The organism is Thermotoga sp. 2812B (assembly GCF_000789335.1).
In the GTDB taxonomy this organism is placed as follows: Bacteria; Thermotogota; Thermotogae; order Thermotogales; family Thermotogaceae; genus Thermotoga; species Thermotoga maritima.
Genome location: NZ_CP003408.1, coordinates 1717978 through 1775648, shown reverse-complemented (window position 1 = coordinate 1775648; position 57671 = coordinate 1717978). Strand labels below are relative to the sequence as shown.

Here is a 57671-nt window from a genome sequence, read left to right as displayed (position 1 = left end):
CGAGAAAAGAACAAACAGGATCAAAATACCCCTCTTCATTGCTTTACCACCTCCTCGAGATACGCTTGAAGTTCAGAGGTGATTCTGTTCCATTCTTCGTAGAGATCCGGATGTGTGACATCCAAACGTCTCAAGAGCCAGTATTTAATTTCTTCTGGCACTTTTGCTCCCACGGCAGCGAACGGATCTGTCATGATTTTCTTCTGTATCTCTTCTTCTTTCCTCTTTCTTTTCATTCTGCTCATTTTTTTGAGGGAATCTATTTCCGACATTATTCCGGATTTGTAGTTCGGGAGGGCTTTTATTGTGGCTTCGACCAGGCGATTCTCGAGAACAACACTGGGATCTCGAATCTCGTAACCTTCCCTTGTTGGATCGTCAGTGATTCTTCTAAGATAGTTGTTGAGGATGTATTCCTGATTTTTTCTGTTTCTCTGTGAGAGCCATCTCAGAAAGTCATAGGTTGGATATGTTTTTTGAACTGTTCGACCGTCTTTGTTTATGTATGAGTAAGACAGTACGTTGGTTTTGAAGGGATCTTCCTGTTTGTAGGCTTCGTATAGATCTGTCCATTCGTCTATGATCGCGTTGAATTCCTCCACAGTGTCAAATGAAGACAGGCTGTAGAGTCTTTCGAGTGTTTTTCTCACTCTGTCTCCTTCCGGATCTTCTCCTTCTAGTTTCTCCCTGAGCCGGAAGAACTTTTCCAAAAGTTCAGGAACGTTTTCCAGTTTACGTGAAATCCCTATGCTCTTGTACGGAAAATTTTTGTCGAAGAAGTCGATCGAATAGCGATAATAATTACCGGCCAATCTGTAGTTCTCGTCAACTTTCAGCTCGTTGTCTGTCAGAGAGACGTAATAGTGAAACATGTGATACTGTTGTATTTGTTCTCGAGTCTTTCTCACGGCCTGGTTGAACGCTTCAGATCGCTCTGCGAGCTCTTCTTCTTTCAGAAACTCCTGGAAAGTTCTGGCTGCTATCTCGTCGATTCCGATCGCTCTAAGATGCTCGTTTTCTCTCAGATAAAGGAGGTTGATTCCATCGTATTTCATCATCTCTGTCAGATGATGAACGTACTCGGGTTTGAATTCTTCAATACTCCTTTTTATCTCATCGCCCTGTTTCATCAGAAGATTCCATTGATCGACAAGTGTATTGTAAATCTCTGCCTTTTTGTAGGTATTGTTCACCAGAGCCAAAAAGGTATCGAGATATTCTTCGGTTTTGATTTCCATACTCTCCAGATCGTTCAATCTGCTCATCGCCTCGTCGATTTTCTCCTGAATTTTTCTTATCAATTGTGAAGTTTTCATGATCAGATGAGTCTCGAAAAGAATATCGAGTGCGATCTTTTGATCAACATTCTTTCTGAGTTCTTCTGCTTGCTCTAAAATTTCCGAGAATTTGTTCAGAATTCCTTCCAGGTTGCTTTTCATTTCTTCTATTTCTTTCTGGTTCTGGAGGTCTTCTTTTGCCTGTACGACGTACCTGTAGTAGGCCGGTATGACCGCCCCCTTATCGAGCGTTCTGGAAGAGATGTGTTCAAGGTTTCGAGCGTTGTAGCTGATTTTCCCCCATTCCGAATCGGTCTCCTGAAACTTCTGGTTCAGGGAGGAGAATTCGTCGTCGAGATTTTCGAAGAGAAGTTCTTCGTCTGTGAGTCTGTATTCATCACCTATGAATTTTCGCGAATACGCGATGACTTCAAAAGAAGACCGAGCGAGTGGGTTAGCGTGAAAAGCGTAGAAGGCTTCCTCCAGTTTTTTCCGAAGTACCTTCACGGCGTTTGGATCATCCACATTCTCGAGAAATTCTTTCTTTAATTCTTTGAGGTACGCACTGTACTCTTCTTCACTTTCGAATTGTATTTTGGACACCTTCGGTTCATCCAACATGATTTCACCGGACGATGGAACAAACGTTTCGTAAACCATCAGATGTGTTTCTGTGGCAGAATCGATTATCTCGGCTTCCACCCTTATTTCTTCGTCCAGGGTTAAAACCAAGTCTGACAGCGAGAAGGAAGGAGAGTTCTCAACGTGAAGATCTGTTTTTTGAGTCTTGATCGTAACCGTGGCGGATTTGACCTCCTCAGGAAGTTGAACGCGAAGATTTTTCACAATCTTTCTTTTGTAAGTGGGGATTATGTTAATGGTTTTAACGTAATAGGTGCTCTTCTTGTCTGAAAGCCACGGATCGTATCTTGAGAAGAGATCTTTCTCATCGAGTACCTTTGTGTAAACGGTGTTGCCTTTGAGATCTTTCAAAACGATGGTGATCTGTCTTGATTTCATATCTTCCAGCGAAGAAGAGATCTTGTGTTCCTTCTGTACCTGTGCACTCAGGTTGAGCTCAGGAACTGTGAGAACAAACACTTCAGGGCTGTTGATTTTTAGAGTGATGTTCACGGTGCTTTCTGAGAGAAAGTAGTTCAGCGCTTCTTTTTTTCTCTTGAGAACGTATTCCGCTCCACGTTTGAAAAGCTCCCTTCTCCACTGTGTGATCCAGAAGTGCTTGACTTCGTCCACTGTGTACGCTTTGTAGGAGAAGTTCAAATACAGCTTTTTCAGTTTCTCATACCACGGTTTGGATGCGAAGTCGCGTTCGTTCAAAACCTTGTTTCCCACGTTGTAGAGTCCATGCTTCATTCCCTCGTTTACGAATATGTCTTCAAGGAAATCTCTGACTTCGATGGAATCATCTGTCTCCAACCATCTTTTGAAATCCTCTCCCTTGAAAGCGAGCGGATCTTCCTCGAGGATTTCTTCCAGTTCTTTCATCTTCAAACTCACAAATTTCTGTGAATACTCTTTTATTCTCTGATCGAAAACGTACTTTTCCACTCTGTCCCAGAAAGGCTGGGAGAAGCTTAGAACGGTGAGCATTGTGTTGACGTAAGGAATCAGGTTCACAATCTGGGAGACGCCTACTTTTGAAAAATTTTCGAAAGCCTTGTCGTAGTTTCCTTCTTTCAAGTGAGAAATTCCTTCGCTGACATCGAGAACATCGAGAAAATTGGAAGCTCCTGAAACAAAGAAGCTGTACTCCTCAGCAGGTATTTCGAGAAGACTCGCAAAATCCTTTGCCATTCCAAAATCATTTCTGACCTCTTGGTAGGTAGTAAGTTGAGCAAAGAAAAGGGAGGCCACAAGAAGCAATGGAAGGATAACGAATCTAAACACCTTATAAACATCTCCCTTTGATTGAGATAACTCAGTATATCATTTTTAACTGCTGTTTGCCAAAGAAAAGCAGAGATTCATCTTGTCTGGGAATTCTTGGCAAGTTCTATCATGGTCTTCTGGAGCCTTTCCACGTCCTTTGCAAAGTAAAAAACCAGAACGAAAAGCAGCACCGCACAGATAAGCCAGAAATACGCAGAGACTTTCAAGGCAGCCCCGAGAGATCCGAGAGCAACGGACATCACTCCTCCCGCGAATTTTCCAAATCCCGTTCCGAGTGAATCGGTGAGGTTGAATATGGAGAATATTCTTCCCCTTTCCTGGGGTTCGTTGACGTTCAAAAGCATGAACTTCACGTTCGGGCCCGTGAGACTCGCGGTGAAAGAAGCGATGAAACCAAGTAACATGAGCACGAGAAGACTTCCCATGTAGTCCAGGGTCATAACAGTGAAGAAAGTTCCAAGAGCGGTTGTGATAGAGCAAAACAGCGGTAGGAATGGTCTGGATTTCGCGTAGATGCTCGCTCCCCACAGCCCTCCAAGGATGATCCCCACGATGTTTCCAAGACCGAACACGAGGAAAACGAGGGTGGCCGTCTCCACCGAAAGACCTCTTTCTCTTCTGAAGAATTCCACAAGGAAGTAAGGAATGGCACCCCAAGGAATCGTCCCTGCTATGCCCTGAAAGAACAGAAGAAGATTCGTTTTCACCTTCACGAGTTTCGCGTAATCAGAGAGTTTTGGTGCTTTTGGATATTCGTACCCGGACTGAACGAGCTCTCCAATTCCTTTTTCAAAAGCACCTCTTTTCGGTTCTTTCAAAACAAAGATACTGAGAACGGCAAAGAAGATATTCGGAACAGAAACAGCGATAAACGGGACTCTCCAGCCGTATTTCGGTCCCAAAAAGCCTCCAACGATCATTCCAAGAACACTTCCTATGGAAATCGCAGAAGATATGAGAGCCACGACTTTTCCTCTCTTTACCTCGTCGAACATGTCTCCTATCATTGAATAAACGATGGGAAAGGACGCTCCCACACCTATTCCGGTGAGGGCTCTCCAGAAAAAGAGTTCCCCATAAGAGCGAGAAAACGCGCTCATGAGACAGGGAATCTCACCGACAAGAATGGAGTAGATGAGCAGGTTCTTTCTGCTGTATCTGTCGGCGAGGTACCCCCATACGAGACTCACAAGGGCTCCTATCACCGTGAAAGACGAAGCAACGAGACCTATCTGAGCATCCGTGATGTTGAATTCCTGTTCTATCGCTCCTATGTTTGGAGACATCACCATCTGATCCGCGTTCAGGAGAACCATGAGAATCAGAATGAATATAACTGCCATATTCATTCCCCCTTCAGCCACTCGATAACTGCTCTGGTGACATCTTCCTTTTCCACATCGTTGCTCAGAACGTGACCGGATTTTTCAAAAACAAGAAGCTTCCTCTTTTCTGATCTGATGTTGTTGTATATGAACTCGGCTGCCTTCATGGGAACCATGTTGTCGTTTTTTGCCGCGACGACGAGAGTGGCTGATGTGATCTTTGAAACACTCTTTCTTGCCAGTTTCATGAGTTTGTAAAGCTCAGCTGCCTGTTTTGGCCAGTTGTAAGACCAGTACTCTTTTCTCAGGTATTCGATGTCCGGGTCTTCGTACTTTTCTGTGTTTTCACAAGGCATCTTCTTCGTAAACAACTTCAGAATCGGTGTGAGAACTATTCTTTTGTCGAACACATGAGTTGCTGCAGCCAGTGTGACCAGTTTGGGAGGATTCATCTGAGAGGCAAGGATCAGAGCAATCACACCACCCATGGAAAGTCCCACCACATAGACTCTATCGCATATGGCTTTTAAATCGTAATATGCATCGAAGGCGCGTCTCAGCCAGTCTCGAGCGGTTGTCGTCAGAAAATCCTCACCGCAGGTTCCGTGTCCTGGAAGTCTCGGAACAGAAACGGTAAAGCCGGCTCTGTTTACCTCCTTTGCCATGTACTCGAAATCGTGTGGAGAACCGGTGTATCCATGGATGAAAAGAACCCCTTCGTTTCCTCCCTCAAGAAAGATCGGAAGCGACTTCTTCACAGTTTTACATCGTGGAAAATTCATAGGAGCACCCCCTGTTGAGTTTTTGAATACAACAATATTTTAACATTTAGTTACAGGGAATATGAAACGATGGTAGAATTCCTGTTGAGGTGGTAGGATGAAAAGGTCTTTTCTGGTTCTAACCCTAATACTGATGTGGATCGGTCTTGTTTTTTTCTTTTCATCGCAGCCTCCCGATGTTTCTGGAAGGCAGTCCGGAAACGTCTATAAATTCCTCAAAAAGGTAGATAACGTTCTCGACTTCACCCAGACGAGATGGTACAGAAATCTGAGATCCCTACTCGAAAAATGGTGGTTCCCTGACAAGAAGCCAACGGGGGAAGATCTTGTCAGAAAATCAGCTCATTTCGGACTTTACTTTATAATGGGTATTCTTTCTTTCACATTTAGTTATACTTATCTTAGAAAGTATGTTTTTTCTATTTTGATGGGAGTGTCTTTACCTACATTGATAGCCGTTCTCGATGAGTACAATCAAAGTTTCAGAGGAAGAGGGGCTTCTTTGTACGACGTGATAGTGGACATGAACGGCGCTGTGATAGGAACCGTCTTGATTTTTCTATTTCTTCTCACCCTAAAGCTGTTCAAGAGGAGAGGCCTGCGCAGACGGATTCTGTGATATAATTGGCCGAGAAAATCTTCACCGAAAATGGCGGGAAACACTAGACAAAGGAGGGGGACAATAATATGGAAGAAAAGGTGGAATTCATTCTGGAGGTCAGATCGATTCCCGTCTACGGTGATGAGTTCTCTCCCAGGCTCAGAAAGTTTTTCCCGATCGATTACGAACCAGTAGAAAGAGTTACGGTTCCCACTAGCAAAAAAGCGGACTATGCCGTGATGATCTCCTCGAATTTGAAACCTTTCTCCATTAAGGAAGGAGACTACATCCTGATAAGCCTTGACGACGAACCTCAGGAAGGAGATCTGGTGGCGGTACTGGTAAAAGATTTCAGGATAACAGTAGGAAGAGTAAAGGAGAGGCAGGAAGACATCTTTGTGGTAGAGGTGGGCAACGAGGTCGGAATCTATAGGTGTTTTATATTCCCATATCTTGACCAGTTGCACAGAAGTTCATTCGAACTGAGTTTTAATCCTTATGTTCTTGGGAAAATAACAGCGATTCTCAGAAAAAAACCGGCACATTAATTTTCTCGTTTTCAAACACACTTTCCGCTTCCCTCCTGGAAAGAAATAGATTATTTGATGAGACAGAAACCTTCTCCCTCGTTATGGTTCCCAGAGAGAAAACTCACAAACGAAAATCTTGCCAGAAAAAATCATCCTGTTTTTGACTTTTTATAATGGGTATTTTTTGCAACTGAATCATACTAATATTAGTTAGTATGAATACAACCAATAGACATGAACGGTGCCATGTTTGGAGTGATGACTGCTCTTCTGGTGCTGGTCGTTGTGAGGTTGATCACCCGAGCGTACAATATCCGCCGGGGAGGGGGGATAGTATGAAAAAATTTGTGGTGTTGTTAGTGGTTCTTGTCCTTGTCTCGTGTTTCGCCCAGGTGCCAGACTTTCTTTTTTCCTCGAAATATCCCGTTTCTGAATGGATCAGGCCGGGTCTTGTGGTTGTGTACCAGCACGAGGGAGGTACTCAGTCTGGAGAAAGTGCTCTATACGCAACTGGTTACAGAATTTTGATAGTAACGGATGTTCAAAACAGCGTACCCTGTGGAATAGGCATCACATTATTCATCCATCTGACTGATTCATGTTTACTTCAGGGCTGAATCCCGTTCTGGTGTTCGTCCATCCTCAGGAAGTTCAGGCTACACTCGACAACGCAGATGTGTATGCTCAGCAGGAAACGGTTGTACAGGGTGGACAGAACCCCAACCACGCAAGCTATTCTCCTTCAGGGAGATAGTAAGTGGTTGTTGTAGCTCGACTGTGTTACAATTAGCACAGGGAGCGAGAAAATGCCCAGACGTGTGATACGAACCTACAAACTCGCCATACCAGGACATTTGAATCAAATATGCGAAGAACTCAACCGCATCGCAGCAAGAATCTACAACAAAACGATGTCTCTTGTGCAAAAGATACACCAAAAGAAAGGCTTCTGGCTGTCCTGGCCCACCGCAGACAAATACATCCTCCGCTGGGCAGAAAACATCAAAATCCACGTCCACTCAAAGCAGGCATTTGTTCAGCTCTACTTTCAAGCCCTCAAAGGGTACTTCAAAGCAGTCAAAAAGAATCAAGATGCAAACCCCCCTACAAGAAAAAACGCTATCTGCCGTTCATATGGAAAGAAAGCGCTGTAAAACTTCTATCAGACGGCACCCTGAGACTGTCTTTGGGCAAAGAACGAGAACCATTTGTTGTACAAACACTTCTCAAACCTCCCCTTCGCATCAAACAGGCAAGACTTGTCTTTGAAGATGGATACTATCTCCACCTTGCGATAGAGGTGGAGATTGAAGAAAAGAGTGCTAATTCTGGTGTTATGGCAGTCGACCTTGGAGTGCTCCGTCCCATCACGTGCTTTGATGGAAAAGAAGTCATCAGCTACCACGGAGGAGTCCTCAGTAGTGTTCTTCGCTATCGAAACAAACGCCTTGCAAGCCTTCAGTCTGCCATAGCAGAGTGCAAGAAAGGGTCAAGAAGGTACAACAAGCTTGTTCGTGCAAAGAAAAGAGTCCTGAGACGGCTCAAAAACCAGATCAACGACATCATGCACAAGATCACAAGCAGTTTCATCGGACTGTGCCTCAGAAAACAAATCGGAACCATCGTGATAGGAGACGTCACAGGGATCAGAGAAAGAGCGGACTACAGCGACAACGCAAACCAGAAGATCCACCAGTGGCAGTTCAGAAAACTCATCGAGATGATAAGGTACAAAGCAGAGCAGTTCGGAATCGAAGTAAAGCTCATCTCAGAAGCGAACACGAGCAAGACGTGTCCTGTCTGTGGTGCAAAGAACAAGCCGAACGGAAGAAGGTACCACTGCAAAACCTGTGGTTTTGAGTATCACAGGGACGGAGTTGGAGCAATCAACATCTGGAAAAGGTATCCTGGCACAGGCCAGGTAGTAGCGGGTTTGGCCCCCGTCAGAGGTGTTAGGTTTCACCCGCACCTCTGTGGCCATGGAGCGTCTTTGGCTCCATGGAAGGTGGCCTGAGAGCCACCAAAAGTCCCATCCCCTTCAGGGGATTGGGAGAAGGTCAATCCTCAGGGTAGTGTGAGCAGTGAATTTTTAGGGGTCCAGGGAAATATCGCAAGATACAGCGCCACGTACAGCATGGGAACTGTGTTTCCACAGAAAGCAGAATTGATAGGATTTCCCTCGATAGGGCCGTTCTACATACACCCTGATCTTTTGAAGAAGGATGTGGTTCTGGAAATACCCGATATCGGCTTTGTCTGGCAGAATGAACCCGGCAGCTACGGGGTGGACTCTGTCATCTACTTCAACGGTCAGGAATGCTACAGGGCATCATGCTACGAGAACGGCCTCGCTGCAGAGATAAAGACTGTCCAGACGGGTCTTGTTATCGTTCAACAGCTTGTTGAATGAGAAAGGGATGAAAGTGAAAATAGCTGGCTGGAATATATTAGCCAGTATCCGGAGCTTTTTGAAAAGCAGTTCCTGGGTTAGTATCTCGGTTGCAAATTCATTCGCTGGCTTGAGGATGAGCTTTCACTCGAGAGGATAGCAAAACTGAAAAGAGGAAAGATCGAGAGTAAAATTTTAGAGCTTCTTCGATTATGAATGCTTTCAATTCAGGAGATTTACCTTATCTTCGCTGTGTTGACATGCTTGATTTTATTTTGTTATTATTTGACTGACCAGTCAATCAAGGAGGTGTGAAAGTGTCGGTGATTGAGGTGAGAGATCTCACCAAGTATTACGGAAAGTCTAGAGGAGTGGAAGGTGTAACTTTTTCAGTTAAAGAAGGAGAGATATTCGGTTTTATCGGCCCAAACGGTGCAGGGAAGACAACCACCATAAGGCTTCTCCTCGGTTTGATCTTTCCAGATGCCGGTCTGGCAGAGATTTTCAGAAAAGACGTTCTAAAAGAAGGAAAAGAAATCAGAAAGAACGTTGGCTACATTCCAGGAGAGGTGAGCTTTTACCCGGAAGTGACTGTGGAGGAATTTCTCAGGTACTCCGCCAGTTTCTATGAAAAGGTAGACTGGGATTATGTGAAGGAACTCTGCGGTGTTTTCTCGCTCGACACGAAAAAACGTATAAAGGAACTCTCCATGGGAAACAAAAAGAAAGTGGCTATCGTTCAGGCTTTGATGCACAGACCGAAACTTCTCATCCTGGACGAGCCCACGAATGGACTCGATCCTATCGTTCAAAACACCTTCTTTGAAATTTTAAAAAACGAGAAAGAAAAAGGTACGACCGTGTTTTTTTCTTCGCACATATTAAGTGAGGTAGAAAGACTTTGCGATCGCGTTGCGATGATAAAGGATGGGAGAATCATCAGGGTGGAAAAGGTGGAGAATCTCAAAGGGGAAAGGTACAAGGTGGTCCGGGTCAAAGGTGAAAATCTGGAAAAACTGAAAGATCTGGTTGAAGTGAATCGACTGAAGTTTGAAAACGGCACAGCAGAGTTCCTCTTCTCAGGAAGCGTTGAAAGACTCATTGAAATTCTTCGAAGTTTGAAATTATCCGATTTCTGGGTGGAAGAACCTTCTCTTGAAGAGATATTCATGTCCTATTATCGGGAGGGAGAAGAGTGAACATATTCAGGTGGGATATGAAGAGGTACATGAAGAGCACGATCGCTTGGACGGTCGTTCTCATTCTCCTTCAACTCATGTACGCTGCGTTCTATCCGAGTATGGCAAAGGAGACAGAGTTCATAACGAAGTGGATGAAAGTGATGCCTAAGGCGTTCGTGAAGCTCTTCGGACTGGAAGACATGGACTTTTCTAACATCATGAACTACCTCGCCATGGTGTCCAGTATCTACGTGACACTCGTTGGAGGGGTTTTCGCTTCTTTGGTAGGTGTGAGGAGTATTTCAAGAGAAGAAAACGAAAAGACCGTTGAGTTCCTCCTTTCGAAACCGGTTTCAAGGCTTGAGGTTGTGATCTCAAAGTTTTTTTCATCTCTGGTACACGTTCTCATTTTCGATGCGCTTCTGTTCAGCAGTTTGTTCATGTTTGCAAACATCTACAGTTCGGGCCCGGTTGAAGTAGAAAAATTTGTTGCCTTCGCTTTCAGTCAGATGTTTCTTCATTTCACGTTGATGAACATTTCTTTCTTTGTGGGCACTTTGAGGTCAGACGGTGCGCTCTCTCTTGGGCTCGGTACAGTGTTCGTTCTATACGTTTTGAACATGATATCGAAGCTCACAGACAAAGCGGAGTTTTTGAAGTATTTCACTCCGTTTTCTTACGCGGATCCTTCCACTGTTATAAGACACGGTTTTCCGGAATTCTCCGGTCTTTTCTTTGCGCTTGTGAACATAGCACTTCTGATCAGTTCGATCGTTTTGTTCTCAAAGAAAGACATTCTCGTGTGATGGAGGGATCGTGTTGTCGAAGAGGGATGCAATACTGAAGGCAGCGGTTGAGGTTTTCGGGAAAAAAGGTTACGATCGAGCCACAACAGACGAGATAGCAGAGAAAGCCGGGGTAGCCAAGGGTTTAATCTTTCACTATTTCAAGAACAAAGAAGAACTGTACTATCAGGCATACATGTCCGTTACAGAAAAGCTCCAGAAGGAGTTCGAGAATTTCCTTATGGAAAACAGGAATAGGGACATCTTTGATTTCATGGAACGGTGGATAGAAAAGAAACTGGAGTACTCCGCTTTTCATCCCGAAGAAGCAGATTTTCTGATAACGCTCGTGAGCGTGGATGAAGGACTCAGGAAAAGAATACTTATCGACCTCGAAAAATCACAGAGGGTCTTTTTTGACTTCGTGAGGGAAAAATTGAAAAATTTAGATCTCGCAGAAGATGTAACGGAGGAAATCGCTCTGAAATTTCTGATGTGGCTCTTTTCCGGATTTGAAGAAATCTATTTGAGGACCTATCAAGGTAAGCCTGAACTGCTGAAAAGAGACATGAACACACTCGTTGAAGAAGTGAAGGTCATGCTCAGGATTTTGAAGAAAGGCATGACAAAATAATGAAGCGGGGGATTCCCCCGCTTTTTACGATATTCCAAGGAGCCTGTCGATTTTTGCCTTGTCGAATCCGATGACTATTTTGTTGCCGATCTCGATCACGGGAACCCCCATTTGTCCGGTCTTCTTCACCATGAGCTCGGCTTCTCTTGGATTTTTTGTTACATCGACTTCTTTGAACTTGAGCCCCAGCGATCTGAAGTATTCCTTCGCCTTCCTGCAGTACGGGCAGGTGGGAGTTGTGTAGATTTTGATTTTCAGGTGCTGCATCGCTTCACCTCCATTTTCTACTTTTTTAGTCCAAATTTATTCTATCACAGCTGACGGATCATTTCAATTAGTTCTCACAGAACTGAAAAGTTCAGGAAGCGAATCATTGTGCTACAATTTCTTCTATGCAAAGGAGGGAGCTTTGTGCGGTACAGACTCATGTCGATAGAATTCTTCGTCTACGGCACGATGGCCGTTTATTCACTGTTGAGTCAGTTTCTGGCAAACGAAGAACTCTCGAAGTCTCAAATAGGGATCCTGATGGCTATCTTGCCGATCACATCACTCTACGCAAACCATCTGAATTTTGAAATTGCCTCCACCATAGGAAGAGTGAACTGGCTGAAAAGGGTGATTCTGTTCGCTGGGATCCTCTTCTGGGGACTATTTCTGTTCGATGAGTTCTATCTGAAACTCTTATTCATGGCTGTGTTCGCTTTTTTCTTTTCTGCAGTAACCCCGCTCGCCGAATCTGTTATCGTGGACATCACACATCAGATGAAGATGAACTACGGCAGAATCAGATTGTTTGGAACCTTCGGTTTCTCTTTCACAGCTCTTTTAATGAGCGGACTCATCAGACTGGGCTTTGTCACGATATTCTGCACTTTCACTACCCTGATGTTTTTGACCTTCCTGATATTGAATCCAATGAGAGAAGTAGAACTCGGTGAAGAAGAAAAAAGAAAGAGTAAGAAACCTCTTCCCACTTTCTTCTGGCTTCTTCTTCCCGTTGTGATCTTTGGAATAGCGGCAAACAACTTCAATTTCGTTTTTCTGCCTGTTTTGATGAAGGAAAGAAACTACGACGTGTCTCTTGCAAGTATCGCCCTTTCTCTCATGGCCATCACAGAAACACCGTTCCTCCTGTGGGCCGATGAGATAGTGAAAAAGCTCGGTGTGGGATTCATGCTCGCTTCGGGTGTGTTCGTTGTGGGTCTCAGGAACCTGCTTGTGACCATGACAGGTTCCCCAGCTACCTTGCTGATGGTTCAACTCCTGCAGGGATGGACCTACATAGTGATCTATTACTCCATGATGTTTCTCATTCGAACGTTCGGCTCCGCGAGGATCAGGGCACAAAAGTATTTCTGGGTCGCTATGGGAATAGGGCCATTCATAGGATCATCGGTAGGTGGTGTGCTCGCAGAAAATCTTGGTCTTATCAATTCATACAGGATCCTCGGTTTGGTTCCTATGATCGTTTCTCTCTTTGTCTTTCTTTTCCTCAGGAAGTACGAAAGAGCTTCTTGACCACCTCTCTCACTTTTTGGGCATACTCTTCTTTGCAGATCAAAATTCCGTTCGGTGTATCGACCACGATCACATCAGAGAGCCCAACAATCGCTATGGGTTTGTTGTGGGTTTTCACAAAGACACGATCACTGTCCACGAGTATTACTTCGTCCGATTCTTCTGTGTATCCCTCTATTTCTCTCACAGAAGACCAGTTTCCCACGTCGGACCACTCGAAATCTGCCTTTACAACCCGCACTTTTTTCGATCTTTCCATGACAGCGTAGTCCACGCTGATTGAAGGTACTTTTTCGTAGGCTTTTTTGAGCTCTTCGAAATTTCTTGGATCGACATCCTTCAGATTTTCGTATATGGATGGTTCACACACCTTCACCTCTTCGATGAATTCTCTCACTTTCCACAGGAACATACCGCTGTTCCAGAGAAATCTTCCACTTTCGACGAATTTTTTGGCCGTTTCGAGGTCCGGCTTTTCCCTGAACTGAGCGACTTTGTGAACTCCTTCTTCCAGTTCTTCCCCGATCTCTATGTAGCCGTATCCAGTTTCCGGCCTTGTTGGAACGATACCGAACGTGAAAAGACCACCGTACTTCTCCAGGGCATCGAGTGCTTTTTTCACCGTTTTCCAGAATTTTTTTGTGTCCGGTATTCTGTGATCCGCAGGTAGAACAAGCACAGGCTCATCGTCATCTGCCAGCTTTGTTCCTATGAAACAGGCTGGAGCGGTGTTTTTCTTCATCGGCTCTGCAATGATGTTTTCGCCTGGAAGCTCTGGAAGCTCTTTTTTCGTTCTCTCAACGTAGTCTTTGTGAGTTACGACGATCACGTCTCTTGGGTCCATTTCCTCCAGAACGCGCTCGAAAGTCCATCTTATGAGACTCTTGTTTCCGAAGAGTTTCAAAAACTGTTTTGGAGTCTCAGGAGTGGAAAGAGGCCAGAATCTTTCTCCAGATCCTCCCGCGAGAATCAGTGCTTTCATTGTTTCACCTCCTCATGTACAATTTTAACAGGAGGTGGAGAACGTGATCAGAGTTCTCAGTGTTTTTGGAACAAGGCCCGAGGCAATAAAGATGGCACCGCTCGTGAAAAAACTCGAAGAAGAACAAAACGTGGAAAGTTTGGTCTGTGTCACCGCTCAGCACAGACAGATGCTGGACCAGGTGCTGGAAGTCTTCGATATAAAACCAGATTTTGACTTGAACATAATGAAAGAAAGGCAGAATCTCTCCGATATAACCGTGAATGCGCTGTCTGGTCTTTACGATCTGATAGGAGAGTTGAAGCCGGATATCGTATTGGTTCAGGGAGACACGACGACCACGTTCGCAGGAGCGCTCGCGGCCTTCTATCACAGGATCCCGGTTGGCCATGTAGAAGCGGGCCTGAGGACGAACGACAGATACTCCCCCTTCCCGGAGGAGATCAACAGAAGACTAACGGGTGTTCTCTCCACAATGCATTTCGCACCCACAAAGAGGAACAGAGAGAACCTTCTGAGGGAGAACGTCATGGGGAAGATCTACGTGACGGGAAACACGGTGATAGACGCCCTCAGGTACACCGTGAAGGAGAACCACGTTTTTGAGAATCCAGTTTTGAGGAATATGGATTTTTCTGACGGAAGGTACATCCTCCTCACTTCACACAGAAGAGAGAACATCGGAAAACCCCTGGAAAACATCTGCAGGGCAGTGAGAAGGATCGTTGAAGGCTTCGAGGATGTGAAGGTGATTTACCCGGTTCACATGAACCCCGCTGTGAGAGAGATCGTATTTCCGATGCTTGAAAACGTGGAAAGAGTTTTCCTAATCGATCCTGTGAATGTGATTGACATGCACAATCTGATGGCAAGAAGTTATCTCATCATGACTGACTCTGGAGGAATACAGGAGGAGGCACCGGCCCTTGGAAAGCCGGTGATCGTTCTGAGAAAGGAGACAGAAAGACCCGAAGCGATCGAAGCGGGTGTAGCCGTTTTGGGAGGAGTGGAGGAAGAGAGAATATTCGAACTTGCAAAGAAGCTTCTTTTGGACAGAGAAGAATACGAAAAAATGGCGAAAGCCGTGAATCCATTTGGAGACGGCAGAGCTTCAGAGCGCATTGTGAAAGCGGTTCTTCACGAGTTCGGGCTTTCAGGTCCACCAGAGGAGTTCTGCTGATCACTTTCTTCTCTTTTCGAGTTCTCTCATGACATCCTGGATAGTGACACCAGCGTCGGCCATGAGGACGGTGAGGTGGTAGATCATGTCCGCTATCTCCCAGACGAGATTCTCTTTGTCATTCTGGAGATACCCCGTGATCACCTCTACCGCTTCTTCCCCGAATTTTTTGGCGATTTTTCCTTTGCCTTCCCTGAAGAGCTTCGCTGTGTAGGAACCTTCCGGCATCTCTTCTTTCCTTTCTTTAACGAGTCTGTAGAGATCCAGCCAGAAGGTGGGAGAGCCCGTTTCTTCAAACCTGTGCTCCACCTTGAAAAAGCAGGATCTGTTTCCCGTGTGGCACGCCACCTTGTCTTCTGGAAAATCAACGATGTACAGGTAAGCATCGTCATCGCAGTCCCTTCTTATTTCAACCACTCTCATCGTGTTTCCAGAGGTTTCTCCCTTTTTCCAGATTTTCTGTCTCTCTCTCGAGAAGAAATGCGCGTATCCCGTTTTCTTGGTGAGCTCCAAAGCCTCTTCGTTCGCGTAGGCCAGCATCAACACCTCACCCGTTGTTCTATCCTGAACCACCACCGGATAGAGCGTCATCACAACCCCTCCAGTCTCACGTTCACTCCGTGTTTTTTGAGGTACTCTTTCAGTTCTCTCACATCGATCTCTCTGAAGTGAAAGACAGAAGCCGCAAGGGCAGCGTCGGCACCTGCCAGAAACGCTTCGAGGAAATGTTCCATTTTTCCCGCGCCACCGGAAGCGATGATGGGAAGTGTGGTCAGCGGTCTCACGAACTTTATCATCTCCGTATCGTAACCCGATTTTGTGCCGTCTCTGTCGATGCTGGTGAGCAGGATCTCTCCTGCCCCCCTCTTTTCTACTTCAACCACCCAGTCTCTCAGAAGTATGCCCGTGTTCTTCTTTCCGGAGTAGGTGAAAACCATGAACTCTCCATCCACTCTTTTTGCATCTATCGCCACGACAACGGCCTGACTCCCAAAAGTTTGAGCGATCTGTGTGATCAGAGAAGGATTCTCCACAGCCGCCGTGTTTATGCTCACCTTGTCCGCTCCACGGAGAATGAGCTCTGAGGCCGTTTCAAAGTCGTGGATACCTCCTCCAACGGTGAACGGAATGTCGATCTGCTCGGCCACCTTTTCGACCAGTTCCAGCATGGTTTTCCTCTTCTCAACGGACGCGGTGATATCCAGAAAAACGAGTTCGTCTATTCCAATTTCGGAATAGAACTTCCCCAGTTCGACAGGATCACCGCTGTCCCTGAGGTTTTCGAAGTTCGTTCCCTTCACCACACGGCCGTCTTTCACGTCGAGACACGCGATTATTCTTTTAGCAAGCATATCTCTTCATCACCTCAACTGTGAGAATTCCCTCCAGAAACGCCCTTCCCACGATCACACCTTTGAGAAGCCCGTTCGTTTCTATGTGAACCTTCTGCGCTGTTTTCAAAGAGCTCTCCGAGGAGATACCACCCGCTGCGAGTACTTTCACTTCAGCTTCGATCGCTATCTTTTTGGTGAGAGAAAAATCGTGCTCCTGAAGAGTGCCATCTTTTTCGATCTCCGTGTGTACGATCTCTTCAAGGCCGTATTCTTTCAGTCTCTTCAGAAGAGAAATAGGATCGATCTCCTCTTCTGCCAGCCACCCTTTGAATGCGACTCTGCCACCTCGAGTGTCCAGACTAAACACAGGCTCCACATCGATTTCTCTCAGAGATTTCAGGAAAGAAGGATCTTCCAGAACCTTTGAGCTCACGATCTGTCTTTTGTATCCCAGCTTTCGGAGTTTTTCCGCGTAATCGAGCGATCTGATCCCGCCTCCGATCTGTATGTGCTCGGCAAATTCAGAGAGTTTCTCGAGAACTGGAAGGTTCTCGCCGCTGTTTTCTATCGCCTTCGAGAGATCCACCACGTGAATCAGTGTGAATCCTTCTTCGATGAGTTTTTTCACCAGTTCTACGGGATCTTTTTCGTAAAATATGGTGTTCTCTTTTCTTCCTTTTATCATCCTCGCTACTTTTCCTCTGAAGAGATCTATCGCCGGGACAACGAGCATTCGATCACCTTCTCAAGCAGTTTTCTTCCGATTTTTGAACTCTTTTCGGGATGGAACTGAAACCCCAGAATTCTCCCCTTCCTCACCGCAGATGGAAAGATCTCACCGTCGTATTCAGTTGTTCCCAGAACATGTTCCTCCTCGCACACAGCTCTGTAGGTGTGGACGAAGTAGTAATACCCGTTCGGAAACGTGTCTTTGAAAATCACCTCGTTCCAGCCCATGTGGGGAAGTCTTCTGCTCTTCAGTTTCACGACGTTTCCTTCTATGAGAGAAAGACCTTTCACGCCGGGTGCCTCTTCGCTTTCTTCAAAAAGAAGCTGCATTCCAAGACAAACTCCGACCACGTACCTCTCGTCTTCGACGTGTTTTCTTACGAACTCGATGAGATCATTTTCCCTAAGACGTCTCATCCCTTCGCCGAAATGTCCCACACCCGGGATGAACAGAAGATTGTACAGGTCGTTTCGAGGTGATTCCACGAGCTCTATCGAAACATCCTCAAAATTCTCGGATGCCCTTTTCACTCCGCGGTACAGATTCATTATGTTCCCCGGACCAACAGAGATTATTCCGATCCTCAATCTATCACACCCTTGGTGGTCTTTTTTTCTGAACTCTCCAGAGCCTGGGCAATCGCTAGTCCAAAAGATTTCATGGCAGATTCAGAGATGTGGTGGTCGTTCTTTCCGAAGAATTTGAAGAAATGAACCGTGATCCTTGCGTGGTTCACAAATCCGCACATGAACTCCTCGAATCCCTCGACGGGCATGTCCTCTATCTTTTCAACGGAGAATTCGAAATTCTTCTGGAAGAAGGGCCTTCCGGAAAGATCCGCGTAGCATCCCACCAGCGCTTCGTTCATGGGAACGGTGGCTTCACCGAATCTTCTCACTTTCGTGTAGTCGAAAAGCTCCCTGAATGCAAGCCCCAGTGAAATACCGAAATCCTCTATCAGGTGGTGAAGGATGCCATCTTTGCTTTCGCAAGTGCTCACTCTGAGACCTAGGCCAGAGTAATGACAGAAGGTGTTCAGAAGGTGATCGAAAAACTTCACCCCCGTGCTTCCTTCGAGTTTTCCGTGCACCGTGTCGAGTGTTATGGAAATCTCGATCTCGTTGGTGTTTCTCTGAACGATCACACCGTTTTCCAATCTTTCTACCGTCATTTGAACACCTCCAGTCCTCTCAGAATCATATCGTTCTCTTCGCGTTTTCCGATAGTGATTCTAACACCTTCCCTGAAACTGCGAACAGCGATGTTCTTCGTCCGGAGGTGTTCGAGAAGTCTTTCTTTTTCTCCCTTCTCCATGAATACGAACACGAAGTTTCCTCTGGAGTCGGTGATTCGGTATCCCATTTTTCTGAGGGCACTCTTCATTCTCTCACGTTCTTCCACGATGAACTTCGTTCTTTCTTCAAAGATCTCTCTGTGATCGAGAGCTACCTTCGCGAACATCTGGGAGACGTAGCTCACGTTGAAAGGAAGTCTCACTCTGTTGTAAGCGTCAATGAACTTCTCCGAGGCCACAACGTATCCGATACGTTGCGCTGCCAGGGAAAATGCTTTCGAGAAGGTCCTGATCACAGCGAGATTTTCGTATTTCTTCAGAAGATCCACATAACTTTCTCCGTGGAATTCGTAGTAGGCTTCGTCCAGCGCAACGAAGGCACCCGTTTTCAGGATTCTTTCTATTTCCTCTCTTTCGAAGACATGGCCCGTTGGATTGTTCGGGTTCGGGATGAAAACAACGTCTCCTTCTCCCACATTCACCTCAGGTATCCTCAGATCTTTCGTGAGCGGCACTTCCAGGAATTTCGCTCCAACTGCCTTCGCAAAGATTCTGTAACAGCTGTAGGTCGGGGGAAAGAAGACGGAACGGTCGAACATGAGCATCATCACGTAGATGATCTCATCCGCTCCGTTTCCCACAGAGACGTTGTTTTTCGAAAGGAAATCGGTGTCGAGGTATGAGAGTATCTTTTCTATTAATTCTTCATCGGGGGAGTCGTAGTAGATCCTCAGGGTGTCGCTGTTCAATCGTCGAAACACTTCATCCACGAGGTCCTCTGGAAAGGGAAACGGATTTTCATTCAGCGCAAGGTAGGTTTTGTCTCTCTTTTCGGTTTCGTACGGATACGCCCTCTTTGCAATCAAATCGAGAGGATTCACAGCTTTTCCCTCCTGACGTCTATCGCCCGAGCGTGGGCTTCAAAACCTTCCCAGCGCGCCATCTTCGAGTAAAGCTCGCCCTTTCTTCTGAAATCTTCTTCGGAGAGGTGTGTGATGAATATCTTCTTCGTGAAATCGGAAACCCTGAGTCCAGAGGAGAACCTCGCGGATCTGAAGGTGGGAAGAACGTGGTTCGGTCCCGCGCCGTAGTCTCCCACAGACTCGCAGGTGTACTTTCCAAGGAAGACAGATCCCGCGTTCTTTATGTGCCCCAGCGACTCAAACGGGTTTTCCACGAGGACCTCCAGATGTTCGGGGGCGATGAGGTTGGAGATCTCAAAGGCCCTTTTCAGACTGTCCGTCAAGATGATGGTACCGAAATTTTCCGTTGAAATCCTGGCCGTTTTTCTTCTCTCTTCTGGAAGAGCTTCCAGGTGTCTTTCAATGACCTGAGGTAATTTTTCGAAGACCTCTTTCGAAGTGGTTATCACCACACTCATCGCGTTCTCGTCGTGTTCTGCCTGGGAGAGGAAATCCGCAGCCAAGAGATCCAGGTCGGCACTGCCGTCTGTTACGATCGTGATCTCGCTGGGACCCGCTATGGAATCGATTCCAACGTCTCCGTAAACGTGTTTCTTTGCGAGCGTGACGAAGACTCCACCGGGTCCCACGATCTTGTCAACGGGTTTCACTGTTTCCGTGCCGTATGTGAGGGCGGCTACCGCGTGAGCCCCTCCCATCCGGTAGATCTCCTTCAGACCGAGAATTTCGCAGGTTTTCAAAATATATGGAGAGATGCCTCCGTTTTCATCCGGTGGTGTCGTGACAGCGATCCTTTCCACACCAGCAACGATAGCAGGAACCGCGCACATGAGGAGCGTGGAAAAGTACGGAACCTTTCCTCCAGGAACGTAGATTCCCACACTCTCGAGAGGAACAACCATCTCTCCCAGGAAGCTTCCACCCTTCGTCGTGAAAAAGAAAGATCTTTCCTCCTGTCTTCGATGGAATTCCTTCAGGTCTTCTATCACGATTTTTATCGTTTCAACGAATTCTTCCTCTACTTGGGCTTCCGATATTTCCTTCTCTGTGACACGAAGGTTCTCGATGCCCACCGGGTGCTTCTCGAACCTTTTGAGGAATTCCTCGAGGGCTCTGTCTCCTTCTTCTTTCACTCTCCTGATGATTTCTTTTACGGTCTCTTCCACCTGCGATACAGATTCCATCCTTTGTTTCAATAGTCTGAGCACTTCTTTATCCCCGGGATTGTTCATTAGAATCATGTTCGATCACCTCCTGGAGCTTTTCAAGGAAGGAAACCACCTCTTCTCTTTTCGTTCTGTAACTCACCGGATTCACCACAACATGGGTTCTTATGACGAATATTTCATCGAGAATCTCCAGGTTGTTCTCTTTCAGTGTTCTTCCAGTTTCGGTGATGTCCACGATGAGATCTGAGAGTCCGGCTATTGGAGCGAGTTCGACAGAACCTTTCAGCGGTATTATGCGACAGTGCCATCCTTTGGATTCGCAGTATCTCTGAGTTACGTTCGGAAACTTCGTGGCGATTCTCTTTTCACCCTCTGGTATTCCCCTTCCCTTCGGACCGGCAAGAACCATTCTGCTGATGTTTGTGGGAATGAAGAAGGGCTGAATGAGACTGGTTTCTTTTTCGAGGAGTACATCGGTTCCACAGAATCCAATGTCTGCCACTCCGTGAACGAGATACGTTGGTACATCGAACGGTCTCACCATGAAACAGACGATATCCTTCCCTTCTCGAAGAATAGAAGACTCCCTTTCGAAAGTAACTCCCGTTTTTTTCAGGTAGGTCATCACCTTCTCTTCTAACCTTCCTTTGGGGATTGCCAGTTTCAGCATGTTTTTCCCTCCAGAAAGATGGATCCACCCACACCTTTTTCTCCGTTCACTGTGTACTCTCCGCCGGCAGCTACGAGTCTGGAAGAAGATGTGTCGTAGATGGTGAATATCAGGCCACAGTACTCTTCGATCGTTCTCGCGAGGGTGAGATCGATCTCAACGGAAACGGTGGGGAACTTCTCCTGAAGGAAGGAAGATGCTGAAAGCAGATCTTCCCTCACCGAAAGCGGGAGATCCATCGTCTTCAGATGTTCCGGTGATCTCCGGTATATGCTGTCTTCGATAATCTTCTCTACCCTGGAAAGATCAATTTTCTTCATGTGAGAGAGAAACTCGATTTCTGCGAGGTTTTTCATGTCGATGAGATTCAGAACCTTCTCGTGGAGGTCCTTCGGAATTTCTTTCAGTAGATCCTCATAAACACCGGTGTGTCCTATTTCCACTATCACCGGACCTTCAAAAAATTCCGATGCGCTTTCGACGATGATCTCGAGAACTTCCAGCGAATCGTCCATAGAATTCCTTGGAACCTTTTCGAGTCCAAGTTGATACTCCGCCACCAGATCACTTCCCGAGTATCTGTAAACGAAATCGGCGTACCAGACCTTGATTTGAGAATCGGGGGAATATCTTTTACGATGGTTGAGGACGGTTTTTGTGAAATCTTCTCTGATGGAGAAAAGATTGCCCTTTCTGTCGAGGAAAAAATTCCCCGCCGGTTCTTCTGCCTTTTCGAGCGCTGGGACGAAGAACGGTGAGAATCCTTTTTTCGTGGCTTTACTGTAGAACGAAACCACCTTCTCGAAGTCCAAGAAATCCACCTCCCTAACAAACGAAAAGGCCACGTCTTCTCGACGTGGCCCGTGCGATCTCCCACCATCACACACCCGGTGGAGAAACCGCCGGGCCGTAGCAATGATGGTGGTGTTCACCGAAAAACATTTTCATGATTGCATCCCACATTTTCATACCCTTTCACTCCTTTGGTTTTTATTCTACCATTCTTGCCGTGGAATTCACTTTTTTGAATAATAATTTTAAAAAAACCGGTGTTAGAATAATCCCGTGACAGGGAGGCGAAGAGTATGAACGAAGCAATGTTAGTTCTATTGTTTGCGATCCTCGCTTACTACTTCATCATATTCGGAAAGATCGCCAAATCCGTTGTAACCCTGCTCATTGCACTCGTTCTCATGGCAATAAAAGTTGTCGAAGGTCTCGATCTTAGAAACATAGGTGAAGTGGTCGATTTCAACACACTGGGGCTTCTCTTAGGAATGATGATCATCGTTCACATATTGAAGGGGACTGGTTTCTTCGAATATCTTGCAATTTCCGCTATAAAGATTTCCAGGGGTAGATTCTGGCTTCTGTTCGCCTTCCTCATGGTGCTCACCGCTGTAACCTCCGCGTTCCTCGACAATTTGATCACCATCATTCTCGTCTCTCCTATATTGTTTTTGATACTCGATACGATGGAAGTGAATCCCGTGCCTTTCTTTCTCTTCACGATCTTCATAGACAACATCGGAGGAATGTCAACACTCATCGGAAGTCCTTTGAACATCGTACTTGGTTCGATAAGCGGACTCAGCTTCAACGATTTTCTGAAAAACATGGGGCCTGTGACTGTTCTCATGTTCGTGGTCGTCTTTTTCCTTTTCAAGAGGTACGTTCGCATCGATGAAAAAGCCTTTGAAAAACTGAGAAATATTTTAGATGTGGACCCGAAACGATCGATCACAGACCCGGTGGTTCTCAAAAAATCGCTGTTTGTTTTCCTCTCGACTCTGGTGTTGTTCGGTCTTCATTCCCTCGTGGAAGTGGAGCTTTCGTTGATAGCGCTCATAGCTGCCTGTGCACTCCTTCTCATGCTTGGAAAGGATTTCGAAAAAGTGTCAGAAGGAATAGACTGGGACACGCTGTTCTTCTACACAGGCCTCTTCATCATCTCGTACTCTCTGGAACAAATCGGTGTTATGGAAGTCATAGCCAGTTTCCTGAAAGCTCTATCTTTCAACAGATTCCTGTTCGTTGTCACATTAACATGGATCTCCATCCTTTCCACTGCTTTCCTGAGTGCTGTTCCCGCGACTCTCATAATCGCTCCCACACTGAAAATTCTCGTCTCGCAGGGTTTCCCCGCTTCACTGTGGTGGGTGTACGCCGTCGGTGCGAATCTTGGAACGAACCTGACACCTCTTGGAGCCGTTCAGAACATAGTTGGTCTTTCCCTTCTGGAAAAGCACACGAAACACACGGTGAGTTTCAAGGAATTTTTCAAGGTGGCGTGGAGCTTCATGTTCATACCGTTCATAATCGCAACGCTCTATTCACTCATCATCTATTAAGAACCTCACCACTTTTTTTGCGATGTATCTCCTGAAGAAGTAAGAACCTTTGTGACCCGATGGAAGATAGATGGTCTTCTTGTTCTTGAGAAGCTTGTGAAGGCACGCGTAAGACTGGTACGGTATCACACGGTCGAAGAGCGCCCAGAAGAATAGCACTTTCTGGTCAACGAACGGAGCGAAAGATGCCGGGTCGTAGAAATAGCAACCCACCGGTGGTTTTTTTCTGATATCTTCGATGGAGTTGAACGACTTGATAATCTCAGGGGCATTTCCTCTGTTCTTGATACAATCCTTCTCCGATCTACAACCGTATTCGTTTCCATTCTTCCTGTAGAGTTCTCTCAATCTCTCCGTGTAAGGTGAATACCAGTTGATCCATCTCCAGTCCCCACCGGAACAGCAGATAACACCCTTCTCGATTCGTTTTTCACGGGCGAGTGCTATGGTTGTTATCATTCCTCCGAAGCTGAAGCCCATCAACGAAATTGGTTTGTCGTTGTCTCTCTTCACAACATCAACCAGATCGATCACGTCCTGCACAGCCTCGTCGAATCGCTTCACACAAAAAGAGGGTGAAGAGTGGTAGAAAGGCTCCCCTCCATACCAGTTCTCCGGTGCACGTTTTTCGTGATAGGGAAGGATGAGAAACCAGGTTTTGATGTTGTACTCTCTGAACTTCTCTCCAAACCAGAGAAGGTATGGAATATTTCCGTTTCCTATCCCGTGAAGGAAGATCAGATTGCGTTCAATCCTCTTTGGCTCAAAGACATAGACCCGCACAGTTTTGCTTTCTTCAGCGATGGGATCGTACGAAGCATCGAACGTTATCAGTCTCATTTCAGACACCTCCGATTATTATTTTAAACATGATAGAATCTAAAGATGAGGTGATAGGAATGGTGGATTTCAAGATGACGAAGGAAGGTCTCGTACTTCTCATAAAAGATTATCAGAACCTCGAAGAAGTCTTGAACGCGATCTCCGCTCGCATCACCCAGATGGGAGGATTTTTTGCCAAGGGAGACAGGATCTCTCTGATGATCGAGAATCACAACAAACACTCTCAGGATATACCAAGGATCGTTTCTCACCTGAGAAATCTCGGTCTTGAAGTCTCACAGATACTCGTTGGAAGCACTGTCGAGGGAAAGGAAAACGATCTGAAAGTGCAGTCACGAACGACGGTTGAAAGCACCGGTAAAGTGATAAAAAGGAATATTCGATCCGGTCAGACTGTTGTTCATTCCGGTGATGTGATAGTCTTCGGGAACGTGAACAAGGGGGCTGAAATCCTTGCCGGAGGTTCTGTTGTTGTTTTTGGAAAGGCGCAGGGCAACATACGTGCGGGATTGAACGAAGGAGGACAGGCCGTGGTAGCCGCCCTAGATCTTCAAACCTCCCTCATTCAAATAGCGGGTTTTATCACGCATTCCAAAGGAGAAGAAAACGTGCCTTCTATCGCACATGTGAAGGGAAATCGTATAGTGATCGAACCGTTTGACAAGGTGAGCTTTGAAAGGAGTGAATGAAGATGGAAACCGGAAAACTCTTGATGGAACTGTCGAACCTCGACGGCCCTTCAGGTTACGAGACGAACGTGGTTTCTTACATAAAGTCAGTCATTGAGCCCTTCGTGGACGAAGCGAAAACAACCCGCCACGGAAGTCTGATCGGATACAAAAAGGGAAAGGGGATAGGAAAACTCGCGTTTTTTGCCCACGTGGATGAAATCGGTTTTGTTGTTTCAAAGGTGGAGGGGCAATTCGCCAGACTCGAGCCCGTGGGTGGAGTGGATCCGAAGGTCGTTTATGCCTCAAAGGTGCGAATCTACACAAAAAACGGGATCGAACGCGGTGTGATCGGAATGCTTGCTCCACACCTGCAAGATTCGGAATCCAGAAAGAAAGTCCTCACATACGATGAAATTTTTGTCGATCTATCTCTGTGTGAGGGAGATGTTCGTGTAGGGGACATTGCAGTGATAGATCAGACGGCTTTCGAAACGAATGGGAAGGTGGTCGGGAAGGCTTTGGACAACAGAGCGAGCTGTGGAGTTCTTGTGAAAGTACTCGAATTTCTCAAAAGATACGATCACCCATGGGATGTCTATGTGGTCTTTTCTGTTCAGGAAGAGACAGGGTGCTTAGGGGCTCTCACAGGTGCGTACGAGATAAATCCCGACGCGGCGATCGTGATGGACGTTACGTTCGCTTCCGAGCCTCCATTCAGTGATCACATAGAGCTTGGAAAAGGTCCGGTGATAGGCCTGGGACCGGTTGTGGATAGGAATCTTGTTCAGAAGATCATCGAGATAGCGAAGAAACACAACGTTTCCCTTCAGGAAGAAGCGGTTGGTGGAAGGTCCGGCACGGAAACGGATTTCGTTCAGCTTGTTCGAAACGGTGTTAGAACGTCTCTCATATCCATTCCCTTGAAGTACATGCACACTCCCGTTGAAATGGTGGACCCGCGCGATGTGGAGGAACTCGCTAGACTTCTCTCCCTTGTCGCGGTAGAACTGGAGGTGTGATAGATGTATCTCAAAGAGCTTTCGATGATGCCGGGTGTGTCTGGAGATGAAGGGAAGGTCAGGGATTTCATAAAGTCAAAGATAGAAGGTCTTGTTGACAACCTTTACACCGATGTCCTTGGGAATTTGATAGCTTTGAAAAGAGGAAGAGATTCTTCGAAAAAACTGCTCGTTTCGGCTCACATGGATGAGGTCGGTTTCGTTGTGAGCAAAATAGAAAAGGACGGAAAAGTGTCGTTCTTGCCCGTTGGGGGAGTCGATCCCAGGATACTTCCCGGAAAGGTGGTTCAGGTGAAGAATCTCAAAGGAGTTATCGGCTACAGACCGATCCACCTTCAGCGCGATGAAGAGAACACTCCCCCAAGGTTTGAGAACCTGAGAATTGATTTCGGTTTTTCTTCGGCAGACGAAGCGAAAAAGTACGTATCAATAGGAGACTACGTCTCTTTCGTGAGTGATTACATCGAAAAGAACGGCCGGGCAGTCGGGAAAGCGTTCGACGACAGAGCGGGTTGTTCTGTTCTGATCGATGTTCTCGAAAGTGGTGTGAGTCCCGCTTACGACACGTACTTTGTCTTCACAGTTCAAGAAGAGACGGGTCTTCGTGGAAGTGCAGTTGTGGTGGAACAGCTGAAACCCACCTGTGCCATCGTCGTGGAAACCACCACGGCCGGCGACAATCCGGAACTGGAGGAAAGGAAATGGGCAACACATCTGGGTGACGGTCCTGCCATCACCTTTTACCACAGAGGATACGTGATCCCAAAGGAGATCTTTCAGACCATCGTGGATACGGCGAAGAACAACGACATTCCGTTTCAGATGAAGAGAAGAACCGCTGGGGGAACGGACGCGGGACGTTACGCCAGAACCGCCTACGGAGTACCAGCAGGTGTGATCTCCACTCCAGCTCGGTACATTCACAGTCCGAATTCGATCATAGATTTGAACGACTACGAAAACACGAAGAAACTCATAAAAGTACTTGTCGAGGAAGGAAAAATCGTGGAGGTGGTCTCATGAAGGAACTGATCAGAAAGCTGACGGAAGCCTTCGGCCCAAGTGGACGGGAAGAAGAGGTGAGAAGTATCATCCTCGAGGAACTCGAAGGGCACATAGATGGCCACAGGATCGATGGGCTCGGCAATCTCATTGTCTGGAAAGGAAGCGGCGAGAAAAAGGTGATACTGGACGCTCACATAGATGAGATAGGTGTTGTCGTCACAAACGTGGACGACAAGGGATTTCTGACAATAGAACCCGTCGGCGGTGTCTCTCCGTACATGCTTCTTGGAAAAAGGATCAGGTTCGAAAACGGTACAATAGGCGTTGTTGGTATGGAAGGTGAAACAACAGAAGAAAGGCAGGAGAATGTGAGAAAGCTCTCGTTCGACAAGCTGTTCATCGATATCGGTGCAAATTCCAGAGAAGAAGCACAGAAGATGTGCCCAATTGGAAGCTTCGGTGTCTACGACAGTGGATTCGTCGAAGTTTCCGGGAAATACGTCTCGAAGGCGATGGATGACAGGATAGGATGTGCCGTGATCGTGGAAGTTTTCAAAAGAATCAAACCCGCTGTTACGCTCTACGGTGTTTTCAGTGTTCAGGAAGAAGTGGGACTGGTCGGTGCCTCGGTGGCGGGGTACGGCGTACCAGCGGACGAGGCCATCGCGATCGATGTGACGGATTCGGCAGACACTCCGAAGGCCATCAAGAGACACGCAATGAGGCTCTCCGGTGGACCCGCTCTGAAAGTGAAAGACAGGGCATCGATCAGCAGCAAACGCATCCTCGAAAATTTGATAGAAATCGCGGAAAAATTCGATATAAAGTATCAGATGGAGGTTCTGACGTTCGGCGGTACGAACGCCATGGGGTACCAGCGGACTAGAGAAGGGATTCCTTCGGCCACGGTGTCTATTCCCACACGATACGTTCACTCACCCAGTGAGATGATCGCACCAGATGATGTTGAGGCAACGGTCGATCTTCTCATCAGGTATCTGGGGGCGTGAGAGATGGCCAGAATCACTCTTTCCGATGGCCAGTCAAGGTTTTTGTTCTGGCTGATCGTCGTTATTTTCGGTGTGGCTATAGCTCTGCTGTCCTGGAATATTTATTTGAAATTCCAGCTCAGAAACGTGAAAGTAGAGATCGTGGAGATAAAGCCCGTGGAGTTGAAGATACCTGAAGAAATAGAAGAGTCCTTCTCGGTAACACCTCCACCGACTCCCCTCCTCGTGGAATTCGAGGAGTTCGACTACGAGAAGTTGAGAGACGAGATGGCGGATTTCGTCTCTGAAGATCAGGTGGTTTCTTCCTTCGTTGTGAAGAAGGAAGATGCTCTGAGGATCATCAGGAGGTCGGGTCTTCCGTATCTCATTTCTCCTGTTTCAACGGACACCTATTCGGTGGTTCTCCTCGGTGAGTTCGAGGATTTCTCGCAGGTTGCCCAGAGGTCCCTTTATGGAGTCTTTGTGATAACAACGCTGTCTGAGAGTCTTTCAAAAGAACTCGCTTACGATTTGAGAGTGGCAGGTTATCCTTCCTACGTTTACGCCTTCCAGAAACTGGATAAGAAGTACTACTCCGTGGTGGTGGGAGCTTTTCCAACACTCCGACTTGCCGAAGATTACTTTGAAAAACTGAACTGGGAAGACATCATGAAGCGGGTGAAGGTGAACAGGCCGGGATACGCCGGGAGGCTGATCAGTCCTTGAGACTCAGAAAGCAACATCAAAGAACAATTCTGTTCGTGGCACTTGTTTTCTTCATATTGCTTGGAATTGTTATGGAACGAGAAACGAGAACAGAAGAGGACACAACAGCTTCTCAGAAGGTGGTCGCCTTTCCTGTGGAGCTGAACACCGCTTCTCTGGAGGACCTGATGTCGATTCCAGGGATCGGGCCTGTGAAAGCCCAGAGGATCATCGATTACAGAGAGTCACACGGTGGATTTTCGAGTGTAGAAGAATTGAAGAACGTCTCTGGAATCGGAGAAAAAACTCTGGAGAAGATTTCCAGATATGTGACCGTCGAAGGAGTTGAACAACATATCAAAAGAGAAGTCACAAAACTGAACGTGAACACAGCTTCGGTTGAAGAACTCGAAACCCTTCCCTACATAGGTGAAGTAAAGGCAAAAGCCATTGTCGAGTACCGAGAAAAAAACGGTCCCTTTCGTTCTCCCGAAGATCTTCTGGACGTGCCTGGAATAGGTGAAAAGACGCTGGAGAAAATAGGAGGAAAAATCACATTTTGAAAGGAGGAATAAGCATGAAGAAACTGCTCCTACCCCTCGTTCTGGCAGGTGTTCTCCTTGCAACGCTACTCGTTTCACAGAGTTCCTCGAGCCCTTCCCTGAGGGTAGCCTACGTCGATGTTGAAAAAGCAACGGAGAGTTACTACAAGTGGCAGGATCTGAACGAAAAGTACAAGAGAGACTATTCTTTCTATCAGAACAAATTGAAGGAGATGGAGGATGAGCTCAAAAAGATGCAGGAAGAAGGAAGACCTCAGGAAGAGATACAGGCAAAACAGAAGGAGATTCTCTCGAAAAAGGCTGAATACGAAAATCTTCTGAAGTCCGAATACCAGCAGAAGATTCAGGAAGTGATGAAAGAAGTTGTGAGTAAAATCCAGGAATACGCGAGTGTTATGGGATACGATCTTGTGATTGCGAAACAGATGGTTCTCTATGGAAAGCCATCTTACGATATAACAGACCAGGTGATCGCTTACATCAATCAGAAATGATGGACGTTTTGAGATGCGAGAACCTCAAAAAGAGGTTCGGCAGAAGATACGTCGTGAACGGAGTGAATCTGGAGTTTCACAGGGGTGAGATAGTCGGTCTTCTCGGTCCCAACGGAGCCGGGAAGACCACTATTTTCAACATGATTCTTGGTGTCGTTGTACCGACTTCGGGAAAGATCATCTTCAGGGATGTTGACATAACGAAGTTTCCCGTTTACAGGAGAGCAAGGCTCGGTATCACCTATCTTCAGCAGGAGACTTCGATCTTCGGCGGCCTCACTGTGAGGGAAAACATAGACCTCGTGCTTCGCTTCCATGAAAAAGATAAAGAAAAAAGAGAAAGAAAAATAGAAGAACTCCTCCACGAATTCCATCTGAAACACCTCGAGAATCAACCCGCGAGCTTTCTTTCCGGGGGAGAGAAGAGAAAGCTGGAACTCGCAAGAATGATGTGTTTGAATCCCGCTTTCATTCTGCTTGATGAACCCTTCAGCGGAATAGATCCGAAGACTGTGAAAGAAATTCAAAAAATGACCCTGGAATTGAAGCAGAAAAATTTCGGAATCGTCATCACCGACCACAACGTCGATGAACTCGTTGAGATCGCCGACAGGATCTACGTCATCTACAAGGGAGAGATTCTCGCCGAAGGTTCTCCTGAAAGAATTTTGGAAGACGAAACAGTGAGGGAGGTGTACCTCGGAACGTGAAAAAAGTCGTCGTTGTCGGATACTCCGGACTGGTGAACAAACCTCCGGTGTCGGAACTTCGAGATATTTGTCTGGAACTTGGAAGAACCCTGGCAAAGAAAGGGTACCTCGTGTTCAACGGCGGAAGAGACGGTGTGATGGAACTCGTATCTCAGGGGGTCAGAGAAGCGGGTGGAACCGTGGTGGGAATACTTCCCGATGAAGAAGCTGGAAATCCGTATCTTTCCGTTGCTGTGAAAACGGGCCTTGACTTTCAGATGAGATCTTTTGTTCTTTTGAGAAACGCAGATGTAGTTGTCTCGATTGGCGGAGAGATTGGAACAGCGATAGAGATTCTGGGAGCTTATGCGCTAGGGAAGCCTGTGATCCTGCTGAGAGGAACGGGTGGGTGGACGGACAGGATCTCTCAGGTTCTGATAGACGGAAAGTACCTGGACAACAGAAGAATCGTAGAGATTCATCAGGCGTGGACTGTGGAGGAAACTGTTCGGATCATAGAACAGATTCTCTGAGCCAGTTCATGTATTCAGGAAGGACGTTTCCCACTTTCAGTGTGAAGATCGCGGGTGTTTCGTATGGATGAAGTTTTCTCAACTCTTCGTAGAGTTCCTTTTCTTTTTCTTCTGTAGTCTTGAAAATAGCCGCCCACTCTTTGTCTTGAACGATTTCACCTTTCCACCAGTATCCGGATCTGATTTCGAACGCGTTGAAGCAGGCTATCAGCCTTTTCTCGAGGAGTTTCCTTCCTATCTCGAGCACTTTTTCTTCATCTGGAAAGGTCGAATACACGAGTATCATTCTATCCCTCCTCGATCAATCTGTGGAGTTTTTCGAAGTGATCGCTTTTTCCCACCACCATGAGCCTGTCTTCCGGGAGTATCTTCGTGTCTCCTGTCGGATTGAAGATCACCTCTCCTCCACGTCTGATCGCAATGACGATGGTTCCGGCTCTCTTCGCAAGGTTTATTTCACCGAGCGTTTTGTTGGCAACTGGACTCTCTGGGGGTATTACCACTTCCTCTATTCTAAAGGATTCCTCGCCGAAGGAGAGAATGTCCAAAAAGCTTATAGTAGTGGGATTGAGAGCCATCTGAGCGAGCCTCACACCCGCGAGCTCCGATGTGGCGATCACTTTGTCCGCCCCCGCGTAAACGAGCTTGCTCAAAGCCTTCATGTCAGAGACTCTAGATACGATCTCGAGATTCGGATTCAAGGACTTTGCGGTGAGAACAACGAACGTGCTTTTCGCGTCGTCGGGAAGCGTCACCACAAGAGAACGAGCCCTTTCAACCCCCGCTTTCATGAGAATTTCCTCTTCTGTGGCATCTCCCACAACGTAGGGGAATTCCTCTCCCAGAAAATCTTTGAGTCTGGCGATTGCTTCTTCCGATTGATCTATCACAACAAAGGGCTTCTTTGCTTTCATTATCTCCAGGGTGGTGTGCCTTCCTGTTCTTCCCGCTCCCACTACGATGAAGTGTTCTTTGAGTTTATCTATCATCTTTTTCATCCTCCTGTTTCTGAAGTACTCTCCTATGTGTCCCTCAACGATCATCGATGTCACCGATGTGAAACCGTACAGCACGATCGTCACACCAGCGCTTATGAGAATGGAAGCTATCACCTTTCCAGCTTGAGAGAGGTTCTCAGGAATAGAGTATCCCACCGTAGAAACTGTGATGAGCGTGAAGAAAAATGAATCGAAAAGGCTCCAGCCCTCTATCAGATGAAAGGCAACCGTTCCGAAAACAAATACGAACACTATCATGAGTGCGAGTATGATCACATTTTTTTTCACACCTTTATACCTCCTCATACAAATATTACAATATTTTGACTGCCTCTTGTAGTCCTCTCTGTTTGTTTTATAATTAATCAAAATCTCTGGCATATAAATTCCATTTGGGGAGGGAACGGTAGTGAGAAACCTTAGAAGGCCAAATGCGAACGAAGCGACTGGAACGTTCAACCGTTCGAGGGATGTTGTCCCTATGTCAGGTCTGTGCGCCAAGTGTGTTGATGGCTGTACCGGAGGATGTGAAACCTGGCTTGCGTCGTTCAGAGGAAGAGAGGTTCTCTATCCAGGTCCATTCGGAGAAATCACCGCGGGTGCCGTCAAGGACTATCCCGTTGACTACTCACACCTTAACATTCTAGGTTACGCACGCGGTGCGGAAGGTCTTCCCGAAGGAGTGGAACCAGGTCCTGACACCGCAATATTCACGAACGTTGATACAACCACAGAGTACGGCTGGGACATCAAAGTGAAGATGAAGGTTCCCATATTCACGGGGGCCCTTGGTTCCACAGAAATCGCGAGGAAGAACTGGGATCACATAGCGGTGGGAGCTGCCATCAGTGGAATAACGGTTGTCTGTGGAGAAAATGTAGCGGGTGTCGATCCGGATCTGGAACTCGACAGCAACGGAAAAGTGAAGAAATCACCGGAACTCGACAGGAGAATAGAAATATACAAGAGATACCACGACGGGGAATACGGTGAAATACTTATTCAAATGAACGTTGAGGATACAAGGCTGGGTGTTGCGGAGTACGTTATAAACAAACACGGTATCGAAACCATTGAGCTCAAGTGGGGCCAGGGAGCCAAGAGCATCGGTGGAGAGATAAAGGTGAGATCTCTTGAACGTGCTCTGGAACTGAAAAGAAGAGGTTATATAGTTCTTCCCGATCCCGAACTTCCGGAAGTCCAGAGAGCGTTCAAAGAAGGAGAAATCAAGGAGTTCGAAAGACATTCAAGACTTGGTTTTGTCTCTAAGGAGTCCTTCCTGAAAGAAGTGGAAAGACTCAGAAAACTCGGATTCAAGCGAATCACCTTGAAAACGGGAGCTTACTCGGCTGTTGAACTTGCCATGGCTCTCAGATACGGTGCTGAGGCGAAGGTGGATTTGATCACCGTCGATGGAGCACCGGGTGGAACGGGTATGAGCCCGTGGCCGATGATGAACGAGTGGGGAATTCCTACGTTTTACCTCGAGGCTTTGACGTATCAATTCGCGGAAAAGTTGAGCAAGAGAGGAATCAGGGTTCCTGACATAGCCATAGCCGGCGGTTTCTCCACAGAAGACGGTGTTCTCAAGGCCATTGCGATGGGTTCTCCGTACGTGAAGGCCGTCTGTATGGGAAGGGCTCTCATGATACCCGCGATGGTGGGAAAGAACATAGGCGAGTGGCTCAAGAGCGGAAACTTGCCGAAGACAGTTTCGAAATACGGAACAACCGTAGAGGAAATCTTCGTCACCTACGAAGAACTGAGATCCCGATTTGGAGAGGAAGAAGTCAAGAAATTGCCTCTTGGTGCCATAGGAGTCTACACGTTCGTTCAGAAGTTCAAAACGGGCTTGCAGCAACTCATGGCAGGTGCGAGAAAGTTCAGGCTCTCTGCTCTTTCCAGAAAGGATCTAATCGCTCTCACAAAAGACGCAGCAGAAATCTCAGGAATTCCATACGTTATGGAATCTTACAGGGACGAAGCGGAAAGGATCCTCGAGGAGTGAAACAAGAAATGGGAGAAATCAAAGGGGAGCTGATGCTCCCCTTCAGCTTTTTGGAAAGACTATGAACTTGATGGCTGTCCGCTTTTCGTTTTCGATCTCGACGTCCGTGAAGGCAGGAACGAAAACGAGATCGATACCACTCGGTGCGAGATACCCCCGAGCAATGGCGATGGCCTTCACTGCCTGGTTCACTGCACCGGCTCCGATGGCCTGAATCTCCGCTTTACCGTGCTCCCTCACCACACCGGCAATAGCACCAGCGACCTTGTTAGGATCGGACTTCGACGATACCTTCAGTACTTCCATGTTACTTACCCCCTTCGTTGTGTGATCTCAACATTATTTTACCACGCCTCAACGTTTTCTTCTAAAAATGTTCAGTGTGTTCAACCTTTCTCTGATCCACGGAACCGTTCCTGAGAAGAACGACTCCTTCACAGCCTGGATCAGAGAATCCACTTTTTGAGGTGTTCCAAGATCCATCCTGGATATTATGTACGCCGCCGATGCTCTCAAAAAGAACGATATGAACATGGTGAGTCTGATAGCGGATATTCCAAAGGGAAGACTGATGTTCTCCAGCAAGGCAACTAAAACGCTTGCAACTAAAGATCCAGCGAACAAAGAAAGATTGGACAGACTGTTGAACACAGAGAAGGCTTCAGTTTTGAGGGATGAAGGTGCTGTGTACATGAGGGTGTAGAAAACAAGCTGGCTTGTTCCTGCTGTTACGAATATACCAATTATTATCTGGAGGAAGAAGACGTAAAGGAACGATCTAGGAGTCAGTGCCCAGAGGAGAATAACAATCGCATGAATCCACAGACAGACTTTGAGAAAGTATTGAAATCCATACCTGTCTCCCAACTTTCCCCAGAAAGGTTGGAAGAGAGTTCCTATGAACATTCCCACCGCGTTCAGAACACTTATTTGAAGATAGGAAAACTCGACCTCTTTTAAAAGCATCACGTTTATATAGACCGTACCAACACCTATGGCAAATCGCCAGAAGGCGAATCCAAGAAGAAAGTTTTTGAAGTGTTCTTCTTTCAGGAGAAACTTCACGGCTTTTGTTATGGAAACAGACGCCTCGCGTGGTTTGTACGGTGGCTCGTACTGTATCTTCAAGAAGTATCCGTTCAGTGCCCCGAGAGAACCCGCTATGAGAAAGAGTGTGCCAAAACCTTTCCAGTTTTCTCCAAGAGAATCGAGTATCGCGCCTGCAAGGAACATAGCGGGAATCTGAACCGCTCCATGAATGAGATTTCTGAAACCAAAGTAGCTTCCGATCATATCTTTTGGTACCAGATCTGACATCCAGCTCTGCCAGAGAGGAGCAGACAGGGCACCAGCGATCTGGATGTAAAAATAAAGAAGATACGCAAAGAGAAGACCATGCCTGATAGCGGGAAATACGGCGAACAGCAATATGGACGTTCTGGCAGTCCACATCAGTGGAACGATGATCTGTTTCCTGGATTTCAAACGATGTGAGAATGAGAGTGTGAGAAGTTGGAGCGTGTTTGCCAAAAATGGAATAGAACCGAAAAGGCCAATGAAGAAGCTTGAGGCTCCCATCCACAGGAAATAGCCCGTCAGATAAGCTCCACCGAAGAACTGGTTGATGAGAACAGCAAGCGCTCCTTCTATGATGGATATGTTCAGCGCTCTTTTTATTTTTGGATCCAACACCACTTCCTCCTCAAGCCGTTTTGACTTCAGACATGGTATCACTGAAAGATTAATGGATTGGTTCGGAGAGTTTTAATGTAGGTTAATTCTCTTGCCGATTTTTTGTACCTATTCAAACCTCACTCCACAGTTTTCTCAGCACATGAGCAACGAGTTTGGGTTGTCTGTCTCTTGTGAAAACACCCTTGTGGTTGAGAATGGGTCTTCTCACGTTCTGAGGAGTCTTGAAATCTGCAAAAGCCCACACGTGTGTTCCAATGATGTAGTCTTTCTTCAAAAGGAGTCTGATCGTCTTTTCGACGAGCTCTGCCTGGTACTCTTCGGAGAACATCTGAGGTGGGTCGTAGTGGATGCCGGCTATAGCATCTGCGCCGAACTCTGTGACAAAGATGGGTTTTCTGTGCCTTGCGTAGAGTTCTTCTATGTCTTTTTCCAGAGCCTGAAGCCCTTCTTCTATTCTTCCCTGATAGATGTACCAGCCGTAGTACCTGTTCACACAAACGATGTCGAAGTACTTCAGCGCCACGTCTCTTGTTCTCTCGTCTGGTGCGTCCATCATGCTCACCATGACAACGGGGCGTGTTCGATCCATTTCTTTTGCAGTCTCATAGAGGGCTTTGAAGAAACCCTCCGCGTCTGGATGATTGGATTCTGGTTCGTTTGCCACACTCCACATGATCACACTGGGATGGTTCTTGTCTCTGTCGATCATTCTTCTTATGTTGTCTTCTGCTATCTTTTGGGTCTCTGGGTTGTAGTGATACCTTGTGATACCAACGTGCGGAGCTTCGTCTATCACGAGGATTCCGAATCTGTCGGCAAGATCCAGCCACTCTTCACTGTAGGGATAGTGAGAGGTCCTGAAAGAATTTGCGTTGATCCACTTCAGAAGGTTGAAGTCTTTTATCATCAATGGATAGAAAGTGCCCTGCCCCAGAACGGGAAATTCTTCGTGCTTTCCAAAGCCCTTCAGAAAGACGGGTTTCCCGTTCAGGTAGAGCTTTTTCTCGTCCCAGCTGATCGTTCTGATTCCGATGTCCAGGGTGTACTCGTCTCTTTCAAGTCCCACCTTGAGAGGGTGAAGATATGGATCTTCGAGGCTCCAGAACCTGGCGTTTTCGAGGATGAACTCCTCTTCGACGAATCTGTCAGATGTTCTGATCTTTTTTTCTGCCTCTCCAAGTTTGATCGTCATCTCCTGTCCCGCCGCTTCTTCTGAAACTTCTACCTTCACTTTCACTTTTCCAAGTTTCTTCTCCGGTTCAGATTCACTCGTGTCCACCCAGATGTCGAGTATCCTTGAGTGGTCTGTGAACTCTATCAGAACAGGCCTTATGATTCCACCGTAGGGGAAGAAGTCGAAGTTTGCAGGTGGAAAACTTCCAAAAAATCCCACGGTGTGAGTGCCGCTGTCTGGAACCTTCGAGGGAAATCCTCCCACTTTCAATCTGTTCTCAACAACCACCCTGAGTTCGTTCTCTCCGGATTTCACTTTCCCCGTCACATCTACTTCGAAGGGAAGGTATTCAATGTGATTCTCTCCCACTTTCTCTCCGTTGAGGAAGACCTCGCAGTCCGTGTTCACCGCAGCAAAGTAAAGTCTGATGTGTTTTTGTGAAAGTTCCTTCGGAACGTAGAAGGTGGTTTTGTAGGTGAAGGGTCCTTCTTCGTAGCACAGATCCTGGTACTGCTCATTCCAGCTTCCAGGAACGGCGATGGGTCTGTCTTTTTTGTTTACTACCAGAACCCAGAAACCACACAAGTTCATAAAGTATCTCTTCAAATTGCCTTGTGATCTTAACATGCTATTTCCTCCCTCAGATTTCTACTACAATAAGAAAATCAGAATTGTGATTCAGGGCTTCCAAATTTATTTTGCCATTTTTCATGGTGATTTCTGGTATAAACACATCGCGAGTTTCCAGATTTATCCCTTAGATTTCCTTTGGATCAAGATCAAGCTCTAAAATAGCATCATAAGGAACTTGATCTCCTCCCAATCCCCAAAAGGGGATGGGATTCTTTGTGCGGTATGCTCAGCTTACGAGCCTTAACCGCACTGGGCTGGCCAAAGCCCCTACTCCTACCCTCTTCGGGCTCGGAGATACCTTCTTCAATATGTTGAACGCACCATTCGTGTCCGCGTTCATCACCGAACCACAGTGTTTGCAAACGTACAAACCTCGATGCAATCTGCTTGATCTGTCCACAGCACCGCATACAGAACACGTCTGTGAGGTGTACGCTTCGTCCACTTCAATAACTCTGATTCCTACTTGATCGGCTTTGTACTTCAGTTTGCTGAGAAACTTTCCATACGGCATCTGGTGGAGCTTCTTGTTGTTGATCGAGCCGATGTCTATCTCGGTGATACCGTGACTCAGTTTTCCAACAACGATTGTGCCGATTCTGTTCTCAAGACAGTAGTCGATGATTGCTTTCGATGCTTTGTGGACGAAATCGTTGAGGTAGTTTCTTCTGTAACGGTGCAGTCTGTGCAGTCTCTTCGATGTCTTTATGTTTTGTCTGTCCAGTATCGACTTCAGATGTGCGGTCCTTTTGTTGATGAGTCTGAGTTTGGAAAGAAGTACTCTTCCATCGATGATGAAGGACCCATCTTCACTCACGCATGTTGCAAAGTTCAACACTCCAAGGTCGATGGCAAGGTGTTTTCCTGGATCGACGGCAGGCTTCTCATCGAAAGTTTGTCTGTAGATGATGTGCAGTGTGTAGCTTATGTGTCCGAACCTGTGGTGCGGTACGAGTTCTACTTGTTTCACAGAATCGAGCGGTAGATCTTTTGGAAGAGCTACCCATATGTACTTGGACTCGATTCCGTGAGCTTCTTTGAGGTACTCTCGTGTTTGTTTTGAAAGAGACAGCCTCAGTTTACTATCGACTACTTTGATACCGTCACATTTCCATGTCACAGGAAAGTGTCCATCTTAAGGTCGATCACAAGCACCTTGTTCTCAAAGGCGGCCACCTTCTTGGATGCGATCTGCTAAAATTTTAGCACTTCTAAGCCAAATAGCCATTCATCATGATCCTCTAAAGGGGATGTGCTTTCTGGATTGTGTTTTGTAAATAAGATAGAAACGATTGTTCTTGGCCACTCGAACTTCAGGGTTTGTAGCGTAAAGAACATTCCGAACAGGCCCCAAACCAAAGAAATCGAATTTTTCTATAACCAATCGCGCAAAACAAATGTCATTTCCACCTTTCACCTTCAGAGCTTCTTTCCAAGTGAATGACGGGAGTTGAACTTATCAATAAACAATTTCCACACCTTTTTCCCTGAATATTTCATACTGATTTTCTGGAGGTTTTCTGTCGGTGATGAGATGATCGATTTTTTCTGCGGGTATCAGATGTGCCAGCGATCTTTTTCCTATTTTGCTGAAATCAGCGAGTACGAAGATCTCTTCCGCTCTTTCCACGAAAGTTCCTTTTATTCCCATTTCCATGGTGTTTATTTCGTAGGTTCCTTCTTCCGCAGTCACTCCTCTACAGGAGACAAAGGCTTTTTTCACAGAGAATTTTTTCCCACACTCTATCGTCAGAGAGCCTTCCACAGCCAGGTTCTCCGGATTCACCTTTCCTGTGAGCAGAACAACGCTTATATCGGAGTTCTTCGAGAGCTCCATTGCAGTGAGCAGGTTGTTTGTGATGACATGAACGGACTTTTGAGACGAGGCTAGGTGTTTGGCAAAGATATGCGCAGTGGTGCTTGCGTCCAGAAAGATAATGTCTCCATCTTCAACGAAGTTCAGTGCAAGTTGGGCAATTTTTTCCTTTGCTTCTCTGTTTATTGAGAGCCGTTTCATGAAGTCTGTTTCCTTTTCAAAATAATTCACCTTCCTTATGCCACCATGTACTTTTTTTACCAATTTCCTTTTCACCAGTTCTGCCACGTCTCTTCTCACGGTGATCATCGAAACGCCGAGTTGTTCCTGAAGATCCTTCATGCTGATGAAACCGTTTCTGTCAACGATATCGAGGATTTCTTTAAGTCTTTCTTCTTTCATAGTGATCACCTCTACTTCACTGTTTTTGGTTTAGAAACTTTCGAAGTTGTACCAACCAGATCCAATCTTTAAAACTATGAACTTATCTTTCATCTCGACAAATGAAATACCACATATTTTTCCCTCATTTTCACTCGGAAACACTTTTCTTCCAGATTCAAAAACTTCTTTTTTGCTCATTAATGGCACGTAAACTAATGCCTGTGTATTTGCAGGAATGGAGACCACCATCCTAAATTTCCCGTTTAATCTTTCCCAAGACACAAAAATTTCACCCTGAATAGCTATTAATCTTGCGCTTGCAAATTGAAGATCAGCGTTGATAGGAGGTTTTACTTGGAATTTTTTCCAGCCAGGCTCCAATATTCTTATACCAGCAACATATTTGTAAAACCAGGCATCGATGCTTCCGAACATAATATGATTATGGGAATTCATTCCACCATTACACAATTTTTCCCATCTTTCCCAGAGGGTAGTTGCTCCCTCTTTTATCATGTAACCCCAACCAGGATAAGTTTCTTGCGTCACTATCTTGTAGGCAAGATCAAATCGTCCGTTATCCGACAACACCTCTAGAAGATATCTGGTTCCTATAATTCCAGTGTCCAGGTGACCATCACTGCGCACTTCTACCAGTTCTTCTAATGATTTAAAAACTTCTAATTTATACTCTTCAGGGACAATATTTGAGTAAATAGGAAGAACACATAGTGTTTGATTCGTTGATTTTTTATTGCAACCACACCCAGAGTAAATATGTTTACCCTTTTCAAACTTTAAAAATTCACCATTAAATGCATTCTTGATGTTTTCGGATAATCTTTTGTACTTCTCAACATCGATCTTTTTGTTGAGGACTTTAGCAATTTTTGACAGCAAAAGTGCATCGTGATAGAAGTAGAAGGTTGAAGTAAGCTCCAAAGGAGTTCCCTTAGGATGTATAGACCCAGGAGGGCACCAATCTCCATATTTTCCGAGATTTCGTATTATGTAATTGTCAGAGTTATCTTTTAAGAACTCCACGTACTTTTTCATGGAATCATAATGCTCTTCAAGCACTCGCTTGTCGTTGTAGTAAAGGTACATGTACCAGGCAATGGTTATGTAGGCTGTTCCCCACGCTGGATCAGCAGGATAAAGTTTCCAATAAGGAGGCACAACATCCGGTATTGATCCATCTTCTCTTTGGGAAAGTCTGATATCCATCAAATATTTCGTGTAAAACGCCGCCATGTCAAAATTCAATATGGCTTCTTCCGCTGTCAGCTGAGCATCTCCCAGCCACCCCATTCTCTCATCTCTTTGCGGACAATCCGTGGGTATGCTCATCAAATTGCTCAACTGGCCCCAGATTATGTTTTTGTGGATCTGATTTACCAAATCATTTGAACATACGAAGTCTCCTATTTTTTCAACGGCAGTATGCACAAATCTTCCTTCCACACTCTCCAAAGTAGGCACTCCTGGATAACCCGTTATCTCAACGTACCTAAATCCATGATAGGTGAATCTTGGTTCGTAAATCTCTTCACCTGCCCCTTTCAAGATGTAAACATCCGTTGATTCAGCACTTCTGAGAGTAGATGTATTCAATGTACCATCGTTGTCTACTAGCTCTGCGTATCTTATCTTTATTTCTGTCCCTCTAGGGCCTCTGACTTTTAGCCTCACCCATCCTGTGAAGTTCTGCCCAAAATCGAAGACATAGACTCCCGGTTTTGGACTCCACATTTTCTTTGGTTTGAGTGTTTCTGTTATTTTTATAGGAGGCATCATCTGCGATTTGAGTTTCGGCCTGTTTGTTGCTTCTACCTCCTCCCAGCTGGAATCATCGAAACCGTACTCATCCCATCCCGGCATTTCAAGTCGAGCGTCATAGCGTTCTCCATAGTAAATGCCGTTCTCCATCAGTGGACCATGCGAAACTCTCCAGTTTTCGTCGGTTACCAGAAACTCCCTCGTTCCATCTTCGTATTCGATGAGAAATTGTGCTATTAACCTTGGTTTTCCATAACCATAGCTTTCTATGTGCCTTCCATTACCAACTATCACTCCAATAGCGTTCTTTTCGTTCAAATAATCGGTTATATCATAAGTTGAATAGAGTGCTATTTTTGAATAGTCTGTTTGTCCTGGATCTAAAACATTATCCCCAACTTTCCTTCCGTTTATTCTCAACTCGTATATCCCCAAACCACATATGTAGGCGCGTGCTCTCTTCACATTTTTTGTAATCTCAAATTCCTTTCTAAAATATGCCGCATAATACTGCTTGCACTTGTCTTGTCCGGAGGCTGGGTTTTCATTTGAGATAAATGAAATGAATTCCTTCTTTGTGATCCATTTTGCTTTCCAATCTTCTTCCTCCAAAGCTGCCGTTTCAAAGAAAGCAATATCACTTTCTGCTTCTTCGTTGTCTGTCCAGCATTTTACCCTCCAGTAATATCGTGTGAAACTTTCTAATTCCTTCCCACCATACTCAACGTTGATATTTTCTCCAGAGAGAACCTTCCCGCTGTCCCAGATATCTCCTATCCAGTTTAGAGCTTTCTCATAGGATGATGAAACTATTATTCTGTAAGCACGTTGAAATTGATCCCTCTGATCGGATATTAGAATCCAAGAAAAACGCGGCTTTTCAACATCAATATTAATGGGATTCCTCATGTACTCGCACCTCAGATTCTCTAAACGCAACATACCAGCACCTCCATGATGTTTTTGCTTTTAATTAATTTTGTTCTTAATCAATCAAGAGGGAGCCATACTGTCATATCATTAAATTCTCTATTCCCCCAAGCATAATATGGGATAAATTTGACGAAAGTCTTTTTTGGTTTTGACCGTCTTAATTCACGATAAAGTTTCCCTGTCCAGTCTCCTTCCTCATAGATATTTACTTCCCCTCCCAGAGCTACTAATTCTTCGTCCAGAACATAATCTCTAAATGGTTTTAGTTGTATATCTTTAGGAACATAAACTTCCATGATTTTTGTTCCTTTGGGTAAATCTGTTGCTTCTAAACAATAAACGATCGGGCCTCTCATGATTGCTACTTGATTTCTGCATTCTTCTACTAATGGATGAGCTTCAATAAGTTTTACTTCCAATGGTATGTCCATCTCTATAACATCTCCCTCTTCCCAGTTTTTTTCTAATGACAAATACGTACCTGGAACAATATCTTTCTTAATACCCTGTCTATTAACTGAGACATTGACATTTCGAGACCATCCGGGAATACGTAAATAAATTTTAAAATTCGGATTACCTTTAATTTCTTCCAACACTATCTTTATATAACCATTCCATGGATATTCAGAGTATTGAGCCAGAGCAATATGGGTATTAGTTGCGAGTTTTACTCTCAATTTGTTAGTCCCATAAAGATTCACCCAAATACCATCTTTTGAAGTGGTATAAGCATAAGTGACTGATTGTGCAATTGTTCGTACAACATTTGGTGGACAGCAGAAACAAGTTATATAGGGTTCGCGCTTTCGTGACCAGCGAAGTTTAAACGGAGGATTCACCTGTCGAAGAGTGTTTGTGTAGAAAAATTTGGTGCCGTCTAAGCTTATGGCTCCAAGAATGGCGTTATATAAGACTAGTTCAACAATATCAGCAAAGCGCGCTTCACCGAATATCTTCAGCATGCGCCATGTCCAAAGAAGGTTACCAACAGCCGCGCAACTTTCATTATGAGCTATAGCATTTGGAAGCTGGTACTCCAATCCATAAGCTTGATGCACGCGCTGTATCTCATTGTGATTTTCTCCTCCATAGGGTGATACCCCATCGTATAAAACTCCTGTAGCACCTGTTATAGACATTTTTGTGTACGCCATATTTTCCCAAGTTCTTAACAGCACCTCTAAATATCTTTTATCTCCTGTCTCTATATAGAGATCTGCGACTCCAGCGTAGAGATAATTCGCTCTTACGGCATGACCTATTACTCTTGTGTGTTCTAAAAGCGGTATCCGATCTTGATTGTCATCAGTTCCGTCTTTTACTAGATTTCTTATTTCTATCAGACGTTTTGCAAGTTCCAAATATTTCTTCTTACCGGTGACGCGATACAAGTCAATTACACCCATGTAATGTGATGGGCACACACTGTTTCTGGCTACTTTTTCAGGGTTACTTATACATGCATCATAGAGATATTCACAAACCCTTTCAGCAATTTTCAGAAAGTTTTCTTTGTGTGTTGCCAGAAAATGGGTACTAGCAGCCGTCATAAGATGACCGAAATTGTAAGTTACAAAGTGCTCTGGTGAAGGGAAATCGTCCATTTGTAGTCCCTTCCTTTGAGCTATTAAAACAGGGGTATGAATATATCCATCCATCCTTTGAGTCCTACCAATTACTTCTATGATTCTATCCATCAAATCATCTAACTCTCTATCTTTTGTAACTGCAAATGTATGAGCGACTGCTTCAAACCATTTATAGAAATCACCGTCATGGAAGGGAGGACCTTTATGTTCACCTTTCTCTATTCCTGCCGCTACAAGGAAATTTGTGAAAGCATGTGAAATATTTGGATCTCTCAAAAGATTCCACATGTTAGGTATCATTATCCTGTAACATTTCTCAAATTTTTTCCCCCAAAAACCACCAGTCCATTCAACTTTCCCAGGTGGAATATTATGTAACTTAGCATAGCGCTCAATCATACCAACTCCCTCCCTGGCCTAACATAGATAGTTTTCCCTGTATTGAAGTTGGTAGATACTAAATGTTCACCCTTCTTCAATCCTTCGTACTTTGAACACCAGCTCTTCCTTCTTGAAGGGTGGAATCACCACTCGCCTCACCGAGTATTCGTTTCCATCAACAAAGAGAACCACCTGTTCTTCCTTGCTCAGTGGAGTGTCGTTCAGAAGGGAAAATTTCACTCTCAGGGTGTCTCCTTCGCGTATCATGTCTTCTGAGGACATCTCAACATGGAGCGTTTCAGGGATCGCCGCAAGAACCCTCCAGGATGGAATCTCTTCGCTAATCCTCATTCTGAAAGAAAAGCGATACGGCTTTGGTAGAAGCCTGTATTCCAGATGAGGCATCGCACCCCAGCTGTCGTCTCCTCCAAGGCCCATCTGTCTGAAGTCCACGTTCACGGTGACGAAGTCCCTCTCCGGGAGTTCGCTTATGTGCTGAGCCCTCTCGAGATCCTCCATGGAAAAGGGCCAGACGCTGAAGTCTATCTGCGGCATGCCCGACACAAAGAGTTTTGTTTCACCATCGGAGAGTGCGAACCATCTCACGTCCGATCTGTTCCCCGTTTCCTGGGGCCTGACGTACCTGTGTATCATCTCACCGACAGCTTTTCTGTACATTGCGAAAAGACCACTTTCTTTTCTGTCCCAGTAAGTCTCGTGCGGTCCCCTTCCGTACCACTCCACGGTGCCGAACTCTTCAGGAACCGTGAACTGAAAGCCAATCCTTGGAATCTCCGGTACATCCTCAGCGGGAATCAGAGAAAGGTCCACAAGGACGTCTCCATTTCCGAAAACGGTGTATGTTGTGTACACCCAGCTGTTTCCCGGAAGCTGAAAAACACTATGGACAGAAACACGATTTTCTTCCTTTTTCCAGTGCATTTTGAAGAGTTTTCTCTCTTTCGATGCCCTCTTCCAGATGGCGAGCCTCTGTGGCATTCTGTTTCCGATGTCGTTGTCGGTTGGAACCCTCCAGAAATTGGGAACAACGGGACTTTTCAGGATCTTTTTTCTTCTGTGAAGGATCTGCTCCAGAAGGCCTGTGAGTTTTGAGAAGACGTACACCGTGTCTTTTGCTTCAACGGTGAGATGTTTCCCATCCTCCCTGAGTGACACTCCATCTGAAATGGATTTTTTCTCAAATGCCGGTGCTTTCAGAAGGAACTGCTCCCACGCCACAACGTGGCCTTTTTCTGCCCAGGGGGTATCCTCAGAAAGGGAGAAACTGATCTCGAGGAAATACTCAGAATCGTCCATTTCTGGGAGTGGTATCTTCAAGAGACGCTTTTCTCCAGGTTCAGCGAAGATCTTGAAGGTTTTTTCTTCGATGACTTCTCCGTCTTTTCTGATTTTCCAGGCGCCATCGAACATCTCAAGGTTCGTGAATAGATACCTGTTTTCCACCTCATAAGTGTCTTTCGATACCTGTCTTATTTTGACGTTCTGATAGACCTTCTTCACCTCGTAAAGTTCCGGCTCAGGTGTTCTATCGGGCAGTACCACACCGTTTATACAGAAGTTCTTGTTGTTCGGCTCGTCACCGAAGTCACCACCGTACGCCCAGAATTCTCTTCCGTTCTCGTCTTTCTTTCTTATTCCCTGATCCACCCAATCCCAGATGCAACCTCCATGAAGGTACGGATACTTTTCTATCACGTCCCAGTAGTCCTTCAGATTTCCCACACTGTTTCCCATCGCGTGGGCATACTCACACATGATGAAGGGCTTTTCTCTCTTCTTTGAAGCGTACTCAAGAAGAACGTCCATCTTCGGATACATGAGGGAAAAGACGTCCAAGTAAAAACGATCACCATTCAATCTTATTGCACATTCATAGTGTATTGGTCTAGTATTATCTCTCTCTTTTATCCAGAGAGCGGCTTTTTCGAAATTCACTCCATCTCCCGCTTCGTTCCCGAGAGACCAGAAGATGATACTGGGATGATTCTTGTCGCGCTCGACCATCCTCTGGATTCTGTCAATGAAAGCTTTTTCCCACTCTGGTTTGTTCGCAAGGGTAATCTCGGGTTTCCATCTGGTTCCGTCTGACATTATGTTTTCTTCAATGTTTGCCTCGTCTATCACGTAGAGTCCAAAGTAGTCACACAGATCGTACCACTTCGTCTGGTTCGGATAGTGCGATGTGCGAACCGTGTTTATGTTGTGCTGCTTCATGAGCTTTATGTCCTGAATCATTCTCTCCACTGTCACCGCATGACCCCTGTCGGGATCGAACTCGTGTCTGTTCACTCCCTTTATGTAGAGAGGTTTCCCGTTGAAAAGAAGCGTTCCGTCTTTTATCTCTATCTTCCTGAATCCGAAGTTGACCTTCTTTTCATCCTTTCCCAGTTTCAGTTTCAAAACATACAGGTGAGGTGTCTCCGCGGACCACTTCTTCGGATCTTTCACGTCAAAGGCAAAGGAAAGGACTCTGTCCTCCGGCTTTACTGTCTCTTTCACGAGTGTTTTTTCGTCTCCATCCGGTGTGATGAGTGTTACTTCAAGGTCTTTTTCTTCTTCCTCACCGAGATTTCTCATCTCTACGTCCAGAAAGATCTTTCCGTCTCTGTAATTTTCATCCAGATCCGTTCTCACGAACACGTCTCTGATGTGAAACTTCGGCAGCGAGTACAGATAAACGTCCCTGTATATCCCCGCAAACCACCACATGTCCTGCGATTCTAAATAGCTTCCATCGCTCCACTTCAGAACCTCAACGGTGATCAGATTCTTCCCTGGTCTTAGAACATCGGTGAGTCTGAATTCAGCGGGTGTGCAGCTGTCTTTGCTGAAACCGATCTTCTTCCCGTTCACCCACAAATAGAAGAAGGATCGAACACCTTCAAAATGCAGAAAGATCTCCTTTTTAAACCAATCCTCAGGTATCTCGATCCACCTTCTGTACACCCCGGTCGGATTGTCGTCTTTTGGAACAAAAGGAGGGTTCGGTTCAAATGGATAATAATAATTCGTGTAGATGGGCTTCCCATATCCTTTCATTTCCCAGTTGCTTGGAACTTCTATCTCATCCCAGTTCGAGTCGTCGAATTTCTCTGAAAAGAAATCCTCCGGCACCTCGAAGGGATTTTTCGCGAAGAGAAACCTCCAGTTCCCGTTCAAAGAGATGAATTCCTCAGGGTACTCCCATTCCCCGCTGAACGGGTCCAGATAGGGTATGAAAGAGGCGTGAGGCTTTTCTGTTCCTTCACTCACAAGCTGTGGATTTTCCCATTCATACCGCATACTCTAACCCCCTGTCGGCAGGCATGCCACCCTGTGTTCTAGTTTTATTCCTGTAAGAACATGCTCCTTTCATCAACGCTTCCATCTGTTGGATCCCCCTCAGCGTTCGTTTTCCTTCCATATCAACAGTCCATAGGGAGGAATCTTTTGATCTCCTAGAACTATCTGAACTTTCGTTGGTATTTCTAAATCTACCTCCTCAGAGGTGAAATTGAAAGAAAAAACATATTCACCTCTCCTTTGAATGCGTACTCCTTCTGGCAGCCTTTTCGTTTCAATTCCTGATTCTTTTGAAAGTGCTTCAAAGAAATCTACGAGAAAGTCTCCATTCGGCCAGAAAGCAAGGTAGAAGACGTTTTCCTTTCGAAAGATGGCTCCAAAGCCATCTTTGAATCTTGCGATCACTTCCGTGATGGTGGGGTCCACATCCTCTCTCCATATCGAGACAGGGTATTCCTTACCGTTCCAAACAAGTGTCTCAACATTATCTCCAAGGCTTTCAACCTGTCTCACTTCAACGGGTATGATCTCCTTGAGAAGACCTGGGGGCATTTCTGGTGGTATCTGGAATGTCTCTGTTTTGCTTCCGCTTCTTGGGCCAAGTACGAGAAGACCGTCGTATTTTTTGAACGTGTCCAGAACCTCTTCCTTCACGATGGCAAGACTTGGAACAACGACCATTTTGTATCCGTCCAGTGAAGATCCAGGGGGTACTATATCCACGTTCAGACCGAGTCTTCTGAGGGCACTGTAGAATCTGAAGACAAGATCGAGGTAGTTCACCCCCTCGCCGTGCGGTTGTATGGAAAAGACCCACGCCGTTTCATAATCGAAGACAAGTGCCACTTCGCTTTCCACGGGCTCATTGATATCGATGTTTTTAAGCTCCTCGAAAACCTGCCCTACCTCGTGGTTTCCAGGGGAAGGAACTGAATCCGGTGCCAGAAGTCCAGAGTGCATCTGCTCCTGCGCAAAAGGTGCCTGTCTCCATCTGAAGTAGGAGACCACCTCCGCACCGTGTGCGAACGCCTGCCACGTCCAGAGTCTCACTGCTCCTTTGGCGGGCCAGAGATTGTAAGGAGCCCAGTTCACGGGACCAGCTCCTTGTTCCATCACCCAGAATTTTCCTCTGCCCACTCCCCGGTACAGGTCGTGCGAGAATGAGATGATGTCCGGGTGTCCCACTCTGTCGAACGGATTTTTTGTCTCACCCTTCATTCTCAGAAAAACGAGCGTGTGTCCGAGCGGGTAATTGTCCCAGGATGCAAAATCCAGGTCTCTTGAAAGTTTGTAATGGTCAAAATCCACGAATCCTCCCATGAAATTGTGTGTGATGAATCTTCCCGGCGAATACTCCCTTATTATCTCCACCTGGAGCTTGTTGAATTCCACCACTTGGTCGGAAGCGAACCTGTAGTAATCGAGAAGATGCGACGGGTTCGGGTCGGCAGGGGTGAGATTCGGAAGCTCTATTTCGTCGAAAGATCGATACTCCTGACTCCAGAACACTGTTCTCCACGCTTTGTTCAATTTCTCTATGTCTTCCTCGTACTTCCTCTCAAGCCACTTCTGAAAGGCTTTTTTGCAGCTTGAGCAGTAACATCTCGTCGTGCTACCCCATCCGTACTCGTTGTCCGTCTGCCAGCCTGCGACTGCCGGGTGTTTTCCGTATCTTTTCGCTATTATGGTGACGATTCTTTTCACTTCCTCTCTATAAACAGGGCTGGAGAAGCAGTAATGTCTTCTGGAACCAAAATTTTTCACCCTGCCATCTTTATCAACGGGAAGGATCTCCGGGTGTTCATCGATGAGCCACTTCGGAGGTGTGGCGGTGGGAGTTCCCAGTACGATCTTGAGCCCCATCTTCTCTGCCAGCTCAAGTGTTTTGTCGAGCCAGTCCCAGTTGAACTTTCCACGCTCCGACTCTATCCTGCTCCAGGCGAACTCTCCAATCCTCACGTACTCTATCCCGAGCTCTTTCATCCTTCTGAAGTCTTCTTCCACTCTCTCTATTCCCCAGTGTTCAGGATAGTAACAGACTCCGAGCACTATTAATCCTCCTTATGTTCTAATATTTCCTTAACCTTCATTATTCCCGTTCTGGCACTATTATATACAGGTATTCTTAAGTTCATATCATTTAAGTAAGGCTCGACAATTGACATTGACAATTGAGCCAAACATATTACATCAACTTCTGGAGCTATTTTCTTTATTTCCTCCAAAATGAGTTTATTATGCTTTTCCGTATCCCCATTTTTTAAAGCCCGAAATGCTCCATTACAAACGGAGATTTTTACTTCTATCTCTTTTTGTTTTTCTTTGGCAACCTGCTTTAACAACCGAAGCGACGGCTGGATAGTAGTTTCTAACGTTGCAATAAGCCCCACTCTCTTTCTTGCATTCTCAACAGCTAACTCCATCATAGGCCGATCAATTTGCAGCAGTGGTATTTTGAATAAAGGCTGAGCAAATTCCACTGCTCTATTGAGTGTGGAACATGTTAAAACCACCACATCTGCTCCCGCTTTTTCCAGAAATCGAGCATATAGAATGAATTTAAGATAATTGTGAGAGGGAGGTTCTGAGGGGTAGGAACGTGAATTATCTCTTTCCATACTGTCGTCTCCAATATGAAGAATTTCTACATCAGGTATTATTTCGTTGACATATCTCTGAATGATGGGATAGACGATTACTGAAGTGTGAACAAAGCCTACAATCGCCATGTTATCACCTTCCTCTGATTTTGTTTTTAGTTGTTATCTTTATAACATTTGCATAGGGATGTGGTGTAGGATTTTCTATATAGATCCAAAGAAAGAGATCATCTTGCTTCCATGGAAGATTCCTGTCTCCATTTATCAGTTCAACATGATCTATTTCTGAGGGAAATACTTCTTTGCGTAATGAACGAATTTTAAGCCATCCAGATGGCAAATAGCCTAGAGTTATTACATATAATTCTTTATCTTTAGACGTAAAGCGTATAGTTACAGAATATCTGTCATCAACATAGGCGGTATCTTCGCCATAAATTTTGAATGGCCTAGTTTCATATATAGCTTCTCCGTACACGGAGAGCCATTCTCCCACCTCATAGAGCACTTCTTTGGCAGATTCATCAAAAGAACCATCTGCTTTTGGACCAACATTGAGGAGTAAATTTCCGTTTTTACTGACTACATCGCAGAGAAGATGTATGATCTCATAGGCAGTTTTGTATTTCACTCCCTGGATCCAGCACCAAGTCCTTTGAACCTCCAGATGATCATCTGTTTGCCAGACGAAAGGTTGTATATCCGTGAAGGATTCACATTCTATGTCTTTAACTCCTACACCCTCTGGGAAATCATTCATCTTATAGGTTATGATTTTATCGCTGTTTGAATTTGGACCGTTGTAAAAATGATCAACAACTTTGTATCGATATTTTTCGTCTATCAGGAAAGTTCTGCTGTCAAAGTAAATCAGATCTGGGTCATAAAGGTCAATCACCTCAATTACTTTCTCAGCCCAGATTCGATTGAAATCCTCGTCTGGAAACCGCCAGGGGAACATCCTCTTTGTTTCGAGAGGAAGTGCTTTGCCGTAAAATACCTCATTTCCAGGGTGGTACACATCTGCTTCAGGATCAGTAGACATGAACCAACCCCACAACCATTGATGATGGAAACTCACCAAGAAACGGATCCCTCTTTTTTTAAGAGCCTCTGCTAACTCACCTACCACATCTCTTTTCGGCCCATAGTTAACGGAATTAACAAGATTTACCTTACTATTCCACATTGAGAAATTATCCGAATGTTCAGCCACTGGTCCAGCGTATTTGGCGCCGGATTTAACAATGAGATCAGCCCATTCCTCAGGATTAAACTTTTCGCCTTCGAAGTATCCTTGCAGGTAAAAGTCTTTATAACCAAATCTTTTCAGTTCCCCGTATGTCTGTATATGATACAGATTTTGTGGATGTCCAACCTCATACATGTTCCTCGAATACCATTCGTTCTGATAAGCAGGTACACTGTAAGGACCCCAGTGGAAGAACAAACCAAATTTAGCATCTCTAAACCATTTAGGTGCAGGTCTTTTTAATGAATCCCAGTTAAGGTAAGGCATACAAGCACCTCCTTAATCACACTTTATTTAATATTTTCACAACCTCTGCCAGGCTTTCAGGCTTGCCCACATTTCCAGGAAAGATAACATAAGGAATACTACCAAATCGACTATTTTCATCTAACAAAACAACAGGCACCCCCGGAACAATAGCACCTAAAGCGTAAACCGCTTCTTTCTTATTTAACTCCTTAAGTAGTGTGTAAGAAGTACTTCCCCCTTTCACAATTAGATACGAAATATTCGTGTTTACTTTATTTACAATTTGCTTAAGTGTATCGTGTATCTCAGAATTGCTAATTCCTTTTAAGTACCGTCTTGGTGTAAAAATACAGATATCATAATCTGAAATATATTGATTTACAAACGAGATCAAATTATTCATTTCAGAAGGATTCTGCACATCTATTTCTCTGAATAATACTCTTTCTAACTCTTTTAATTTTTCTAATTGTCTTGTACTGACATTGGTATATGAAGAAACTATTATCAGTCCACCAGAATTTCTTTTAAGACGCAGCAAAACATTTTGATCAACCCCGTGTGAAGGTTGGACTCCTGATATTATTGGTACGAAAGAAGCCGCTGTCCTGAATATAAATCTCTTTCCCTGCATAATAGCATTTAATAAAGCTATGCAAAATACTTTTAAATCCAAGTAGTCTATCGCATCTACAACTATTCGCCGTAAATTGTTCGCTCTCATTAAAAGAGATTCAATTGTCCTAATATCACCTTTTCTGAGAATTTCTAAAGAAATAGTTGTCACATTTTTTGCCTTTACAGAACCTTTTGTCTTTTCTTCAACCCATTTGCGTAAATCGGCATGTTTGTAGCCAAATCTTAGATCTTTAGCAAATTCAGTTTCATTAACTGGAATAAGATATTTCTCCCTAAGAACATAATGAATTCCACCTATTGTGATTCTACCTCCTTCTTTGAAGAAAGGTATTAGGATTTCTCCATCAACTTCAAATCCTTTATCTTGAAAAACCTCCAAAATTGCATTTGATTCCAATGGATAATGACCGCGAAGAGTAGAATCCCCCCTGCATATCACTACAAAATTGTCACTCAAATTTTCTAGCAGATTTCCAGTAATTTCTTTGTACATCTTCTCTACCATATTTTGAGCCATAGCTCGTGAGTTAGTGCATATGTAGATTAATTTATTGTTCCTTAGTAACTGTTAAAATCTTACGGGATTAAATTCCAACAACACCCAAACATTATTCACTGTTTGTATACCTGTCAAATCATCGTCAAGTACCACTATTTTTTTGCTGAATTTTTGAGTTGCTTCCAACCACTTTTCTTCTATGTAACTTTCAAATTCTGCTGAGGTTTTATATTTTTCAACTACTTCATCGAATTCGATTCTTGTCAACTATTATCCCTCCTTATGCCCAATATTTCTCTTGTCCTTTCCGGTGTTGTTACTTTTTTTCCCATCAGAGCGATTAAATCAACTACTTTTTCTATCCATTCAACGTTCTTCATTGTGCTATCGTTTGAGGCATCTTCTAAACCCACTCTCACGATCGTAGCTCCTAATTCTAGAGCACATGCTATCAGGTTTAGATCTTTCATGCCATGATGAGAAAAACTCCATCTTCTACCATGAGGAATGTGTTGAAAAATGGTGAATAAAACATTCGCATTTGCAGGCAACGCTGTTTCAAAACCTAAGCATATGCCATATATTGAGTTTTCAGGAATCAAACTTTCTGCTAGAAGCTTTTCTGCGGTGTAAATCATCGATAAATCAAAAATTTCTAGATGAGGTAAAATATGCTTTTCCCTCATCAATTTCGCCCACCATTTGATATCCGCCAACTTATTTATATACACAACATCTCCCATGTTTATCGAACCCATGTTAAGAGAAGCAATTTCTACAAACGGATTTTCCAAACATACACTTCGTTGCTTTGCGTTCAAATTTGATATTCCCCCGGTTGATCCTTCAATGATAATATCTACCTGTTGCCTTACTTTGCTCACAATCTCATCAAAAACCCGTCTGTCACTTGTGGGTAATCCTCCTGTATCTAGTACATGGAGATGTACAATTGAGGCACCTCTTTTCTGACATTCAACAATTTCCTGAACCAACTCGTCAACGCTGATCTTAGTGCCTGAACGTACAGGTGCTACTGATACAATCACTTCCATTTCTTTTTCACCTCTTTTTACCCACAAATTTTCAAATTAAGCTGTTCGAATTTTTTTCAACCACACCACCATTGCACCCGGTTCTCTGTTAGCCCACATATGGTAGGGAATGAGAGTGAACTCTACCGTTTTTTCCCTGACCTCAGACAGCTTTCTGTACAGTTTCCCCTTCCATTCAGAGATGTCCAGTGCTCTTCCAGTTCCTTTGAGGAAAACAGCCTCCCTGTCCAGTATCTTCCCTTTTTCTTCCTTCAGACTCTCCGAATTCAGAACTAGTGTCCAAACATGGAAATCTGGATTGTCTGCTTGTTCTATACAGTAGACGACTGGACCTCTTTTCACTGCAATTTTTCCAAGGTCGTCTCTCACGAACGGGTGTGCCTCGATAAACACCGCTTTCATGGGAAGTGAAAGTTCCACTGTGTGTTTCCCTTTCCAGCTCTGGTTCAGTTTTACATAACCGTTCTGTGGCTTTGCTATCACCGTTTTTCCGTCCACCCTGAGAACAAAATCATCTGCCCAGGAAGGAATCCTGAGAGAAATGGAAAATGGTTCTTCAATATCCGCTTCAACGGTGAAGGTCACTTCTCCGCTCCATGGATAGTCCGTTTCCTGTTCTATCTCCACAACCGAACCTTTGAAATCGAGCCTGACTGTGCTTTTCTCGTACAGATGGACCTGAACACCGTCGTCCGATGTGGTGTACATGTATCCCGGAAAAGACGCTATGAACCTGGCAAGATTCGGTGGGCAGCACGCACAGTCGAACCATTTCTGTCTTCTTGTTCTCCCGAGGTCTTCAAGTGGATTGAAGTAGAAGTAGTGCTTCCCATCGAGGGATATACCGGAGAGAAGTCCGTTGTACAGAACCTGTTCCATAACATCTGCGAATTTCCCATCGCCCGTTGCAAGAAGCATTCTGAAGTTCCACATGAAATTCGCTATTGAAGCACAGGACTCAGCGTAGGATCTTCTGTTTGGAAGCTCATACTCTTCTCCGAAGGATTCCCAGTCGTGCCTGGAACCCGCCCCTCCTGTGATGTACATCTTCTTCGTCACAAAATTCTCCCAGAGTTTGTTGAGGGCCTGCCAGATCTTTTCATCACCCGTTTCAAGATAAAGATCGGTAGCACCAGAGCAGAGATACAGAGCCCTCACTGCATGGCCTGTGATCTCTTCTAGCTCCACAAAGGGTTTGTGGTCGATAAGGTATTCAGGATTCTTTTTAAAACCAGTAAGACCTTTCCCTCTTGTGTAGATGAAATATTTTGCAAGGTCCAGATATTTTCTGTCTCCTGTTTCTCTGTAGAGCTCCACAAGGGCCATCTCCACTTCAGGATGTCCCGGTGCCCCTTCTTTCTTTCCAGGACCGAAGGTGTTGTAGATGTGATCTGCGAATCTTTTTGCCACCTCGAAGAGTGTACTTTTCCCTGTCACTCTTCTGTGCGCAACGGCCGCCTGAATCAAATGACCTGCGTTGTACAACTCATGATTCCATGCAAGGTTCGTCCATCGCTCTTTTCTTCTCTCTCCAGAAAGATAGGTTCCAAGGTAACCGTCTTCATCCTGAGCAGCTTTCACCTCTTCTATCACGCTGTCGAGGATCTTTTCTAGTTCCGGCAGTTTCCTGTTCGCCAAGGCGAAGGACACTGCCTCAGCCCATTTGTACACGTCTGTGTCGTCGAAAGGGGAAAACGTTTTGTAAGATCCTTCCATCTTTCCGGCGGCGATTCTGAAGTTGTCGAGCCTTCCTGTGTTCTCCAAAAGATCGTACTGTGTGGGAAGGGTCACGTTGACGAGAGTTTCAAAGTATTTACCCATGAATCCCTTTACTTTAACAGAACTGACAGGTATTGTTCTGAGCTTTGCGTAGGGACTTCTGATAATCTTTATCACTTCGGACATAAAAACCACCTCATCACAAATATTTTCTGAGAAACTCTACTTGCTTGATAGAATGAAAAGAACCTCCTCCCTCGTGGTTGTTGTACGGATAGATTCTGATTTCCTTCGGCCCAGCGTAGTGATTGTAGGCGGAAAAAACCGTTGAAGGAGGACAGATGTTGTCCATGAGACCCACAGAAAACAGCGCAGGGATCTTCGCTCTGGCTGCGAAGTTCACTCCATCGAAATAGGAAAGAGTCCTGAACACGATTTCTTCCTTGTCTCTGTGGGTCTTTAGAAAGTTCGTGATCTCCGCGTACGGATGCGTATCCACAAGCTGCACTGCTCTTCTGAAGTGACACAGAAACGGCACATCGCACAGAAGAGCCTTTGCTTTCTTTGAGAGAGCGCTCACCGCAAGGGCTATTCCGCCACCCTGACTGCCTCCAGCTATCACGATTCTTTCTTGATCTACCCGAGGAAAAGAAGCAGCAGCTTCAACGGCTCTGACAGCGTCCGTGAAGACTCGTCTGTAGTAGTAAGTTCTGGGATCAGTATCCTCTTGTCATGAATCCTGGATACTGAGGGTCAACGGGACTCTCAGGGTAATCCGGTGTGTCTCCTTTCAGCCAGCCACTTCCCTGACCTCGAGTATCCATGACAAAACATATGTAACCCATAGAAGGCCAGAACAACCAGTCGTGAGGGAATCCTCTTCCACCGTTGTATCCTATGTACTGCACAACGCAGGGAAGTTTTTCTTCTTCCAGTTTTGGAACAAGGAGCCACCCTTTGATCCTCTGTCCCCTGTATCCGGAGAAGGTGACATCGTACGCTTCGACTGTTTTGAGGTGAGGCTCCATCCTCTCGAAGACGGGGTCTAAGGGGAACTTTTCGCTCTCTGCGAGTGTCCCTTCCCAGAACTCATCGAAGTCTTTCTCTTCGTACCGCTCTGGACGATATTTCCTTCAGTTCTTCGAGTGGTAAATCGAAGAATGGCATGTNTTCACCTCCCAATTAGCACCTATCTGTACAGCCAGCACTTCACCTGTACACCATCAACTTCAAAATATGGAGGAGGCTCCTTTCTGCATATATCCATGGCCTTTGGACATCTTCCTGCGAACTTGCAGCCCTGTCTCAGATACTCTGCCTGCTCTGTCTCGGACAGTTTTATCCTGATGTCCCACTTTTTCTTCGGATCCGGCTCTGGGACGGATTCCCTCAAAAGCTGGGTGTATGGATGCTTTGGTTCCATGAGAACTTTCTCTGCAGGTCCTAGTTCCACTATGTTTCCTCTGAACATGACGGCGATTCTGTCAGAGACGTAGTAAGCCGTTGTGAGATCGTGGGTGATGTAGAGCACGCTCACACCGTACTGTTCTTTGAGATCCTTGAAGAGGTTCACGATCGACATTCTCAAAGAAGCGTCGACCATCGAGACGGGTTCGTCTGCGACAAGAAGAGAAGGATTCGTGAGAAGCGCCCTTGCGATGGAGATTCTTTGAAGCTGACCTCCCGAGAACTCACTTGGGTACTTCTCGGAAAATTCTTCAAAGGAGATACCGACTGCGGAAAGCTTCTCCCTGATGATCTCTTCTGCCTTCTTTTTTGTATCCGCTATACCGAGGTTGAAGAGTGTCTCATAGAAGTACCTGTCCACCTTCCTGAGGGGGTTGAACGTGGAGAACGGATTCTGGAAGACAGCCTGTATTTC

General features: G+C 45.5%; 53 protein-coding genes and 3 pseudogenes (2 of these 56 only partly in view). 21 read left to right on the top strand and 35 right to left on the bottom strand.

What is annotated here, in order from left to right:
* The 4 genes from T2812B_RS09120 to T2812B_RS09105 all read right to left on the bottom strand — a co-directional run.
* Window positions 1-39 carry the 5' end (the start) of a hypothetical protein gene (locus T2812B_RS09120; RefSeq protein ID WP_004080514.1) on the bottom strand. It extends 1056 nt beyond the left edge of the window, so only the first 39 of its 1095 coding nucleotides appear in the window; the start codon lies at window positions 37-39; the stop codon falls past the left edge of the window.
* A complete protein-coding gene (locus T2812B_RS09775) occupies window positions 36-3185 on the bottom strand; it encodes a hypothetical protein (protein WP_004080512.1) in 3150 nt (1049 codons plus the stop codon). Before T2812B_RS09775 ends, T2812B_RS09120 begins: the two co-directional genes overlap by 4 nt.
* 77 nt (window positions 3186-3262) lie before the next feature.
* Entirely contained in the window at window positions 3263-4531 is a 1269-nt protein-coding gene (locus T2812B_RS09110; protein ID WP_004080510.1) for an MFS transporter, read from the bottom strand.
* 2 nt (window positions 4532-4533) lie between these two features.
* On the bottom strand, window positions 4534-5295 hold the full coding sequence (locus T2812B_RS09105; RefSeq protein ID WP_004080508.1) for a carboxylesterase: 762 nt from the start codon (window positions 5293-5295) through the stop codon (window positions 4534-4536).
* 97 nt (window positions 5296-5392) lie between these two features.
* On the opposite strand from T2812B_RS09105, the gene T2812B_RS09100 reads away from it, so the two are divergent.
* The 8 genes and pseudogenes from T2812B_RS09100 to T2812B_RS09060 all read left to right on the top strand — a co-directional run bounded on the left by T2812B_RS09100 (window position 5393) and on the right by T2812B_RS09060 (window position 11415).
* On the top strand, window positions 5393-5914 hold the full coding sequence (locus tag T2812B_RS09100; RefSeq protein ID WP_004080506.1) for a VanZ family protein: 522 nt from the start codon (window positions 5393-5395) through the stop codon (window positions 5912-5914).
* A 68-nt stretch (window positions 5915-5982) separates the two neighbouring features.
* On the top strand, window positions 5983-6444 hold the full coding sequence (locus T2812B_RS09095) for a S24 family peptidase (RefSeq protein WP_004080504.1): 462 nt from the start codon (window positions 5983-5985) through the stop codon (window positions 6442-6444).
* Between the two features lie 317 nt (window positions 6445-6761).
* Window positions 6762-7043: a hypothetical protein gene (locus T2812B_RS09085; RefSeq protein ID WP_004080502.1), complete on the top strand. Its 282-nt coding sequence runs from the start codon at window positions 6762-6764 to the stop codon at window positions 7041-7043.
* 189 nt (window positions 7044-7232) lie between these two features.
* Window positions 7233-8440, top strand: a pseudogene (locus tag T2812B_RS09080) (RNA-guided endonuclease InsQ/TnpB family protein).
* A gap of 60 nt (window positions 8441-8500) precedes the next feature.
* Window positions 8501-8836 (top strand): hypothetical protein, encoded by a 336-nt coding sequence (locus T2812B_RS09075; protein WP_004080499.1) that lies wholly within the window; start codon window positions 8501-8503, stop codon window positions 8834-8836.
* A 296-nt stretch (window positions 8837-9132) separates the two neighbouring features.
* On the top strand, window positions 9133-10014 hold the full coding sequence (locus T2812B_RS09070) for an ABC transporter ATP-binding protein (RefSeq protein ID WP_008193354.1): 882 nt from the start codon (window positions 9133-9135) through the stop codon (window positions 10012-10014).
* The gene (locus T2812B_RS09065) at window positions 10011-10802 is read left to right on the top strand and encodes an ABC transporter permease subunit (RefSeq protein WP_008193357.1); all 792 of its coding nucleotides are present in this window, start codon (window positions 10011-10013) and stop codon (window positions 10800-10802) included. The genes T2812B_RS09070 and T2812B_RS09065 overlap by 4 nt, the downstream gene beginning before the upstream one ends.
* A gap of 10 nt (window positions 10803-10812) precedes the next feature.
* Window positions 10813-11415, top strand: coding sequence for a TetR/AcrR family transcriptional regulator (locus T2812B_RS09060; protein WP_081501914.1), 603 nt, complete (start codon window positions 10813-10815; stop codon window positions 11413-11415).
* A 24-nt stretch (window positions 11416-11439) separates the two neighbouring features.
* On the opposite strand, the gene T2812B_RS09055 is transcribed toward T2812B_RS09060, so the two are convergent.
* Window positions 11440-11682, bottom strand: coding sequence for a glutaredoxin family protein (locus tag T2812B_RS09055; protein WP_004080491.1), 243 nt, complete (start codon window positions 11680-11682; stop codon window positions 11440-11442).
* Between the two features lie 144 nt (window positions 11683-11826).
* Between T2812B_RS09055 and T2812B_RS09050 the strand changes: the two genes are divergently transcribed.
* Window positions 11827-12936: an MFS transporter gene (locus T2812B_RS09050; RefSeq protein ID WP_008193367.1), complete on the top strand. Its 1110-nt coding sequence runs from the start codon at window positions 11827-11829 to the stop codon at window positions 12934-12936.
* Here T2812B_RS09050 and T2812B_RS09045 read toward each other — a convergent pair.
* Complete coding sequence (locus tag T2812B_RS09045; RefSeq protein WP_008193370.1) at window positions 12911-13918, bottom strand: mannose-1-phosphate guanylyltransferase; 1008 nt, start codon at window positions 13916-13918, stop codon at window positions 12911-12913. The genes T2812B_RS09050 and T2812B_RS09045 overlap by 26 nt on opposite strands.
* 43 nt (window positions 13919-13961) lie before the next feature.
* Here T2812B_RS09045 and wecB point away from each other — a divergent pair, with 43 nt between their 5' ends.
* Entirely contained in the window at window positions 13962-15098 is a 1137-nt protein-coding gene (gene wecB / locus T2812B_RS09040; protein WP_008193373.1) for a non-hydrolyzing UDP-N-acetylglucosamine 2-epimerase, read from the top strand.
* Here wecB and hisIE read toward each other — a convergent pair whose 3' ends face one another.
* From hisIE to T2812B_RS08995, 9 genes are read right to left on the bottom strand one after another with little or no spacing between them, the layout of a single operon-like run.
* The gene (gene hisIE, locus T2812B_RS09035; RefSeq protein WP_008193375.1) at window positions 15099-15689 is read right to left on the bottom strand and encodes a bifunctional phosphoribosyl-AMP cyclohydrolase/phosphoribosyl-ATP diphosphatase HisIE; all 591 of its coding nucleotides are present in this window, start codon (window positions 15687-15689) and stop codon (window positions 15099-15101) included.
* Window positions 15689-16450 carry an imidazole glycerol phosphate synthase subunit HisF gene (hisF, locus tag T2812B_RS09030; protein WP_008193378.1) on the bottom strand — a complete coding sequence of 254 codons (762 nt, stop codon included), beginning with the start codon at window positions 16448-16450 and terminating at the stop codon, window positions 15689-15691. Before hisF ends, hisIE begins: the two co-directional genes overlap by 1 nt.
* Window positions 16440-17165, bottom strand: coding sequence for a 1-(5-phosphoribosyl)-5-((5-phosphoribosylamino)methylideneamino)imidazole-4-carboxamide isomerase (hisA, locus tag T2812B_RS09025; RefSeq protein ID WP_008193379.1), 726 nt, complete (start codon window positions 17163-17165; stop codon window positions 16440-16442). The genes hisF and hisA overlap by 11 nt, the downstream gene beginning before the upstream one ends.
* Window positions 17144-17749 carry an imidazole glycerol phosphate synthase subunit HisH gene (gene hisH / locus T2812B_RS09020; protein WP_008193381.1) on the bottom strand — a complete coding sequence of 202 codons (606 nt, stop codon included), beginning with the start codon at window positions 17747-17749 and terminating at the stop codon, window positions 17144-17146. The genes hisA and hisH overlap by 22 nt, the downstream gene beginning before the upstream one ends.
* On the bottom strand, window positions 17746-18333 hold the full coding sequence (hisB, locus tag T2812B_RS09015) for an imidazoleglycerol-phosphate dehydratase (protein WP_008193383.1): 588 nt from the start codon (window positions 18331-18333) through the stop codon (window positions 17746-17748). The genes hisH and hisB overlap by 4 nt, the downstream gene beginning before the upstream one ends.
* On the bottom strand, window positions 18330-19337 hold the full coding sequence (gene hisC / locus T2812B_RS09010; protein ID WP_008193385.1) for a histidinol-phosphate transaminase: 1008 nt from the start codon (window positions 19335-19337) through the stop codon (window positions 18330-18332). The genes hisB and hisC overlap by 4 nt, the downstream gene beginning before the upstream one ends.
* A complete protein-coding gene (hisD, locus tag T2812B_RS09005) occupies window positions 19334-20620 on the bottom strand; it encodes a histidinol dehydrogenase (protein ID WP_008193388.1) in 1287 nt (428 codons plus the stop codon). The genes hisC and hisD overlap by 4 nt, the downstream gene beginning before the upstream one ends.
* Window positions 20592-21218, bottom strand: a complete 627-nt coding sequence (gene hisG / locus T2812B_RS09000) for an ATP phosphoribosyltransferase (protein ID WP_008193390.1) — start codon at window positions 21216-21218, stop codon at window positions 20592-20594. Before hisG ends, hisD begins: the two co-directional genes overlap by 29 nt.
* Window positions 21212-22039 carry an ATP phosphoribosyltransferase regulatory subunit gene (locus T2812B_RS08995; protein WP_081501920.1) on the bottom strand — a complete coding sequence of 276 codons (828 nt, stop codon included), beginning with the start codon at window positions 22037-22039 and terminating at the stop codon, window positions 21212-21214. The genes hisG and T2812B_RS08995 overlap by 7 nt, the downstream gene beginning before the upstream one ends.
* Window positions 22040-22303: 264 nt before the next feature.
* Between T2812B_RS08995 and T2812B_RS08990 the strand changes: the two genes are divergently transcribed.
* Complete coding sequence (locus tag T2812B_RS08990) at window positions 22304-23569, top strand: ArsB/NhaD family transporter (protein WP_008193393.1); 1266 nt, start codon at window positions 22304-22306, stop codon at window positions 23567-23569.
* On the opposite strand, the gene T2812B_RS08985 is transcribed toward T2812B_RS08990, so the two are convergent.
* The gene (locus T2812B_RS08985) at window positions 23552-24409 is read right to left on the bottom strand and encodes an alpha/beta fold hydrolase (RefSeq protein ID WP_008193404.1); all 858 of its coding nucleotides are present in this window, start codon (window positions 24407-24409) and stop codon (window positions 23552-23554) included. The two genes, T2812B_RS08990 and T2812B_RS08985, sit on opposite strands and share 18 nt — an antisense overlap.
* Before the next feature lie 59 nt (window positions 24410-24468).
* On the opposite strand from T2812B_RS08985, the gene minC reads away from it, so the two are divergent.
* From minC to T2812B_RS08940, 9 genes are read left to right on the top strand one after another with little or no spacing between them, the layout of a single operon-like run.
* Entirely contained in the window at window positions 24469-25101 is a 633-nt protein-coding gene (minC, locus tag T2812B_RS08980) for a septum site-determining protein MinC (protein WP_008193407.1), read from the top strand.
* Window positions 25102-25103: 2 nt separating this feature from the next.
* Window positions 25104-26102, top strand: coding sequence for a M42 family metallopeptidase (locus T2812B_RS08975; protein WP_008193410.1), 999 nt, complete (start codon window positions 25104-25106; stop codon window positions 26100-26102).
* 3 nt (window positions 26103-26105) lie between these two features.
* Window positions 26106-27125 carry a M42 family metallopeptidase gene (locus T2812B_RS08970; protein WP_004080462.1) on the top strand — a complete coding sequence of 340 codons (1020 nt, stop codon included), beginning with the start codon at window positions 26106-26108 and terminating at the stop codon, window positions 27123-27125.
* The gene (locus tag T2812B_RS08965) at window positions 27122-28117 is read left to right on the top strand and encodes a M42 family metallopeptidase (protein ID WP_004080460.1); all 996 of its coding nucleotides are present in this window, start codon (window positions 27122-27124) and stop codon (window positions 28115-28117) included. Before T2812B_RS08970 ends, T2812B_RS08965 begins: the two co-directional genes overlap by 4 nt.
* Window positions 28118-28120: 3 nt before the next feature.
* Window positions 28121-28822: a hypothetical protein gene (locus T2812B_RS08960; protein WP_004080457.1), complete on the top strand. Its 702-nt coding sequence runs from the start codon at window positions 28121-28123 to the stop codon at window positions 28820-28822.
* Window positions 28819-29364, top strand: a complete 546-nt coding sequence (locus T2812B_RS08955) for a ComEA family DNA-binding protein (protein ID WP_008193417.1) — start codon at window positions 28819-28821, stop codon at window positions 29362-29364. Before T2812B_RS08960 ends, T2812B_RS08955 begins: the two co-directional genes overlap by 4 nt.
* Window positions 29365-29378: 14 nt before the next feature.
* Entirely contained in the window at window positions 29379-29858 is a 480-nt protein-coding gene (locus T2812B_RS08950; protein WP_029683396.1) for an OmpH family outer membrane protein, read from the top strand.
* Window positions 29855-30568 carry an LPS export ABC transporter ATP-binding protein gene (gene lptB / locus T2812B_RS08945; protein WP_004080452.1) on the top strand — a complete coding sequence of 238 codons (714 nt, stop codon included), beginning with the start codon at window positions 29855-29857 and terminating at the stop codon, window positions 30566-30568. Before T2812B_RS08950 ends, lptB begins: the two co-directional genes overlap by 4 nt.
* A complete protein-coding gene (locus tag T2812B_RS08940) occupies window positions 30565-31080 on the top strand; it encodes a TIGR00725 family protein (protein WP_008193424.1) in 516 nt (171 codons plus the stop codon). Before lptB ends, T2812B_RS08940 begins: the two co-directional genes overlap by 4 nt.
* Here the strand turns inward: T2812B_RS08940 and cutA are convergent.
* Both cutA and T2812B_RS08930 read right to left on the bottom strand, forming a co-directional pair.
* Window positions 31061-31366: a divalent-cation tolerance protein CutA gene (gene cutA / locus T2812B_RS08935; protein WP_008193426.1), complete on the bottom strand. Its 306-nt coding sequence runs from the start codon at window positions 31364-31366 to the stop codon at window positions 31061-31063. The genes T2812B_RS08940 and cutA overlap by 20 nt on opposite strands.
* 1 nt (window position 31367) lies before the next feature.
* On the bottom strand, window positions 31368-32366 hold the full coding sequence (locus T2812B_RS08930; protein WP_008193428.1) for a TrkA family potassium uptake protein: 999 nt from the start codon (window positions 32364-32366) through the stop codon (window positions 31368-31370).
* Between the two features lie 121 nt (window positions 32367-32487).
* Between T2812B_RS08930 and T2812B_RS08925 the strand changes: the two genes are divergently transcribed.
* Window positions 32488-34086, top strand: a complete 1599-nt coding sequence (locus T2812B_RS08925; protein WP_008193430.1) for an FMN-binding glutamate synthase family protein — start codon at window positions 32488-32490, stop codon at window positions 34084-34086.
* A gap of 42 nt (window positions 34087-34128) precedes the next feature.
* On the opposite strand, the gene T2812B_RS08920 is transcribed toward T2812B_RS08925, so the two are convergent.
* The 17 genes and pseudogenes from T2812B_RS08920 to T2812B_RS08840 all read right to left on the bottom strand — a co-directional run.
* On the bottom strand, window positions 34129-34392 hold the full coding sequence (locus tag T2812B_RS08920) for a stage V sporulation protein S (protein ID WP_004080441.1): 264 nt from the start codon (window positions 34390-34392) through the stop codon (window positions 34129-34131).
* A gap of 48 nt (window positions 34393-34440) precedes the next feature.
* Window positions 34441-35775, bottom strand: a complete 1335-nt coding sequence (locus tag T2812B_RS08915; protein WP_008193433.1) for an MFS transporter — start codon at window positions 35773-35775, stop codon at window positions 34441-34443.
* Window positions 35776-35890: 115 nt separating this feature from the next.
* Complete coding sequence (locus T2812B_RS08910) at window positions 35891-37582, bottom strand: glycoside hydrolase family 2 protein (RefSeq protein WP_008193439.1); 1692 nt, start codon at window positions 37580-37582, stop codon at window positions 35891-35893.
* A gap of 232 nt (window positions 37583-37814) precedes the next feature.
* Window positions 37815-38708 carry an RNA-guided endonuclease TnpB family protein gene (locus tag T2812B_RS08905; RefSeq protein WP_008193440.1) on the bottom strand — a complete coding sequence of 298 codons (894 nt, stop codon included), beginning with the start codon at window positions 38706-38708 and terminating at the stop codon, window positions 37815-37817.
* A 339-nt stretch (window positions 38709-39047) separates the two neighbouring features.
* Window positions 39048-39806, bottom strand: a complete 759-nt coding sequence (locus T2812B_RS08900) for a DeoR/GlpR family DNA-binding transcription regulator (RefSeq protein ID WP_008193443.1) — start codon at window positions 39804-39806, stop codon at window positions 39048-39050.
* Between the two features lie 30 nt (window positions 39807-39836).
* A complete protein-coding gene (locus tag T2812B_RS08895) occupies window positions 39837-42509 on the bottom strand; it encodes an alpha-L-rhamnosidase (RefSeq protein ID WP_008193444.1) in 2673 nt (890 codons plus the stop codon).
* Between the two features lie 47 nt (window positions 42510-42556).
* Window positions 42557-44491 carry a glycoside hydrolase family 127 protein gene (locus T2812B_RS08890; protein WP_008193446.1) on the bottom strand — a complete coding sequence of 645 codons (1935 nt, stop codon included), beginning with the start codon at window positions 44489-44491 and terminating at the stop codon, window positions 42557-42559.
* Window positions 44488-47776, bottom strand: a pseudogene (gene lacZ / locus T2812B_RS08885) (beta-galactosidase LacZ). The gene T2812B_RS08890 and the pseudogene lacZ overlap by 4 nt, the downstream one beginning before the upstream one ends.
* Before the next feature lie 99 nt (window positions 47777-47875).
* The gene (locus T2812B_RS08880) at window positions 47876-49825 is read right to left on the bottom strand and encodes a beta-galactosidase (RefSeq protein WP_008193456.1); all 1950 of its coding nucleotides are present in this window, start codon (window positions 49823-49825) and stop codon (window positions 47876-47878) included.
* Window positions 49826-49827: 2 nt separating this feature from the next.
* A complete protein-coding gene (locus T2812B_RS08875) occupies window positions 49828-50505 on the bottom strand; it encodes an aspartate/glutamate racemase family protein (protein ID WP_008193460.1) in 678 nt (225 codons plus the stop codon).
* Between the two features lie 4 nt (window positions 50506-50509).
* Window positions 50510-51895 carry an alpha-L-fucosidase gene (locus T2812B_RS08870; RefSeq protein WP_008193464.1) on the bottom strand — a complete coding sequence of 462 codons (1386 nt, stop codon included), beginning with the start codon at window positions 51893-51895 and terminating at the stop codon, window positions 50510-50512.
* 16 nt (window positions 51896-51911) lie between these two features.
* Window positions 51912-53054: a four-carbon acid sugar kinase family protein gene (locus tag T2812B_RS08865; protein WP_255347110.1), complete on the bottom strand. Its 1143-nt coding sequence runs from the start codon at window positions 53052-53054 to the stop codon at window positions 51912-51914.
* 30 nt (window positions 53055-53084) lie between these two features.
* Window positions 53085-53282: a hypothetical protein gene (locus tag T2812B_RS08860; protein ID WP_008193469.1), complete on the bottom strand. Its 198-nt coding sequence runs from the start codon at window positions 53280-53282 to the stop codon at window positions 53085-53087.
* The gene (locus tag T2812B_RS08855; RefSeq protein WP_008193471.1) at window positions 53279-54070 is read right to left on the bottom strand and encodes a 3-keto-5-aminohexanoate cleavage protein; all 792 of its coding nucleotides are present in this window, start codon (window positions 54068-54070) and stop codon (window positions 53279-53281) included. Before T2812B_RS08855 ends, T2812B_RS08860 begins: the two co-directional genes overlap by 4 nt.
* A 36-nt stretch (window positions 54071-54106) precedes the next feature.
* Complete coding sequence (locus T2812B_RS08850) at window positions 54107-55975, bottom strand: glycoside hydrolase family 127 protein (protein ID WP_008193474.1); 1869 nt, start codon at window positions 55973-55975, stop codon at window positions 54107-54109.
* A 13-nt stretch (window positions 55976-55988) separates the two neighbouring features.
* Window positions 55989-56956, bottom strand: a pseudogene (axeA, locus tag T2812B_RS08845) (cephalosporin-C deacetylase).
* 22 nt (window positions 56957-56978) lie between these two features.
* On the bottom strand, window positions 56979-57671 hold the 3' portion of the coding sequence (locus T2812B_RS08840) for an ABC transporter ATP-binding protein (protein ID WP_039454694.1). 270 nt of this gene lie beyond the right edge of the window; 693 of the gene's 963 nt are visible here — the last part of the coding sequence; the start codon falls outside the window, past its right edge; the stop codon is at window positions 56979-56981.

Coding starts and splice junctions, on each gene's coding strand:
- T2812B_RS09100 (WP_004080506.1), top strand. CDS start 5,393: ATGAAAAGGTCTTTTCTGGTTCTAACCCTAATACTGATGTGGATCGGT.
- T2812B_RS09095 (WP_004080504.1), top strand. CDS start 5,983: ATGGAAGAAAAGGTGGAATTCATTCTGGAGGTCAGATCGATTCCCGTC.
- T2812B_RS08895 (WP_008193444.1), bottom strand. CDS start 42,509: ATGTTGCGTTTAGAGAATCTGAGGTGCGAGTACATGAGGAATCCCATT.
- T2812B_RS08900 (WP_008193443.1), bottom strand. CDS start 39,806: ATGAAAGAAGAAAGACTTAAAGAAATCCTCGATATCGTTGACAGAAAC.
- T2812B_RS09105 (WP_004080508.1), bottom strand. CDS start 5,295: ATGAATTTTCCACGATGTAAAACTGTGAAGAAGTCGCTTCCGATCTTT.
- T2812B_RS09110 (WP_004080510.1), bottom strand. CDS start 4,531: ATGGCAGTTATATTCATTCTGATTCTCATGGTTCTCCTGAACGCGGAT.
- hisB (WP_008193383.1), bottom strand. CDS start 18,333: ATGACGGTAGAAAGATTGGAAAACGGTGTGATCGTTCAGAGAAACACC.
- T2812B_RS08890 (WP_008193446.1), bottom strand. CDS start 44,491: ATGATTGAGCGCTATGCTAAGTTACATAATATTCCACCTGGGAAAGTT.
- T2812B_RS08920 (WP_004080441.1), bottom strand. CDS start 34,392: ATGGAAGTACTGAAGGTATCGTCGAAGTCCGATCCTAACAAGGTCGCT.
- T2812B_RS08970 (WP_004080462.1), top strand. CDS start 26,106: ATGTATCTCAAAGAGCTTTCGATGATGCCGGGTGTGTCTGGAGATGAA.
- T2812B_RS08910 (WP_008193439.1), bottom strand. CDS start 37,582: ATGTTAAGATCACAAGGCAATTTGAAGAGATACTTTATGAACTTGTGT.
- T2812B_RS09055 (WP_004080491.1), bottom strand. CDS start 11,682: ATGCAGCACCTGAAAATCAAAATCTACACAACTCCCACCTGCCCGTAC.
- T2812B_RS08875 (WP_008193460.1), bottom strand. CDS start 50,505: ATGGCGATTGTAGGCTTTGTTCACACTTCAGTAATCGTCTATCCCATC.
- T2812B_RS08850 (WP_008193474.1), bottom strand. CDS start 55,975: ATGTCCGAAGTGATAAAGATTATCAGAAGTCCCTACGCAAAGCTCAGA.
- hisA (WP_008193379.1), bottom strand. CDS start 17,165: ATGCTCGTTGTCCCGGCGATAGATCTCTTCAGAGGAAAAGTAGCGAGG.
- T2812B_RS08960 (WP_004080457.1), top strand. CDS start 28,121: ATGGCCAGAATCACTCTTTCCGATGGCCAGTCAAGGTTTTTGTTCTGG.
- T2812B_RS08985 (WP_008193404.1), bottom strand. CDS start 24,409: ATGAGACTGATAACGTTCGATGCTTCGTACGATCCCATCGCTGAAGAA.
- T2812B_RS08965 (WP_004080460.1), top strand. CDS start 27,122: ATGAAGGAACTGATCAGAAAGCTGACGGAAGCCTTCGGCCCAAGTGGA.
- hisD (WP_008193388.1), bottom strand. CDS start 20,620: ATGATTCTAATGAACAATCCCGGGGATAAAGAAGTGCTCAGACTATTG.
- hisIE (WP_008193375.1), bottom strand. CDS start 15,689: ATGACGCTCTATCCGGTGGTGGTTCAGGATAGAACAACGGGTGAGGTG.
- minC (WP_008193407.1), top strand. CDS start 24,469: ATGGTGGATTTCAAGATGACGAAGGAAGGTCTCGTACTTCTCATAAAA.
- hisG (WP_008193390.1), bottom strand. CDS start 21,218: ATGCTGAAACTGGCAATCCCCAAAGGAAGGTTAGAAGAGAAGGTGATG.
- T2812B_RS09085 (WP_004080502.1), top strand. CDS start 6,762: ATGAAAAAATTTGTGGTGTTGTTAGTGGTTCTTGTCCTTGTCTCGTGT.
- hisF (WP_008193378.1), bottom strand. CDS start 16,450: ATGCTTGCTAAAAGAATAATCGCGTGTCTCGACGTGAAAGACGGCCGT.
- T2812B_RS08870 (WP_008193464.1), bottom strand. CDS start 51,895: ATGCCTTACCTTAACTGGGATTCATTAAAAAGACCTGCACCTAAATGG.
- T2812B_RS08975 (WP_008193410.1), top strand. CDS start 25,104: ATGGAAACCGGAAAACTCTTGATGGAACTGTCGAACCTCGACGGCCCT.
- lptB (WP_004080452.1), top strand. CDS start 29,855: ATGATGGACGTTTTGAGATGCGAGAACCTCAAAAAGAGGTTCGGCAGA.
- T2812B_RS09045 (WP_008193370.1), bottom strand. CDS start 13,918: ATGAAAGCACTGATTCTCGCGGGAGGATCTGGAGAAAGATTCTGGCCT.
- T2812B_RS08855 (WP_008193471.1), bottom strand. CDS start 54,070: ATGGAAGTGATTGTATCAGTAGCACCTGTACGTTCAGGCACTAAGATC.
- T2812B_RS08950 (WP_029683396.1), top strand. CDS start 29,379: ATGAAGAAACTGCTCCTACCCCTCGTTCTGGCAGGTGTTCTCCTTGCA.
- cutA (WP_008193426.1), bottom strand. CDS start 31,366: ATGATACTCGTGTATTCGACCTTTCCAGATGAAGAAAAAGTGCTCGAG.
- T2812B_RS08990 (WP_008193393.1), top strand. CDS start 22,304: ATGAACGAAGCAATGTTAGTTCTATTGTTTGCGATCCTCGCTTACTAC.